The sequence below is a fragment of the Rossellomorea oryzaecorticis genome (assembly GCF_045897515.1).
GTDB classification, from domain to species: Bacteria; Bacillota; Bacilli; order Bacillales; family Bacillaceae_B; genus Rossellomorea; species Rossellomorea enclensis.
Map to the genome: position 1 here is coordinate 56,120 of NZ_JBJOSA010000013.1, position 57,671 is coordinate 113,790.

The 57,671-nt window shown below is 43.7% G+C and carries 62 protein-coding genes and 1 other RNA gene (2 of these 63 running past the window's edge); 55 read left to right on the top strand and 8 right to left on the bottom strand.

The window, feature by feature from the left end; translation table 11 throughout:
* From ACKA06_RS14920 to ACKA06_RS15000, 17 genes are all read left to right on the top strand, one after another.
* Positions 1 to 164 carry the 3' portion of a hypothetical protein gene (locus ACKA06_RS14920; protein ID WP_032088293.1) on the top strand. The gene continues 64 nt to the left of window position 1, outside the view, so only the last 164 of its 228 coding nucleotides appear in the window; its start codon lies beyond the left edge, outside the window; its stop codon occupies positions 162 to 164.
* Between the two features lie 353 nt (positions 165 to 517).
* Positions 518 to 673 carry a hypothetical protein gene (locus ACKA06_RS14925; RefSeq protein ID WP_411160020.1) on the top strand — a complete coding sequence of 52 codons (156 nt, stop codon included), beginning with the start codon at positions 518 to 520 and terminating at the stop codon, positions 671 to 673.
* A gap of 339 nt (positions 674 to 1,012) precedes the next feature.
* Complete coding sequence (locus tag ACKA06_RS14930) at positions 1,013 to 1,774, top strand: YdcF family protein (protein ID WP_411160021.1); 762 nt, start codon at positions 1,013 to 1,015, stop codon at positions 1,772 to 1,774.
* A 53-nt stretch (positions 1,775 to 1,827) separates the two neighbouring features.
* Positions 1,828 to 2,235 (top strand): hypothetical protein, encoded by a 408-nt coding sequence (locus tag ACKA06_RS14935; RefSeq protein ID WP_411160022.1) that lies wholly within the window; start codon positions 1,828 to 1,830, stop codon positions 2,233 to 2,235.
* Between the two features lie 15 nt (positions 2,236 to 2,250).
* Complete coding sequence (locus ACKA06_RS14940) at positions 2,251 to 2,835, top strand: AAA family ATPase (RefSeq protein ID WP_411160023.1); 585 nt, start codon at positions 2,251 to 2,253, stop codon at positions 2,833 to 2,835.
* A gap of 112 nt (positions 2,836 to 2,947) precedes the next feature.
* Complete coding sequence (locus tag ACKA06_RS14945) at positions 2,948 to 3,487, top strand: RNA polymerase sigma factor (RefSeq protein ID WP_411160024.1); 540 nt, start codon at positions 2,948 to 2,950, stop codon at positions 3,485 to 3,487.
* Complete coding sequence (spoIIP, locus tag ACKA06_RS14950) at positions 3,477 to 4,385, top strand: stage II sporulation protein P (protein WP_411160025.1); 909 nt, start codon at positions 3,477 to 3,479, stop codon at positions 4,383 to 4,385. The genes ACKA06_RS14945 and spoIIP overlap by 11 nt, the downstream gene beginning before the upstream one ends.
* Positions 4,386 to 4,554: 169 nt before the next feature.
* Positions 4,555 to 5,532, top strand: coding sequence for a LacI family DNA-binding transcriptional regulator (locus ACKA06_RS14955; protein ID WP_197671024.1), 978 nt, complete (start codon positions 4,555 to 4,557; stop codon positions 5,530 to 5,532).
* A gap of 5 nt (positions 5,533 to 5,537) precedes the next feature.
* Positions 5,538 to 6,428, top strand: coding sequence for a ribokinase (rbsK, locus tag ACKA06_RS14960; RefSeq protein WP_411160026.1), 891 nt, complete (start codon positions 5,538 to 5,540; stop codon positions 6,426 to 6,428).
* On the top strand, positions 6,425 to 6,811 hold the full coding sequence (rbsD, locus tag ACKA06_RS14965) for a D-ribose pyranase (protein ID WP_058299952.1): 387 nt from the start codon (positions 6,425 to 6,427) through the stop codon (positions 6,809 to 6,811). The genes rbsK and rbsD overlap by 4 nt, the downstream gene beginning before the upstream one ends.
* Before the next feature lie 19 nt (positions 6,812 to 6,830).
* Complete coding sequence (locus ACKA06_RS14970; RefSeq protein ID WP_411160027.1) at positions 6,831 to 8,321, top strand: sugar ABC transporter ATP-binding protein; 1,491 nt, start codon at positions 6,831 to 6,833, stop codon at positions 8,319 to 8,321.
* Positions 8,314 to 9,270, top strand: a complete 957-nt coding sequence (gene rbsC, locus ACKA06_RS14975) for a ribose ABC transporter permease RbsC (protein ID WP_411160028.1) — start codon at positions 8,314 to 8,316, stop codon at positions 9,268 to 9,270. The genes ACKA06_RS14970 and rbsC overlap by 8 nt, the downstream gene beginning before the upstream one ends.
* Before the next feature lie 10 nt (positions 9,271 to 9,280).
* A complete protein-coding gene (gene rbsB, locus ACKA06_RS14980; RefSeq protein WP_411160029.1) occupies positions 9,281 to 10,210 on the top strand; it encodes a ribose ABC transporter substrate-binding protein RbsB in 930 nt (309 codons plus the stop codon).
* Between the two features lie 730 nt (positions 10,211 to 10,940).
* Entirely contained in the window at positions 10,941 to 12,434 is a 1,494-nt protein-coding gene (locus tag ACKA06_RS14985; RefSeq protein WP_411160030.1) for a spore germination protein, read from the top strand.
* Positions 12,435 to 12,461: 27 nt separating this feature from the next.
* On the top strand, positions 12,462 to 13,562 hold the full coding sequence (locus ACKA06_RS14990; protein ID WP_411160031.1) for a GerAB/ArcD/ProY family transporter: 1,101 nt from the start codon (positions 12,462 to 12,464) through the stop codon (positions 13,560 to 13,562).
* Positions 13,563 to 13,567: 5 nt separating this feature from the next.
* The gene (locus ACKA06_RS14995) at positions 13,568 to 14,692 is read left to right on the top strand and encodes a Ger(x)C family spore germination protein (RefSeq protein WP_411160032.1); all 1,125 of its coding nucleotides are present in this window, start codon (positions 13,568 to 13,570) and stop codon (positions 14,690 to 14,692) included.
* A 595-nt stretch (positions 14,693 to 15,287) separates the two neighbouring features.
* Entirely contained in the window at positions 15,288 to 15,680 is a 393-nt protein-coding gene (locus ACKA06_RS15000) for a YbaN family protein (protein ID WP_411160033.1), read from the top strand.
* Positions 15,681 to 15,807: 127 nt separating this feature from the next.
* On the opposite strand, the gene ACKA06_RS15005 is transcribed toward ACKA06_RS15000, so the two are convergent.
* On the bottom strand, positions 15,808 to 16,002 hold the full coding sequence (locus ACKA06_RS15005) for an IDEAL domain-containing protein (protein WP_058298706.1): 195 nt from the start codon (positions 16,000 to 16,002) through the stop codon (positions 15,808 to 15,810).
* Between the two features lie 247 nt (positions 16,003 to 16,249).
* The gene (locus ACKA06_RS15010) at positions 16,250 to 16,516 is read right to left on the bottom strand and encodes a hypothetical protein (protein ID WP_032088310.1); all 267 of its coding nucleotides are present in this window, start codon (positions 16,514 to 16,516) and stop codon (positions 16,250 to 16,252) included.
* A gap of 211 nt (positions 16,517 to 16,727) precedes the next feature.
* On the opposite strand from ACKA06_RS15010, the gene ACKA06_RS15015 reads away from it, so the two are divergent.
* Positions 16,728 to 16,868 carry a hypothetical protein gene (locus tag ACKA06_RS15015; RefSeq protein WP_156416143.1) on the top strand — a complete coding sequence of 47 codons (141 nt, stop codon included), beginning with the start codon at positions 16,728 to 16,730 and terminating at the stop codon, positions 16,866 to 16,868.
* A gap of 62 nt (positions 16,869 to 16,930) precedes the next feature.
* Complete coding sequence (locus ACKA06_RS15020) at positions 16,931 to 17,452, top strand: type 1 glutamine amidotransferase domain-containing protein (RefSeq protein ID WP_032088311.1); 522 nt, start codon at positions 16,931 to 16,933, stop codon at positions 17,450 to 17,452.
* Positions 17,453 to 17,500: 48 nt separating this feature from the next.
* Here the strand turns inward: ACKA06_RS15020 and ACKA06_RS15025 are convergent, their stop codons facing one another.
* Positions 17,501 to 17,797 carry a phage holin family protein gene (locus ACKA06_RS15025; protein ID WP_244888148.1) on the bottom strand — a complete coding sequence of 99 codons (297 nt, stop codon included), beginning with the start codon at positions 17,795 to 17,797 and terminating at the stop codon, positions 17,501 to 17,503.
* A 176-nt stretch (positions 17,798 to 17,973) separates the two neighbouring features.
* Here ACKA06_RS15025 and ACKA06_RS15030 point away from each other — a divergent pair, with 176 nt between their 5' ends.
* From ACKA06_RS15030 to ACKA06_RS15075, 10 genes are all read left to right on the top strand, one after another.
* The gene (locus tag ACKA06_RS15030) at positions 17,974 to 18,411 is read left to right on the top strand and encodes a peptidylprolyl isomerase (protein WP_064565344.1); all 438 of its coding nucleotides are present in this window, start codon (positions 17,974 to 17,976) and stop codon (positions 18,409 to 18,411) included.
* 56 nt (positions 18,412 to 18,467) lie between these two features.
* Positions 18,468 to 18,655, top strand: a non-coding RNA gene (gene ssrS / locus ACKA06_RS15035) — 6S RNA.
* A 105-nt stretch (positions 18,656 to 18,760) separates the two neighbouring features.
* Positions 18,761 to 19,195 (top strand): hypothetical protein, encoded by a 435-nt coding sequence (locus ACKA06_RS15040; protein ID WP_058298705.1) that lies wholly within the window; start codon positions 18,761 to 18,763, stop codon positions 19,193 to 19,195.
* On the top strand, positions 19,192 to 19,569 hold the full coding sequence (locus ACKA06_RS15045) for a nuclear transport factor 2 family protein (protein WP_064565347.1): 378 nt from the start codon (positions 19,192 to 19,194) through the stop codon (positions 19,567 to 19,569). The genes ACKA06_RS15040 and ACKA06_RS15045 overlap by 4 nt, the downstream gene beginning before the upstream one ends.
* A gap of 34 nt (positions 19,570 to 19,603) precedes the next feature.
* The gene (locus ACKA06_RS15050; RefSeq protein ID WP_231938041.1) at positions 19,604 to 20,008 is read left to right on the top strand and encodes a GNAT family N-acetyltransferase; all 405 of its coding nucleotides are present in this window, start codon (positions 19,604 to 19,606) and stop codon (positions 20,006 to 20,008) included.
* Between the two features lie 25 nt (positions 20,009 to 20,033).
* On the top strand, positions 20,034 to 20,936 hold the full coding sequence (locus ACKA06_RS15055) for a hypothetical protein (RefSeq protein ID WP_064565350.1): 903 nt from the start codon (positions 20,034 to 20,036) through the stop codon (positions 20,934 to 20,936).
* An 862-nt stretch (positions 20,937 to 21,798) separates the two neighbouring features.
* Positions 21,799 to 22,833, top strand: a complete 1,035-nt coding sequence (locus ACKA06_RS15060; RefSeq protein WP_214871551.1) for a sensor histidine kinase — start codon at positions 21,799 to 21,801, stop codon at positions 22,831 to 22,833.
* 122 nt (positions 22,834 to 22,955) lie between these two features.
* The gene (locus tag ACKA06_RS15065) at positions 22,956 to 23,852 is read left to right on the top strand and encodes a cupin domain-containing protein (RefSeq protein ID WP_411160034.1); all 897 of its coding nucleotides are present in this window, start codon (positions 22,956 to 22,958) and stop codon (positions 23,850 to 23,852) included.
* A gap of 508 nt (positions 23,853 to 24,360) precedes the next feature.
* Positions 24,361 to 26,037, top strand: a complete 1,677-nt coding sequence (abc-f, locus tag ACKA06_RS15070; RefSeq protein WP_082641682.1) for a ribosomal protection-like ABC-F family protein — start codon at positions 24,361 to 24,363, stop codon at positions 26,035 to 26,037.
* A gap of 66 nt (positions 26,038 to 26,103) precedes the next feature.
* Positions 26,104 to 26,892 (top strand): nucleotidyltransferase domain-containing protein, encoded by a 789-nt coding sequence (locus ACKA06_RS15075; protein ID WP_411160035.1) that lies wholly within the window; start codon positions 26,104 to 26,106, stop codon positions 26,890 to 26,892.
* 92 nt (positions 26,893 to 26,984) lie between these two features.
* Here ACKA06_RS15075 and ACKA06_RS15080 read toward each other — a convergent pair whose 3' ends face one another.
* On the bottom strand, positions 26,985 to 27,404 hold the full coding sequence (locus ACKA06_RS15080; protein ID WP_197671009.1) for a VOC family protein: 420 nt from the start codon (positions 27,402 to 27,404) through the stop codon (positions 26,985 to 26,987).
* Positions 27,405 to 27,597: 193 nt separating this feature from the next.
* Between ACKA06_RS15080 and ACKA06_RS15085 the strand changes: the two genes are divergently transcribed.
* From ACKA06_RS15085 to ACKA06_RS15160, 16 genes are all read left to right on the top strand, one after another.
* Positions 27,598 to 28,509, top strand: coding sequence for an ABC transporter ATP-binding protein (locus ACKA06_RS15085; protein ID WP_214871547.1), 912 nt, complete (start codon positions 27,598 to 27,600; stop codon positions 28,507 to 28,509).
* A 17-nt stretch (positions 28,510 to 28,526) separates the two neighbouring features.
* Entirely contained in the window at positions 28,527 to 29,270 is a 744-nt protein-coding gene (locus ACKA06_RS15090) for an ABC transporter permease (protein WP_411160036.1), read from the top strand.
* Positions 29,271 to 29,333: 63 nt separating this feature from the next.
* Positions 29,334 to 30,314, top strand: coding sequence for a DUF2268 domain-containing protein (locus ACKA06_RS15095; RefSeq protein ID WP_411160037.1), 981 nt, complete (start codon positions 29,334 to 29,336; stop codon positions 30,312 to 30,314).
* Between the two features lie 32 nt (positions 30,315 to 30,346).
* Entirely contained in the window at positions 30,347 to 31,069 is a 723-nt protein-coding gene (locus ACKA06_RS15100; RefSeq protein WP_214871544.1) for a hypothetical protein, read from the top strand.
* Between the two features lie 157 nt (positions 31,070 to 31,226).
* A complete protein-coding gene (locus ACKA06_RS15105; protein ID WP_032088321.1) occupies positions 31,227 to 31,598 on the top strand; it encodes a VOC family protein in 372 nt (123 codons plus the stop codon).
* A 190-nt stretch (positions 31,599 to 31,788) separates the two neighbouring features.
* Entirely contained in the window at positions 31,789 to 32,703 is a 915-nt protein-coding gene (locus tag ACKA06_RS15110) for a helix-turn-helix domain-containing protein (RefSeq protein WP_411160038.1), read from the top strand.
* A 121-nt stretch (positions 32,704 to 32,824) separates the two neighbouring features.
* Positions 32,825 to 33,676 carry a DUF2785 domain-containing protein gene (locus ACKA06_RS15115; protein ID WP_411160039.1) on the top strand — a complete coding sequence of 284 codons (852 nt, stop codon included), beginning with the start codon at positions 32,825 to 32,827 and terminating at the stop codon, positions 33,674 to 33,676.
* Between the two features lie 47 nt (positions 33,677 to 33,723).
* Positions 33,724 to 34,191: a GNAT family N-acetyltransferase gene (locus ACKA06_RS15120; protein WP_411160040.1), complete on the top strand. Its 468-nt coding sequence runs from the start codon at positions 33,724 to 33,726 to the stop codon at positions 34,189 to 34,191.
* Positions 34,192 to 34,216: 25 nt separating this feature from the next.
* Complete coding sequence (locus tag ACKA06_RS15125) at positions 34,217 to 34,522, top strand: ribosome small subunit-dependent GTPase A (protein WP_058298693.1); 306 nt, start codon at positions 34,217 to 34,219, stop codon at positions 34,520 to 34,522.
* 5 nt (positions 34,523 to 34,527) lie between these two features.
* Entirely contained in the window at positions 34,528 to 35,277 is a 750-nt protein-coding gene (locus tag ACKA06_RS15130) for a phosphotransferase family protein (protein WP_411160041.1), read from the top strand.
* Positions 35,278 to 35,422: 145 nt separating this feature from the next.
* Positions 35,423 to 36,043 (top strand): TetR/AcrR family transcriptional regulator, encoded by a 621-nt coding sequence (locus tag ACKA06_RS15135; RefSeq protein ID WP_411160042.1) that lies wholly within the window; start codon positions 35,423 to 35,425, stop codon positions 36,041 to 36,043.
* Positions 36,044 to 36,071: 28 nt separating this feature from the next.
* Positions 36,072 to 36,956 (top strand): ABC transporter ATP-binding protein, encoded by an 885-nt coding sequence (locus tag ACKA06_RS15140; protein ID WP_032088325.1) that lies wholly within the window; start codon positions 36,072 to 36,074, stop codon positions 36,954 to 36,956.
* Between the two features lie 6 nt (positions 36,957 to 36,962).
* On the top strand, positions 36,963 to 37,754 hold the full coding sequence (locus ACKA06_RS15145) for an ABC transporter permease subunit (RefSeq protein WP_411160043.1): 792 nt from the start codon (positions 36,963 to 36,965) through the stop codon (positions 37,752 to 37,754).
* 21 nt (positions 37,755 to 37,775) lie between these two features.
* Complete coding sequence (locus ACKA06_RS15150; RefSeq protein ID WP_244888154.1) at positions 37,776 to 38,564, top strand: ABC transporter permease subunit; 789 nt, start codon at positions 37,776 to 37,778, stop codon at positions 38,562 to 38,564.
* A gap of 253 nt (positions 38,565 to 38,817) precedes the next feature.
* On the top strand, positions 38,818 to 41,151 hold the full coding sequence (helD, locus tag ACKA06_RS15155) for an RNA polymerase recycling motor HelD (RefSeq protein WP_058298688.1): 2,334 nt from the start codon (positions 38,818 to 38,820) through the stop codon (positions 41,149 to 41,151).
* A 143-nt stretch (positions 41,152 to 41,294) separates the two neighbouring features.
* Entirely contained in the window at positions 41,295 to 42,527 is a 1,233-nt protein-coding gene (locus tag ACKA06_RS15160) for a Bcr/CflA family efflux MFS transporter (protein WP_411160044.1), read from the top strand.
* A gap of 399 nt (positions 42,528 to 42,926) precedes the next feature.
* On the opposite strand, the gene ACKA06_RS15165 is transcribed toward ACKA06_RS15160, so the two are convergent.
* Both ACKA06_RS15165 and ACKA06_RS15170 read right to left on the bottom strand, forming a co-directional pair.
* A complete protein-coding gene (locus tag ACKA06_RS15165; RefSeq protein WP_411160045.1) occupies positions 42,927 to 44,009 on the bottom strand; it encodes an MBL fold metallo-hydrolase in 1,083 nt (360 codons plus the stop codon).
* A 91-nt stretch (positions 44,010 to 44,100) separates the two neighbouring features.
* Positions 44,101 to 44,811 carry a DUF3784 domain-containing protein gene (locus ACKA06_RS15170; RefSeq protein WP_411160046.1) on the bottom strand — a complete coding sequence of 237 codons (711 nt, stop codon included), beginning with the start codon at positions 44,809 to 44,811 and terminating at the stop codon, positions 44,101 to 44,103.
* Between the two features lie 164 nt (positions 44,812 to 44,975).
* On the opposite strand from ACKA06_RS15170, the gene ACKA06_RS15175 reads away from it, so the two are divergent.
* Both ACKA06_RS15175 and ACKA06_RS15180 read left to right on the top strand, forming a co-directional pair.
* The gene (locus ACKA06_RS15175) at positions 44,976 to 46,280 is read left to right on the top strand and encodes a D-serine ammonia-lyase (RefSeq protein WP_198257537.1); all 1,305 of its coding nucleotides are present in this window, start codon (positions 44,976 to 44,978) and stop codon (positions 46,278 to 46,280) included.
* Between the two features lie 454 nt (positions 46,281 to 46,734).
* A complete protein-coding gene (locus ACKA06_RS15180; RefSeq protein WP_198257538.1) occupies positions 46,735 to 48,663 on the top strand; it encodes an endonuclease MutS2 in 1,929 nt (642 codons plus the stop codon).
* A gap of 45 nt (positions 48,664 to 48,708) precedes the next feature.
* On the opposite strand, the gene ACKA06_RS15185 is transcribed toward ACKA06_RS15180, so the two are convergent.
* The gene (locus ACKA06_RS15185; RefSeq protein WP_198257539.1) at positions 48,709 to 49,047 is read right to left on the bottom strand and encodes a hypothetical protein; all 339 of its coding nucleotides are present in this window, start codon (positions 49,045 to 49,047) and stop codon (positions 48,709 to 48,711) included.
* 165 nt (positions 49,048 to 49,212) lie between these two features.
* On the opposite strand from ACKA06_RS15185, the gene ACKA06_RS15190 reads away from it, so the two are divergent.
* On the top strand, positions 49,213 to 49,980 hold the full coding sequence (locus ACKA06_RS15190) for an aminoglycoside 6-adenylyltransferase (RefSeq protein WP_198257540.1): 768 nt from the start codon (positions 49,213 to 49,215) through the stop codon (positions 49,978 to 49,980).
* Between the two features lie 48 nt (positions 49,981 to 50,028).
* On the opposite strand, the gene ACKA06_RS15195 is transcribed toward ACKA06_RS15190, so the two are convergent.
* A complete protein-coding gene (locus ACKA06_RS15195) occupies positions 50,029 to 50,751 on the bottom strand; it encodes a 3-ketoacyl-ACP reductase (protein ID WP_032088336.1) in 723 nt (240 codons plus the stop codon).
* A gap of 519 nt (positions 50,752 to 51,270) precedes the next feature.
* On the opposite strand from ACKA06_RS15195, the gene ACKA06_RS15200 reads away from it, so the two are divergent.
* The 7 genes from ACKA06_RS15200 to ACKA06_RS15230 form a co-directional block, all read left to right on the top strand.
* The gene (locus ACKA06_RS15200; protein WP_198257541.1) at positions 51,271 to 52,506 is read left to right on the top strand and encodes a M20 family metallo-hydrolase; all 1,236 of its coding nucleotides are present in this window, start codon (positions 51,271 to 51,273) and stop codon (positions 52,504 to 52,506) included.
* 165 nt (positions 52,507 to 52,671) lie between these two features.
* Positions 52,672 to 54,282: an amidohydrolase family protein gene (locus ACKA06_RS15205; protein WP_198257542.1), complete on the top strand. Its 1,611-nt coding sequence runs from the start codon at positions 52,672 to 52,674 to the stop codon at positions 54,280 to 54,282.
* Positions 54,279 to 54,500, top strand: coding sequence for a DUF3311 domain-containing protein (locus ACKA06_RS15210; protein ID WP_032088339.1), 222 nt, complete (start codon positions 54,279 to 54,281; stop codon positions 54,498 to 54,500). The genes ACKA06_RS15205 and ACKA06_RS15210 overlap by 4 nt, the downstream gene beginning before the upstream one ends.
* Entirely contained in the window at positions 54,500 to 55,966 is a 1,467-nt protein-coding gene (locus ACKA06_RS15215; protein ID WP_411160047.1) for a sodium:solute symporter family protein, read from the top strand. Before ACKA06_RS15210 ends, ACKA06_RS15215 begins: the two co-directional genes overlap by 1 nt.
* 150 nt (positions 55,967 to 56,116) lie before the next feature.
* The gene (locus ACKA06_RS15220; protein WP_198257543.1) at positions 56,117 to 57,031 is read left to right on the top strand and encodes a DoxX-like family protein; all 915 of its coding nucleotides are present in this window, start codon (positions 56,117 to 56,119) and stop codon (positions 57,029 to 57,031) included.
* Positions 57,028 to 57,639 carry a DUF4166 domain-containing protein gene (locus tag ACKA06_RS15225; RefSeq protein WP_198257544.1) on the top strand — a complete coding sequence of 204 codons (612 nt, stop codon included), beginning with the start codon at positions 57,028 to 57,030 and terminating at the stop codon, positions 57,637 to 57,639. Before ACKA06_RS15220 ends, ACKA06_RS15225 begins: the two co-directional genes overlap by 4 nt.
* Positions 57,608 to 57,671, top strand: partial view of a YndJ family protein gene (locus ACKA06_RS15230; RefSeq protein WP_198257545.1) — the 5' end (the start) only. The gene runs 1,496 nt beyond the window's last position; only the first 64 of its 1,560 coding nucleotides appear in the window; it begins with the start codon at positions 57,608 to 57,610; its stop codon lies beyond the right edge, outside the window. Before ACKA06_RS15225 ends, ACKA06_RS15230 begins: the two co-directional genes overlap by 32 nt.

Here is a 57,671-nt window from a genome sequence, read left to right on the forward strand (position 1 = left end):
CAGCGTTTAGTGCCTTTGCCGGAGGAGCACTGGGTTGGACGGCAAACACATCACTAAGTATGCTCACTGATGCAGATATGACACCTTTTTATGTGGTCTCGATTTCACTTGGGGTGATGATCGGGCTGCTTTGGGATATCTCCAATAAGATGAACAGAGATTAGCATAATAATTCATTCACTAGGAGATGGCTGAATGTATTCGTTAAAAATAGTAAAACGCGTGGAAGGATCAAGCCGCTAGACATTTTGGGAAATTTCACGCTCATCTGCGCGGGAATTCTTTTCATCATAGGTTTTCTCAATGGCTTCCCTAGGGTTTATTTAAAGTGGATCCTGAAGACTTTGGGTGTGAATCTTATTTCTTCCGGCTGGGAATCTCACTTGTTAAAAGATGATAGAGAAGGCGTCTATGCCTCATTTGGAATGGGAATCATTTCGTTTTTTTATTCTTTAATTTTATAGAGGGAGATGAACTCGCGGAAGCTAGTTTTCCTTAACAGAAAGGATGAATCTGAATGGCGTCTGTTTCAATCATACTTGCAATCTTCCTATTCCTTCTGGGTTACCTCACCCCGGTAAGTACCTTATACACACTTCCGATTTCGCTGCTATTACTCATATTTGGCATCACACGGTTACTAAAAAAAGAAAATGGCCAGGTCCGCCGCTGATAATAGCACTGGAACCTGACCATTTTTATATGTATGTTAGATTGATACCAGGGAAACCCCGACTAGCAGGATGACCAGAAGCACGCCCAAGACGATCACTCTTCTATTGACCATGTTGAAACCTCCCAAGTTGTATGAAATCATCCTCATCTTATCATAGATTCACCGCATTCTGGCTGATGACACACTTTTGAAAACTAGTAATTTCTTACACAGTGAAGTGGTTCATCCGCAGTGGTCAGTCCGATAAATTATACATAATCAACATCCATATTTGTGGTAAAATAAGGATATTACAAAGAATCCTTAACCATACATTCAAAAGGAAGGATCCCTTACATGAAAAAGCCAAAGTCCGTATATTTTATACCTATCATGATTTTATTAATTCTGCTGATTTTGTTCGGCCGTACATTCGGTGTCCTCTTCATCGCAGCAAACATTGTATTCACCTTCCTTATTACTTTCCTATTAAAAAGCTACAAAAAAACAATGAAAAGACCCCGTCTGTATATTGGGCGATCATTAATAGTTGTGTATGGCCTGTTTCTGCTCTCGTTCATCGCGGTCGAGAGCTATCTCATAGTTGAATCTGAGAAATCAAAAGTGATCGATGCATCTGAAGTGGATGTGATGATCATCCTTGGTGCGGGCCTGAAAGGTGAAACTCCATCGAAGACACTGGTTTCAAGGCTCGAAGCGGGAAAGGCGGTCCTCGATGGCAATAAGGAACTCCCTGTGGTCGTTTCAGGCGGCCAGGGCGAGGGAGAGGCGATACCGGAAGCAGAAGCAATGGGACGTTATTTGATGGAAAACGGTATCTCAGGGGACCGTATTATTTATGAAAAAACATCCACCACTACATACGAAAATCTCCGAAACTCTATGGAAGTCCTAAGGCAGCAGGAAATGGAGAATCCAAAAGTCCTCATTGTGACGAGCGATTATCACCTGGTGAGGGCGGAGATGATTGCTGCAGAACTCGGCATTGACACCGTTGGGCATTCTGGTATTTCACCTTTCGTTGTGAGGGTGAATTATTTCATAAGGGAGTATTTTGCCATAGGGAAAATGATGCTGGATAAGGTTCTGACAACCTAAACCGGCGGCTGAATAAGTTGGCTCCTGAGCTGATTTTAAAGAGGGGTATTTTATTGGAAGAGTATATTCGGAATAACCAGGAAATGCTGATCATCATCTATTGCTTCATAATTCTTTGGCTGAACATCGGTTACTTAAGAGAATACAGAAAGATTAAAAGAAGACTAGATGAAATCGCCTCTGCCGATGAACTTGAAATCAATCCTTATTCCATGTCCCTCGATATCATGGTACTGATCTTCAATTTTTTCAGGAGATGGCTGATTTATATCCTGGCAGTGATGATATCCGGAAATCCAGTCGTTCTTATCATTTCGGTTATTCTTTTCATTTTTAGTTTGTATGATTGCTTGTTTAATTACACCATTGAGAAATTGAGGAGATCGAATCTGTTAATGTATCTGGCTGTTGCGGATACGATTTATATAGCCGGGTTTGTTGTATATTTAATCATGAATTAACTGGGAGGAACAAAAATGAAATTGGTATTATTATTCGGTCCACAGGCCGTAGGGAAAATGACGGTTGGACAGGAACTGGAGAAGGCAACGGGATTGAAGCTGTTCCACAATCATATGACCATCGAGTTACTGCAGCCCTTCTTCGGCTTTACCGATGAAATGTGGAGGCTGTCTACATTGATGCGTGAAGAAATCTTTGAGGCTTTTGCAAAAAGTGACCAGGAAGGCATGATCTTCACCTTTATGTGGGCGTTCAATGAGCAGGAGGATTGGGACTGGGTTGAAAAAGTGGAAGCAATCTTCGAATCGAAGGGTGCGGAAGTGTATTTTGTTGAACTTGAATCCGATCTCGAAGTAAGGTTGGAACGAAACAAAACAGAGAACCGCCTACAGCATAAGCCGTCCAAGCGGAATGTAGAAGATTCCGAGAAGCGGCTGCTGGCTTCTTTGGACAGGCTTAGGTTGAATTCGCGTGAAGGGGAAATACATAAAGAGCATTATCTAAAGATTAACAATACCTCGCTGACTCCGGGAGAAACTGCGAAAAAAATTATTGAAGTTTTTAAAGTTTTTAAGTTAACGAAAGCATTTGAGAACTGATGCATAGAAAATAGGGAACTTCTAATCAAAGGAAGTTCCCTGTTTTTATAAAAAACTGTAACCTTTTCTGACGCTCATTCGATTAATACATGAAGACAAAGGGGGGAGAAGCTTGATCGATTTAGATGATCTTGAAGGCAGTATCAGTGAACTTTATAAGGTATATCATTTAGAGGTTTACAAGTTCCTTATTTGTTTTTGTGCAAATCAAATTGATGCCGAGGATTTGACCCAGGAAGTATTCATCCGTGTCCTGAACAACCTATCTTCTTATAACCAGCAATCCTCTATTAAGACCTGGATATTTTCCATCGCAAAACATGCTGCCATAGATCATCATAGGAAGAAAAAGTTTGTCACTTTCTTTAAAGACGGCTTCTTTAAAAATATCGAATCTGAGGCAAAACAACCTGATGAATGGCTGGAAGAGCAGGATATAAAAAGAGTGGTTCATGACGCCATTTCCCGACTGAAACCCCATTTCCGAGCGGTTGTCATACTCAGGGGGATCAATGAATGTTCAATTAAAGAAACATCAGAAATTTTACAGTGCAGCGAATCGAAAGTGAAGGTCAGTTATCACCGGGCTTTAAAAGAGCTGAGGAGGAAATTGAATGTAGAAGGAGAGGAGGCATTACGAAATGCAAAATGATAAAGAAATAGTAGAAGTGATTAAAGAAGCATATCCACTTGAACCGCGGAAATCTTTTGTAACTGAGACACAGCAGACATTGATGAAGTCAGCGAGGAGAATGAACAGGAGAAAGCGTATAAAACACTTATCGCTTGCTGCTTTAGGATTCGCACTTTGTGTCACTGCTTCTTCTTGGTTTTTGTTTTTTGATGGAGGTGCCGAGCTTAATCGTTCATTTTCAACATTTTTTGATAATGAGCCTTCTGCAGGAATAAGTGCCGGGGAACCATATGTTTATATTTATCATACGCATAATCAGGAATCCTTTACTCCAGAAGGATCTTCAGGAGAAGTTATTGAAGAAAAACGTGAGGCAAAGAATATTTCAGTTGTAGGAAACAGGCTCAGTAACCTACTCAATGAAAAAGGAATCAATACGATCCATGAGCAAAAGAATGTCAGTCAAACTCTGGAAGAGCGAGGGTGGACATTCGCTGATTCTTATAAAGTTTCACGGGAATATTTCACTGAGACCCTGGAAGATCATAACAATATTGAACTTGCATTGGATATCCACAGGGATTCCAGAAAGAAAGACGAAACGACGCTTAAATCAGGAAATAAACAATATGCAAGGATTGTCTTTATCGTTTCCAGCTCTAGCAGTCGTTTAGAAGAGAATCTTGAGCTGGCCAAACTCTTTAATGAAAAACTTGAACGGAAAGTTCCGGGTATTTCAAGAGGGGTTTTTGTAAAGTCAAAAGAAAATCTTCAAGAACAAAATACCTATAACCAGGACCTTATTGATCAAGTGTTGTTGGTGAATGTTGGGGGGGTAGAGAATACCCTGGAGGAAGAATACCGGACTGCCAAAGTGCTGGCTGAAGTCATTAAGGAGTATATTGAGAAAAAGTAAGAAGCTTAGACAACGGACCCCGGCAGCAATCCTGGTCCGTTTTTTCTGTTTATTGGTTATGATGAATCCTCTCGTTGTCCTTAAGGGAAGAAAAAAAATAAACTTGCAAGCGATTTCTATTCTATGCTATTTTATATGTAACCGGTTACATGAACCAGGAGTGAAAATGATGCCAACGATAAAAGATGTTGCACGCGAAGCGGGTGTTTCTGTTGCTACGGTTTCACGTGTATTGAATGACACCGGCTATGTCGGTACCGATACGAGGAAGAAAGTGATGAAGGCGATTGCCCAATTGAATTATAGCCCGAATGAAGTGGCACGCTCTCTTTATAAACGGGAATCGAGGCTGATCGGGCTGCTTCTGCCTGACATTACAAACCCATTTTTTCCACAGCTTGCAAGGGGTGTGGAGGACGAACTGAGCCGGTCGGGCTTCCGGCTGCTGCTCGGGAACAGCGATGAGAATACAGAGAAGGAACTTGATTATATCCAGACATTTGTGCAGAACAATGTAGTGGGAATCATTTCAGCTACCAATCACGTTGACTATCAGATTTACAACGAATTGAAGCTGCCGCTTGTCCTCCTTGACCGAACGTCTAAAGAATTCCCTGCCGTATATGCGGATGGAAGGGAAGGCGGGCGTTTGGCCGCGCGAACCCTTATTGATAAGGGGGCAGAGCGGATCACACTTGTAAAAGGGCCGGCTCACGTCAAACCTGCTCAGGACCGATACATAGGTGCGCTTGAGGAATTAAGTCGCACAGACGTCGATTTTTCGGTCTTGTCCACGACCTCCTATTCTTTTGAAGAAGCAAAAGGATGGGCAGAGGAACTATTTGAAAAGTTCCCGAATACGGATGGCGTGATTGCGAGTAATGACATAGTTGGAATTGCGATCCTCCATGAAGCGCTGAAGCTTGGAAAAAGGATCCCTGAAGAGCTGCAGATCATAGGATATGATGATATCCCGCAAAGCAGCTTGTCGTATCCTACGCTGTCTACGATCAGACAGCCGGCATACGAAATGGGGAGGGAGGCTGCTCAGCTTCTTATCAATATCATCAGAAAAGAGAAAGGCATAGAACAGACGGTTCAGATGCCTGTCGAACTTATCGAACGAAATACTACCCGAAAGGATTGAAAAGCATGAAGAAACCAAAGCTTGCGGTCATTGGCAGCTCATCAATGGATCTTGTCGTGACTTCAAAAAAGCGCCCGCTTGCAGGAGAGACTGTACTCGGGGAGACGTTTGAAACAGTACCCGGTGGAAAAGGAGCGAACCAGGCAGTGGCTGCTGCGAGGCTCGGAGCCGACGTCCATATGATCGGATGTGTCGGGGATGACGCCTACGGAAAGGAAATCCTGGATAACCTGAAATCGAATGGTGTAAAAACTGGTTATGTGAAACCGGTTACACACCAAAAAAGCGGAACGGCTCACATCATATTAGCGGAAGAGGATAACAGTATCGTCGTAGTAAAAGGTGCGAACGATTTCGTGACACCCGACTATGTGAAGGAAGCGCTGCCTCTTTTGAAACAGTGCGATCTGATCATGATTCAGCAGGAAGTACCCGAGGAAACGGTACTGAAAACAGCCAGGCTTTGCGGTGAAATAGGAGTCCCGCTTCTCTTGAACCCCGCTCCTGCCAGGGAAATCCCGGATGAGGTGATTGAAAAAGCGGCCTATCTGACACCGAACGAACACGAGGCAGGAATCTTATTTAAAGGGCAGGAATTATCAAAATCACTTTCTAATTATCCGAACAAGCTTCTCATTACTGAAGGAGCGGCAGGCGTCCGATATCATGACGGCAGCAGGGAACAGCTCATCCCGTCATTTCCGGTGAAAGTGGTCGATACGACAGGAGCGGGTGACACATTCAATGCCGCATTCGGCACGGCAATCGCTGAAGGTCAAAACATGAAGGAAAGCCTTCGATTTGCAAACCGTGCAGCTTCGCTTTCTGTAACCGGCTTCGGGGCTCAGGGCGGAATGCCGACAAGGGACGAAGTGGAAAGGGGACTTGCAGAATGAAACGCAACGGAATGCTGAACAGTCATATCACGAAAGTACTCGCCGATCTTGGCCACACCGATACGATTGTGGTGGCTGATGCCGGACTTCCGGTTCCGGCAGGAGTCATGAAGATTGACCTTTCCTTGAAAGAAGGGGTCCCGTCTTTTCTCGATGTCGTAAAGATCTTGAGAGAAGAGATGGTAGTAGAACAAGTGACGGTTGCTGGAGAAATCGAACAGAACACGCGAGTTCATGAGGGAATTAAGAACGCTTTTCCCGAAATGGATTATATTTCTCATGAATCGTTGAAAGCTCAGTTGAAAGATGCCAAGGCTGTCATTCGCACGGGAGAAATCACACCATATGCGAACTGCATCCTTCATGCAGGCGTTACTTTTTAACCAAAAGGGGTGACAAGTTATGCAAATCAAAATGGAAAATATCCATAAAGCCTTTGGAAAGAACAAGGTGCTCGAAGGTGTGGATATCCACATCGAAGACGGGGAAGTCCATGCTCTTATGGGGGAAAATGGAGCCGGAAAGTCGACGCTCATGAATATCCTGACTGGCCTTCATAAGAAAGATCAGGGGATTGTGCAGATAGACGGCACGGAAAAGACATTCGCAAGCCCAAAAGAGGCGGAAGAGTACGGCATCGCATTCATCCACCAGGAACTGAATATCTGGCCGGAACTGACGGTGCTCGAGAACTTATTCATCAATAAGGAACCGGTTACACATTTCGGTCTTATCCAGACGAAAAAAATGAAAGCGATTGCTAGTAATCAGTTCGAAAAGCTGTCCATCTCAATTCCCCTTCACAAGGAAGCGGGACAGTGTTCAGTCGGTGAACAGCAGATGATTGAAATCGCAAAAGCATTGATGACCGATGCCAAAGTCATCATCATGGATGAGCCGACGGCGGCGCTCACGGACAGGGAAATCGGGAAGCTATTCGAAGTGATCCGATCGTTGAAGAAATCGGGCGTCTCCATCGTCTATATTTCTCACCGGATGGAGGAAATCTTCACGATATGCGACACGATCACCGTCATGAGGGACGGCAGGACGGTCGATACCACACCGATCCCTGAGACAAGTTTTGACGAGGTCGTCCGCAAGATGGTCGGGCGCGAACTGACCGACCGTTTCCCGAAGCGTGAAGCGAAGCCGGGTGAACCGATGCTCGAAGTGAAGAAACTTACGAGAAAAGGAGTCTTCGAGAATGTGAGTTTCCGTGTCAGGGCAGGCGAAATCGTCGGCGTGGCGGGTCTGATGGGGGCCGGCCGGACAGAAATCATGCGTACTATATTCGGACTTGACGGTAAATATGACGGTGACATTTTTGTAAACGGAAAAAATGTAAAGATCAAGAACCCGAACCAGGCGGTAGGAATGGGCCTCGGATTCATCACTGAAGACCGGAAAGAGGATGGACTGGTACTCGACTTTCCGATCAAGGACAATATCGTCATGCCGAGTCTGTTCAGTTTTACAAAAAAAGGTTTGATCCAATCGAAGCAGGAACAGGAATTTGTGGACATGCTCATCAAACGACTGACGATCAAGACGGAATCTTCCCAGACGGCAGCAAAGAATCTTTCAGGGGGGAATCAGCAGAAAGTCGTCATCGCGAAGTGGATCGGGATCGGCCCGAAAGTGCTCATCCTTGACGAGCCGACGCGCGGCGTGGATGTAGGGGCGAAGCGTGAGATCTATCAATTGATGAATGAGTTGACGGACCGAGGGGTGGCGATCATCATGGTATCTTCTGAACTGCCGGAAGTGCTCGGGATGAGTGACCGGATCCTTGTCGTCCACGAAGGAAGCATTGCAGGCGAACTATCGAAAGAAGAAGCCGATCAGGAAAAAATTATGACACTGGCAACTGGAGGTCGAATTCATGAATAATGCTCTGAAAACTACAAATCATGCAGGAAGTATAATGCAGAAGCTTGGGCCGTTCATGGGGCTGCTCGTATTGTTTGTGGCCGTTTCCGTTATGAACCCAAGTTTTCTAGAACCATTGAACTTATTGAACTTATTAAGACAGGTAGCCATTAACGCATTGATTGCGTACGGCATGACCTTTGTTATTTTGACAGGCGGAATCGACTTGTCGGTCGGATCCATCCTCGCCTTATCGAGCGCTTTGATGGCAGGCATGATGGTTTCCGGCATCGATCCGATCCTTGCGATCCTGATTGGGTGTCTTCTGGGGGCGGTTATGGGTGCGATCAACGGACTTCTCATCACAAAAGGTAAAATGGCACCGTTCATTGCCACTTTGGCCACGATGACGATGTTCCGCGGGCTGACCCTTGTATACACCGATGGAAATCCGATCACCGGGCTCGGGGACAGCTACGCGTTCCAACTTTTCGGAAGAGGATATTTCCTTGGGATCCCCGTTCCGGCGGTCACGATGTTCCTTACATTTGCCGTCCTTTGGGTGATACTTCGTAAGACTCCGTTCGGTCGCAAAACATACGCAATTGGCGGTAATGAAAAAGCAGCACTGATTTCAGGTATCAAAGTGTCCCGCGTGAAAGTGATGGTGTATTCACTTGCCGGGCTGCTCTCAGCGCTTGCGGGTGCTATTTTAACTTCCCGATTGAATTCGGCGCAGCCGACAGCCGGTACATCGTACGAGCTGGATGCAATCGCAGCCGTCGTCCTTGGCGGGACAAGCCTGTCAGGCGGACGCGGACTGATTGTCGGTACGCTGATCGGAGCACTCATTATCGGGACATTGAATAACGGTTTGAACTTGCTCGGTGTTTCATCCTTCTTCCAGATGGTTGTCAAGGGTGTCGTCATCATCATCGCCGTTCTGATCGATAGAAAGAAAGCAGCATAGGAGGATGATCATGAGAAAATTACTTGTACTCATATTGAGCCTGTCTCTTGTATTCCTTGGCGCCTGCTCGCTGCAGCCGCCGGAATGGGCAAAACCTGACACGAAAAACAAAGATCCGGAAGACATCAAGATCGGCCTTTCCGTTTCCACGTTGAATAATCCTTTCTTCGTCTCAATCCGAAATGGTGTCGAAGAAGAAGCGAAATCACAAGGCATGGACGTCGTGGTTGTCGATGCTCAGAATGATGCAGCCAAACAAATCAATGACGTCGAAGACTTGATCCAGCAGGGCGTCGATGTTCTGCTCATCAACCCGACCGATTCTTCCGCCATCTCAACGGCGGTACAGTCGGCGAACAGCATCGGCATCCCGGTCATCACACTCGATCGTTCCGCTGATAAAGGCGAAGTGGAGACGCTGGTCACATCCGATAATGAAAAAGGCGGAGAAATGGCAGGCGAATATATCGTGGAACAGCTTGGTGAAGGAACGAAAGTCGCAGAGCTTGAAGGGGTACCGGGAGCATCCGCTACGCGCGAGCGCGGAAAGGGCTTCCACAACATAGCAGATGAAAATCTGGATGTTGCCGCAAAACAGACAGCCAACTTCGACCGTACCGAAGGCCTCAACACGATGGAAAACATCCTTCAGGGTAATCCTGATATCAAAGCGGTGTTTGCCCATAATGACGAAATGGCACTTGGTGCGTACCAGGCAATTCAAAGCTCCGGCCGGGATGTTCTGGTTGTCGGGTTCGACGGGAACGATGATGCATTGAACAGCATCAAACAAGGCAATCTATCCGCAACCGTCGCACAGCAGCCGGTTGAAATTGGGAAGCTTGCCGTGAAGGCAGGATCCGATGTGCTGCAGGGGAAGAAGGTTGAAGAGTTGATTCCGGTTCCGTTGAAGCTGGTGACGGAGGAGAATGTAGAGTAGAGAAGTAGAGAATGATGATTGGATGGTTTTATTGCATTGGATTGAATTCATTGCGTTTTAGAGACTCACTGGGGTGGGTCTCTTTTTTTGATTGGCTGCCATTTATTCGTGTAGGTGGACGAGGGATGAATTGATTTAATAGATTGGATTATGAACCGGGTCGGGCAGGCTGATGTGTGGATAGAAAGACCTTTTTGGTTAATTTTGGTAAGCGACGGAATAAATCGTAAAATTCGAAGATTATTGATGGGAATTCGAAGATTCCGGTACGAAATCGAAAGAATAAGTCCGTTTTTCGAAAGATTCCTCCTCAAATTTAAAAGATTAATTCCCAAGACAAATGTAACCAGCCCCGTACCAGCCTAAATCACCACTTAGAAACCCCAATACACCCTCAAATCGCCTCCAATCCTCACTGAAATAATAAAACTTCCATTAAATACACCTTTTAAATACACCTTTTTAAAACCAAAACTTCATTTCATGTCTTCAATCCCCAATCCCGCAACATACTTTTTTAAACGCTCCATTCCCCAAATATCGTTATGCCTTTTCAGTCCACAAATCACCGTTTACATCCTATCGAAGCCTCCAAGCCAATTCACAACTACCTCCAATCCTAAATCAAAAAAATAAACCCACTCACGATCCAATCTCACCGTATATTTTCACCCGCTCTCGACGAAGCTGATAACATTGTCCAAAAATGATAAGACAGAAGGGGGCCATTATGATTTTCAAGAAAAATAAGAAGAGTCCCGATAAGAAGAAAACAAAGACCGATGTGCACGAAGTCAAATTGGCTGAGTCCTCATCGGAGTTTATAGAATCGGTCAAAACAAGTTTGCATAACAGCTCTGATGTGGTGGTCATCAATGTGCAGCCTAATCTCACTGCCATTTATATAGAAGGCTTGATAGATGGAAACAAGTTCAATCGTGATGTACTCGGTCAACTTGATGAGACGTCGGTGGAGCCCACAATCGTGGAAAGCCAAATGAATTCTGGGGATGTCCAACAAACTCCCGAATTGAAAAAAGCAGTGATCGCTTTGCTCGGCGGGGCTGTCCTGATTCATGTTGAAGGATTCGCAAATGTCGTCTCTGTCATGATCCCAACAACTGACAGGCGCGCTTTATCAAAACCTGAAAATGAATCGATCGTGATCGGCCCGCAGCTTGGATTCAATGAGAGCCTTACTACCAATGTTTCACTGATCCGTCGTTATTTAGTGAATTCCGACCTAACCAATGTATCGATGATTCTCGGTGAACAGACCCGGACTTCGATCTCAGTTATGTACATAGACGGTATCGCATCCAAAGAGATGGTGGAGACGGTCAAACAGCGTATCAACAATATTTCTGTAGACGGAGTTATGGACAGTTCGGTCCTCATGCAGCTGATTGAAGATAACTCGATGAGCATCTTCCCGCTGATGGTGCTGACGGAGCGTCCGGACCGGGCGTGCTCGTGGCTCCTCAACGGAAAAATCATCATTCTTGTAGACGGAAGTTCGCTCGTGATCGGGTGTCCTCAAAGTTTTATCGAATATTTTCAAAGCATGGAAGATCAGAACGTCAAATGGCAGGTAGCTTCCTTTTTTAGGATGCTGCGCATGATCGCGATGCTGCTTTCCGTGTTTTTTACCGCGGTTTATGTTGCTTCCCTGACCTTTCATTATGAAATCATACCCCAGCCCCTCCTCATCCCGTTGAGTGAGTCGAGATCGAGGGTCCCGTTCCCGCCGATCATTGAAGCGCTGCTGCTGGAATTCATCATTGAACTGTTGAGGGAGGCAGGAGCGAGGCTTCCGACCAAAGTGGGCCAGACGATGGGTATCGTCGGAGGTATCGTTATAGGGACTGCTGCCGTGGACGCGGGGTTCACCAGTAATATCCTCATCATCATTGTGGCACTTGGAGCACTGGCTTCATTTACAACGCCAAATTTCATGATGGGTAATGTGATCAGGATTTTGAGATTTCCAATCATTATTCTGGCAGGGTTTTGGGGATTTTACGGAACAATGTTTGCCTTTTGCTTCCTGCTCATTCATCTCTTGAGGCAATCAAGCCTGGGAAGTCCTTTCCTGGCCCCATTTTATCCAGTCAGGTTAAGGGATTGGACGAATAGCATCATACGACTTCCGCTCTCGATGACGTCGAAACGCCCTTTCCAGACAAGACCATTGGATTCCCAGAAGTATGATGAGGAGAAATAAAATAAGTCAATTGAAAGGAGACGACTCATGAAAATATCCATCAATCCTCCTCAGCAGTCCCTAATCAACGCCTTCCTTGTCATGTTCATTGTTCATACTGCTCAATTGGGTGTAGGTGTTCAGGGGTTTCAGAGAATCATTTATGCTGAAGCAAAGCACGGAGCATGGATGTCCGTCCTCCTTTCGGGAGTCGTCACGAGCATCATCGGTTTTGTTATCGTTAAAACCTTAAGTCATTATGAGAGTTCAGATATTTACGGTATTCAGCGCGATGTGTATGGAAAGTGGATTGGTACTTTTATCAATCTCGTTTACGTATCCTACTGTCTGGGTGCATTTCTTGTGGTGATCCGGAATTATATTGAAGTGGTCCAGGCCTGGGTATTTCCTGAGGTGCCCACCTGGTTTATTGCCATAACCCTGTTGCTCTTAGTGTTATACGGGGCACTTGGAGGTTTCCGGACCATTGTTGGAATGAGTTTTTTCAGCGTGTTTTTCGGGATATGGCTAATTGCACTGATTGCTTATCCGCTTAAATTCGCCAACTGGCAAAATGTATTTCCTCTGTTTGATTCACATGCCCTGGAAATTGCAAAAGGGGCATATGCAATGACCTTCACCGTCATCGGATTTGAACTCATTTATTCCTATTACCCTTTTGTGAAAGAAAAAAAGAAAACCAATCTGTATGTACAGATCGGATTGGCGTTTACGACTCTCATCTATTTGATCATCATGCTCGTATCGCTGACTTATTTCAGCGGAGGACAGCTTGGACGGACGGTATGGGGCACTCTTTCTTTATTTAAAATTGTCCGTCTTCCATTTATCGAGCGCTTTGAATATGTGGCCATTACATTTTGGATGCTCATCATCCTGCCGAATCTCATGCTGTATGTGTGGTCTGCTGCAAGGGGGATGGGAAGAATCTTTCAAAAAAGTGAAAAGTGGTTTCTTTGGATATTTGCAGGTGTTATGTTTATCGTCATCCAATTTTTTGTAACTAGAGAACAGATCAACACCTTAAGTAATAATTTTGCGAAAATATCGTTTTACGTCGTCTACTGCTATCCCGTTATTTTGTACATTCTTGTCATTATCAAGAAGAAAGTAACGAAGAAAGGGTGAGAAGTATGAAATTGATATGCATATCCATTATTGCTGTCCTGATGGTCCTGCAGCTAACTTCCTGTGCGGATCCAAAGACGCTGGAGAAAATCGGGATGATCACAACAGTAGGGTATGACAAACTTGATGAAGGCATACACACGACGATGCTCATCCTGGAAACAGATCCTAAATCAATGGAGAGCACAAATGTCATCTCAACTGATGGATTAACGAGCAAAGGGGCAAGAATCAAGGCAAATCAGAAATCACCGAAAAAGTTGATGTCGGGTCAGCTGCGCGTGGCACTTTACAGTAAGGACGTGGCGGAAGACGGACTCATCAACCTGGCGGATACCTTAAGCAGGGACCATTCTATCAGTGATCTGACGTATCTCGCTGTGGTGGACGGGAAAGCGAGTGACGTACTCGGGCGAAAATATGAGCAATTCTCCGATCCGGGGCAATATGTATTTAAAGAAATCGAACAGAACATCAAGGGAGAAACGATTCCTTCTCCAACACTCCATGAAATGCTTCATGATTATTATTCGGTCGGCGTCGACCCGATCCTGCCGCTCATAAAAATGGAAAACGACATCATCAGCATTGCCGGAATGGCCCTTTTGAAAAACGACAAAATGGTGGGGACGATCACACCGACGCAGGCATTCTACGTCAAATTGGTAAATGACCATTACGAGGCAGGCAATTTTGAAATGATTCTCAGAAATGGGGAAAATGCAAGCTTGATGAAAGGTCAAGACTCTTCGTCGCAAGTTGCCATCGCGCTCGATACAATCAAAAGCAAAAGTAAAATCCAACTTGCAGACCAAGAGGAGAATGAGTTCGATTTAAAAATTTCCATGAATGCCCGGCTGCAGGAAATCAATCGAACAATCGATTTGACGAACCCCAAAAACCTGAAGTTGCTGGACGAAAAAATCAGTGAATCCATGAAGAAGGAAATTGAAGAGTTGATCAAGAGTTGTCAATCGGTTGGTTCAGATGTTTTCGGATTTGGGGAAGTGTATCGCAGCTCCGTCCCTCATTCTGATTTAACAAGGAAAAAATGGCATTCCATGTATAAAAATATGAAAGTAAATGTTGGGGTCGACTTTACGATTGTCAGGACGGGTGTGGTGGAATAAGTTTTCTGTTGAACGAGAAGATGTTGATTGAAGAGACTCATGGGGGTGGGTCTCTTTTGGGGTAAGGAATCAGGGGGAGGGGGCAGGCTTTTTTGTGAATAGAAGGCGCTTTGTGTTTGGGTATTTTTGGTAAGTGACGAAATTAATCGTATAATTCAAAGATTATCGATGTGAATTCGAAGATTCCGGCCCAAAATCGAAAGAAAAAATCCATTTTTCGAAAGATTACCTGCCAATTTCAAAAGAATATCCAAAATATGTAATATTTGCGCCCCAAAAAACTCAAAAAATCACCTAAAAACCCCCTTAAGCCCCGCCTTAAAATTCAAACAGTACCTACAATCTCCTCAAGCATCGCCAAAGACTCAAATAGTACTCAAAAACAGATCCAATCACCGCTTCAAGATTCAAAAGTACCCAAATACAGCCCCATTCTCATCCCAAGCCGACCAAAAACCCGCCCCAAGGATTCCGCACCCCAAACCTCACAAATAGAACCCCCTTTAACAGAAATCTCCTTAACAAATAACAACAAATCCCTGTTATAGTTAAAATAGAATAAATGGATTGATGACAATTGTAGGGGAAATGATCTATGAAAAAGATAAAAAGTATTCTGTTTATGCTGCTTGGGATCGTATCGCTTGGAATTGGGCTTGCCGGCACGGTGCTGCCTGTCCTTCCTGGCGGTCCGTTCTATTTATTTGCCGCTTTTTGTTTTGCCAAAAGTTCGAAGCGGATTGATGCATGGTTTAAAGGAACCAAAATATACAATAAATATGTCCTCGCCTTTCTTCAAAAGAAGGGATTGACTCTTAAAGAAAAAGTCCGGATCAATCTGACGGCCGATTTCTTCATTTTGCTGTCTGTTCTGTACGTGGACATCCTGCTTGTCAGGATCATAATGATTGTACTGGCGTTGTACAAACATTATTATTTTGTGAGAAAAATAAAGACCCTTCCTGCCGATCGCAAGGTGATGAGGTGAATGAAGCGAACTGACGCGGGAGCGGCCACTTTTACCGGCTGTTTTCAACCATATAAAAAGGGACGGTGCCCGGCTCTGCAGCCTGGGCTCGTCCCTTTTAAATAGCCTTCAAGTAACGGCCTATAATTTAGTTCATAGCTTTTAACTCCCCGGTCAGCCTCAGGAATTCATTCTTGTCTCCGTCTCGCAATGCCCGGTCGATGTTCTGCTCAATCTGCTCTTTTCGGAATAAAAGCAGAGCTTTATCCAAAATCATTTCTGCCATTAAAGAGTCCAGTGTGATTAAATCAGGCTTTGGTGCGTTTAGCAAGTATTTCTTCATAAGAATCAACTCCTTGACCTTTTTTCTATTATACTAACTATTTTCTTAATTTTCAAACTTTTTCTAAAAAAATTACTTTCGATTGCCGGTTTGCTAATCCGCCTTAGAAGAAGGAGCACTGGGCACATACTATTCGATCTAAGAAAAAAGGGTCCTCTGTGGATTTTGAATGTTTACGGTTCGTAATCGGGACTGAAACTGATAAAGTCAAAAATAAAACAAGCAGGGATCCTAACCCCTGCTTGTTTTATTCGTTATCTTGCTTTTTTTCGTTATAATATTGAACTGAGGTCATAGCACCTTCACTGACCATCGAATTGTCCTCAATATTCTGGGGATCTGGATTACCGCCTTTATCTACCGGCAGGTCTTCGGATTTGCGTTTTTTAATTTTAGTCATCAAACCCTCTTTCATATTGTGCAGATGGTTTCTGTTTTCTTTGGAAGAAAGCAGCCAGCCTAATGAACCTGCTGTTACAGTAGCTCCGACTAATAATGTTTTATTAACTTTCATGTATTTTCTCCTCCTAAAACCTTTTGTCTTGTGTTTGGTTTTGTTATTCCCCTCATCGTTCCTTTTAAACATATTTGAGCATCCAATAACTAGCAATGGTTCTAGAAGGATCTTTCGAAAGAGCGTACTTATAATAAAAAAACATGAGTTATAATATTTCTAATTAATGGAATAATATCACCATGACATTCAGTCGGGAAAGGTGATATTCATGAGAAAAGTGACAGGTAAACAATTGTCAGCCATCATTTACATTAGCGGAGGCATGATGACAGTGATTGCGGTTGTCGTCTCCATTATCCAAACCAATACGATCATCAAAGCGATAAAAAAATACAGTCCGTATAATTAAAGTGCTTTTGGTTGCAAAGATCAGGATTTGTAAGCACAATGAAAGCATAGGAGGGATGAAGGATGAAACTGAAAGGGAAGAAGATCATTCAGCTTGTAAGCGCGGATTTTGAAGACCTGGAATTATGGTATCCCGTTCTCCGTTTAAGGGAGGAAGGTGCCGAAGTACATATTGCAGGGGAAAAGGCAAATGAGGAATACATAGGAAAGTACGGTGTTCCAATCGTCAGCGACCTGACATTTGGAGACGTGAACCCTGAAGAGTATGATGCGGTACTTGTCCCGGGCGGATGGTCTCCTGATAAACTGAGGAGATTCCCGGAGGTCATTGAAATGGTTAAAGCCATGGATTCAAAGAAAAAGCCTATCGGACAGATTTGTCATGCCGGCTGGGTATTGATATCTGCCAAGATACTGAACGGTGTAAAAGTCACAAGTACCCCGGGGATCAAAGATGACATGGTAAATGCCGGTGCCACATGGGTGAATGAACCGGTTGTAGTTGACGGTCACATCATTTCGAGCCGCCGGCCGCCTGATCTGCCGGATTATATGAGGGAATTTATAAACGTAATGGCTGAATGAAAAAATGCAGAAGTCATCCGGGTAAGGACGGCTTCTGCACTTTTTAAGCTATTTTTTATTCCGCTGTCTTTTATCCTCGTCTTTCACTCTTGCTACAAACGTCTGTTTGAACGATTGATGAGTCGTAATGGCCGCTCCCGTGCAGATGAACCCATTGGCGATTCCGTTGAAATCCAATCCGAGTGTTGAAGTGCTGGCTGCCACACCAGCGGCCAGCAGGATCCAGATGATGAGCCAGTCAGGAATATGCGGTGTTTTCTTCAGTGCAAAACCTAATACCCATAAAGCCGGGACAAGAATCGTCAATTGAGGATGAATGGTGATGCCGCTCAGTAAATCAGTCAAGTGCAGCCCTCCTTTTGAATAAGCCTGCTACTAGTCTATTCAGTCCACTTGGAGGTTCATGACTGATTGGACAACATTTTTCAGGAGGATGGGACAGACAGTTTAATGTTAAAAGTGACAATGGAAACCTTCAATGATAAAATATGAATGACTTTATAGAGTAGGAGTTGTTTTAAATGGCGAAAAAAGGATACATACAATTTCAAACAGGTGAAAAGGTGGAATTCGATCTTTTCCCGAGTGAAGCACCAGGCACTGTTGAAAACTTTGAAAAACTTGCTAAAGAAGGATTCTATGACGGTTTGACTTTTCACCGTGTCATCCCAGGTTTCGTGAGTCAAGGCGGATGCCCGAATGGGAATGGAATGGGTGGTCCAGGCTACACAATCAAATGTGAAACAGAAGGAAACCCGCATAAGCACGAGGAAGGTTCCCTTTCCATGGCACATGCCGGCAAAGATACAGGCGGAAGCCAATTCTTCATCGTTCATGAACCTCAGCCGCACCTGAACGGCGTTCATACTGTTTTTGGAAAAGTAACATCCGGCATGGATATCGTGAAGTCCATGAGAAATGGCGATGTAATGGAAAAAGTCGAGGTATTCGACGCATAATCATTTCCTGAGATTTAACGGTTGAAATTAACCGGTAAATGATATACTATATAGTATACAAGCTGCGTTGTACGTAATCATAATGAAGTTTTAACCTTTAAACTGTAACAGGGAGTTTTATATCGAAGCCGGAATGTCAAGCCTCCGCGATAGAGGACGACAGGAAATCTTCTGCAAACACCCACTTTGAGGAGTGGTGGTTTAAAACTTTCTTATCTAAAATTACGGCAAATGTGGCTCTAACTTTTTTAACATCAGGCCAGTTCTTTTAAAGAGCTGGCCTTTTATCTTGTATATTTTAAAAGTGTGAATTTTTTGAAAGGTATATTATTGAAGGTGGGGACTTATCATGAAAGAAACGTTTGAAGGGTTTCTTGAAGAATTTCTGGCTGCGTGGAAGAAGTCATCGATTATTGAGATGGAAAGGTACATATCCCGTGATTACCAAGCCAGGGAAATATCTAATGGGGAAATATTCGATTTCGGCTATGAAGAATCGATAAACGGGTGGAAGCAGGGGTTTCAATTTGTTAATGAGAACGAAGCTAAGTGGGATATCAACCAACTATACACCCTCCCTCTAAGGGAAGATGAAGTAATGGCCGTTTTATCAGCAACGATCATCATAAAAGGAAATTCGATGGCAACTGCTAATGTGTTCTTTAACACATTCAAAAAAGTAAAAGGTTCTGGTTGGAAGCTGGTAAGAAGCTACATAGAAGCAGGTGTTCCTGTTGAGAATGTTCACGAAATTACTCTAAAAAAGAAAGGGTTGTCGTTATGAATATGAGTTCACGAAAAGAGAAGGCAGTGTCATTTCTGCAGATGGTGGCTGCGGGGGATGTACGGGAAGCGTTCGTACAATTTACAAGCGGTGAATTCCTTCATCATAATCCTTATTTCCGCGGAGATGCAGAATCCATCATCCTGGGGATGGAGGAAAATGCCCATAAGAACCCTGAAAAGATGTTCGAGGTCAAACATGCGTTGGAGGAAGGAGAAAGAATTGCGGTTCATTCTCATGTAAGGCAGCATCCTGGGGATATTGGTGCGGCTGTTGTTCATTTGTTCCGTTTTGAAGGTGAGAGGATTGTGGAGATGTGGGATGTCGGGCAGCCGATCCCGAGTGAATCACCGAATGAGAATGGGGTCTTTTAAGATTGATTATCCATGCAAAAATTGGGGGGGACAAGTGTTGCCTGTACAGTATTTGAGCTTCAAGGAGAGGCAGATTGAGCCTGCTGATTTGATGAGGTTATATAGACAAGCAGATTGGTGGGAAGAAAGAGAAGAGACTCAGATCAAGAAAGTCCTAAATGGTGGTATTGCGGTCGGTGCCTGGAATGACAATGAACTCATCGGATTCGCAAGGGCAGTGAGTGACGGGGAATTCAGGGCATATATTGAAGATGTGGTGATGAATGAGGAATATCGGAAGACAGGGATTGGCACTATGATGGTCTCCAGATTGCTGGATGAGCTTACTCACATCGATATCATCAGTTTATTTTGTGAAAAAGACTTGATTCCCTTTTACGAAAAAAACAACTTTAAAATGAGCAGTTGTCAATATATTATGCACCGTAAGAAAAGGTAATGGACGGAGTAAGAGGTGAAGGGAATTGAAAATACATATGAAGCCTGAATCTGAGACGATCAAGCGTTGGAGCGAAGCATTTATCCCTGAAAAAGATTTGTTCTTTCTGACTGAAAATGAACTCGTGAATCTTGAAGAGTACCTAGATCACGTTTTAGTCATTCCGAAAGAAGAATTTTCAGCCAACTCTACTTATAATCAGATTCAATGGCAAAACAGCTATACATATTGGAACTTATCTAAAAATGTTGAATTTGTCATTGTTGCAGAGTCAAGTTGGGTGGGCAGGCTTCCTAGAGCAAGAAGAAAACAGTTATTTCACAGTCAAAAAGAAGCTGGTAGTGGACTGATTTATGAGGTCTCACAGGACAGGATTGATGACTCGATACCACATGAGCATCTACTGAAGTCAGGTGGAGAACAGTTCATCGTTCTGCAGAAAGCCATGTGGGAAGAGCTCAGATATGAGGTTAAGAGAGACCTTATCAGTGAGATTGCACAGCAGTGGGAAGAATGGGTTTGTTACGGGCATTCACTGGAATCTCACCCGCACTTGCAGAAATATGCAAATGTCTTTCCTTCTTCCGGGGGAGGCAATTGTTTGGCGGCAACATTATTTGCGATTATCCGGCATGAGTGGATCATCAATGAGTGGGTCCATCCAAAAACGTTCAGTCTGGGGTTGAAGAGAGCGAATTACCATCAGATCGCGCACGGAGAATTAAGGGATGGTGACGTTGTGACATGGGAAAATGAGAATGGCATCATTCAGCATGCATCTTTTTGTGTAGGTGATGATAAATTCTTTAATAAAAGTGGGCAAACATTTTTTAATGCGTGGAAGATTGTTGATTCAGCAGATCTGGAAGATATGTGGAGTTCATATACGATGAAGATATTCCGAAAAACTGGTGGTATCATAAAGTAACTTTTTTGGCAGAGTCAATACCGCTAAGGAGTACACACTTCGCTTACAGTGGGAGTCTTGCACTCCAATCAACCGTTGGATGAGCTAACCCTATATGTACAATGAACAAATTAAAAACCCGAACTAATTTGCCTCACCTCATGCAAATTAGTTCGGGTTTTTTTAGACTAAATCATTTTTTCCCAGCACCATGTTTAAAACTCTCTTTTCCAAATCTTTTATATTCTTTAAAAGTTCCTGTCCCTTTTTGATTTCCTTTTAAAAAACCAGATGGTCACGCCAATCAGAATCAGAATGATGGCCAATGGGATTATAAGGAATATTGAAAATCCTGCTGTTTCAAGCATTGAAGTTCCTCCCCCAGTATATAAATAAATATTTGTGATAACAACTCTATTCCCGGGATCCCTTCCATTAAAACCTTTCAATTTGTTCAGATAGCCCCATCTTGGACCCAGGAAAATGAGTAAAGAGCGGGCTTATACAGTTTTTTAGGAGTATAAGTTTCTCTATCAATCTGTCAAAACTCAGGTATAATAGTAATTGATTTTTATTTATTCTTATTATTCATCCTATTTCGAAACTATATTTAACGGAGGCATTGCCGATGGACCATTCTGGTTTATTCAACGGTTTACTCATAAATCTCCTTGTCATTCTGATAATGATTTTATTGGCAAGCTTTTACCATCTTTCGCGACAACGAGTATATAAGGTTCAAATAAATTTTTTTCCTATCTATTTAATCAGTACATTTTTGATCTTTCTCAGCCTGCTCCTGTCTGTCAAGCTTAAAGACGGATTCTTTTATGATTTACGATTCATCCCTTTTCTCCTCGGCGGCATATATGGGGGGAGAAAGATGCTTCCATTACTGGCTATTACGATGATAGCTGTCCGACTTCCTTTTATGGGACCCGGCTTTTTCATTACGGTCGCCATCACCATTATTTCAACAGTTGCCATATACTATTTGACACCTAATCTATCAGGTAAGGCCTGGGTAAAGCGGGTTTATTGGTTTACGTTCTTTTCATTCGGATATTCCGTTCTTGGTCTTTTGCTCCCTTCAATATTTTTCGGCTTTAATGATTACTCGGCATTCTTGATTTATTCTGCGACATTGACGGGTTCGACCTTTTTTGTCTTTTATTTAAGTGAAATGATCCGTACAACCTATATTCTTCAGCTTGAAGCAATTAAATACGAGAAAATGCAGGTGGTCAGCCAACTTGCTGCGAGTATGAGTCATGAAGTGAGGAATCCCCTTACTACGGTTAAAGGCTTCCTGCAATTGATCAATGAAAACCCCGCGGATGCACCAACGAATACAGAACTATCAAAGATAGCGGTCAGTGAAATAGACAGGGCAACGGAAGTTATCAATCAATACTTGAATTTTGCAAAACCACATCCTGACAGGGAAGTTGACGTGGATGTGACCAGGGAAATCAGTCATACACAGGAAATTATCATGCCCCTAGCGGTTAATAAAGGAATAACTGTTGAAGCTGAACTCTTGCATCAGCATTCCATTAAAGGTGACCCCAATAAGCTGCAGCAGGTTCTCATCAATGTGATGAAAAACGGGATCGAAGCAATGGAGTCAGGAGGGGCACTGGAAATTTGCAGTTATGAAGAAGACGGCATGCTATGCATCATCATCAAAGACAATGGAATCGGAATGACGAAAGAACAAATAACACGACTTGGCGAACCTTATTATTCATTGAAAGGTAAGAACGGAACGGGTCTTGGAATGATGACCGTCTTTCAATTGGTAGATGGCATGAACGGTACAGTAAGAGTAGTGAGTAAGAAGAATAGGGGTACATCCATCATCCTGTCCTTTCCGATTTCCTGCAGAGTTTATGAAAAAGAGACAAAGGTTATGTAAGAAAAGGCCAGTCCTTCTTTGCGATCAAGGCACAGAGGAACTGGCCTTCTGTGGGCAAACACACATTTACTGTCTTCCTTGCATATCATATCGTGGTAAAAAACAGAAGGGAATGAGTGTAAATGTATTATCCTTATCATACTTATGCCGATCACTTGTCGAGGGGTGAACAAGATCAACAACAAGTACTGAAGCTTCTTTTTTTAGGTATACAAAGTAAAGCAGCTGCGGTCGATTTTTACAGCCGGATGGCAGGTTTGGCGCCAGATGAAGAACATAGAAGCAACCTCGTCAGAATAGCTGAAGACGAAAGGGAGCAGTGGCAGCAGTTGACAGGTCTTTATACTTCGATGACTGGTGCAGAGCCGATGTACAACGTACAGCAGGTTCCCTTTTACAGTTACCTTGAGGGTCTTCAAAGAGGTTATGAGTCGGAACTTGAAAGCTATGAACACTACAGATTGGGTACCTTGCTTACTAGTAATCCCGCGATATATGAAACATTATTGAATGCATGCATGGGCGATTGGGAGCATGCAGATCGTTTGAACCATTTGAAATCCTCCCTTGAAAGCAGGATGGATTTCGGACCTGAACCGTTCGCTGTTAATATTGATGATGCAACACTCCAGAATAATAATTTCAGGACAGCATTATGGACCGGGCAACATCTTCAGGTAACATTGATGAGTATTGGTGTAGGGGAGGATATAGGACTTGAAAACCACTCAAATCTCGATCAGTTCCTCCGAATCGAACAGGGGCGGGGAGTAGTCCAGATGGGGGATGATCCGAATAACCTGAATTTCCAGCGGAATGTGGAAGAAGACTTTGCGATTGTGATTCCAGCAGGGAAATGGCATAACCTTACCAATACGGGAAATGAGCCTCTAAAGCTTTATTCCATCTATGCACCTCCTCAACACCCTAAAGGCACTGTCCACAAGACTAAGGCAGATGCAATGGCGGCCGAGGAAGCTGAACATGGCAGGAAGTACTTTGGATCTTTTTGGGGTTAGTTGCGGGGATGAAGTTGAGAAGAGATTATGCCTATCCGAAATAATTAATTTACAAATAAAAGAAAAAATGAGATAATAATGAAAAAATGTAAGGGGGAAAGTAAGTTTATGGAACCAACAAATTGCTAAACATTAATTTTATTTAAAATTAATAGGGATTTTATTCAGAACGGCAATACCTACTCAAGATAGGTTTATTTGTTATGTTCTTAAATGGAATCAGGCAATTTGGAAGGTACTTGCTTACTTTTGCTCGGGATGATCATCAATAGGATGTGAGGGACCGGTTTAATATCGGGACCCTGCAGAAAGGCGGACTCTTTGTTTTCATTAACAGTTTGCGTTTAAATAACTATTCTATGGTCGCAAAATCGAGTATAAAAGACTGTAAGAAGTGCAATCTTCTTACGGTCTTTTTTAGTTTTAGTTAATTAAATAAGTATGAAAGTACTTCTTGATGCTGTCCATAAGAGCGTGACGCACACTATGGATGAAAGAAGGAAAAAGCATGCTGGAATTATCATTGAATGGCGTGAAAAAATATAAGGAAGCCACCCTGGTTCTGATGAATATCACGTTTGAGATTTTCACCGGCGAGAAGGTCGGCATTGTCGGTATCAATGGAAGCGGAAAAAGTACCATCCTGAAATTGATTGCGGGGATTGAGCCGATGCATTACTATCCAGGCTACCCGCAAACCTCCAGTTACGGCTATGATGAAGGATTTGTGAGCGTGCCGAAAACTGCAGAGGTTGCTTATCTTGAACAGATGCCGGAGCTGCCGAAAGGACTGAAGGTCATCGATGTTCTGAATTTGGCATTCGAAGAAACTCAGCTCATAGAGAAAAAAATGCGTGACATAGAGGAAGCGATGAAGACGCTCGAAGGTGATGTTCTTGAAAAAGCACTGAAAAAATACAGCGATCTCATTCAGTTATATGAAGTTAAGGGTGGATATGAGAAAGAAGAGAAATTAGGCAGGATTTGTACCGGGCTGAAGTTTGAGGAAGAATTTTTAAACAGGGACTTTGATTACTTAAGCGGCGGTGAAAAAACGACGGTCATGCTCGGGAAGCTCCTCATCAATGCTCCTGATATACTGCTGTTGGATGAGCCGACCAACCATCTCGATATGGATTCGATCGAATGGCTCGAAAGCTACCTGAAGAGCTATAAGGGAATCGTCCTCATCGTTTCCCATGACCGCTATTTTCTCGATCATGTAGTCTCGAAAATCGTGGAAATCGAGGACATGGAATCCAAGACCTACAAAGGGAACTATTCTTCCTTTGTCAGGCAGAAAGAAGAAAATATACGTATTCAATACGAGCATTTCCGGGAGCAGCAAAAAAAGATAGGCAGTATGGAAAATCAGGTAAAAAGCCTCAGGGATTGGGCATTAAGGGCAGATAACAATAAATTCTTCAGGAGGGCTGCGAGTATCCAGAAGAAACTCGATAAGCTGGATCTGATCGATAAGCCTGTTTTTGAAAAAAGAAATATGAGACTCAACTTCAAAGATGCCGTGCGTTCCGGAGAGGTTGCAATCAAGTCTGAGGGTCTGACAAAACGATACCATGATAGAATACTTTTCAACGAGGCTGACTTGGTGATCCAATACGGTGAAAGAGTGTCTCTGATTGGATCGAATGGAAGCGGTAAAACGACGTTACTGAAAATGCTTCTTGGTGAAGAACAATGGGATCAGGGTGATATCAGACTGGGTGCCAATGTAAAACCTGCATATCTGCCTCAGAAAATTCATTTTAAGGATGAACATATGACGGTCCTTGAAACGTTCAGGGAAGATATCTCGATTTTGGAAGGGAAAGCACGCGAATACCTTGCTAAGTTTATGTTTTATAAAGGCAGCGTTTTTAAAAGAGTAAAGCATTTATCGGGTGGAGAAAGGATCAGGTTAAGACTTGCGATGCTTATGTTTCAAGATATTAATTTATTGATTCTTGATGAACCAACGAACCATCTTGATATAGATTCAATTGAAACGCTCGAGGAAGCTCTTGAGGAATTTAAAGGGACAATTTTCTTCATCTCACATGATCGCTATTTTATCAACAAGATGAGTGAAAGAGTGATTTCTATCGAAAATTATGGATTTAAAAGTTACTTTGGAAACTATGATGAATATAAAAGAGAGTTGGACACAAAGAAGAGCTTGCTCTAATAATAACTCGGAGAAGGGGAAAACGATTTCTCTTTCTCTGATTTAATCAATAAGGGGGAAAACAGCATGCGGCAGGAAATTGCAGTAGAAAAAGTGACTGCTAGTTTAAAAAAAGATCGGAGTGTTAGGAGTATTTTCTTAAAGGGGTCTATGGGCAGGAATGAACATGATGAGTATTCTGATATCGATTTATATTGTCTTGTTGAAGAAGGGGAAGAGAAGGAGTTTCTGGGTAGGCGGCTCGATCACCTCAAAGCTTATAAGGAGATGATCTTCTACGATGATATATTCATCATTGCACCGCAGATCATTGCGATTTACGAAGACTGGCTTCACATTGACCTGTTTACAGTGACGGAAAAGACCATTCAAGAGAAAGATTTCTTTACGGTCCTTTATGATCCGGAAAATCTTATGAAAAAGTATGAAGCTGCCCAACACCTGACGATTACCAAAGATGGTTTCAAAGACAGCGTGCTGGATGCCGCTTGGTTTCTATTTCAATATAAGAAAGCAGCAGAAAGAGGCAACCATACCTGGGCTCCTGAGATGCTGCGGCATTCAATGAGGAATGTAACGACCATCCTGTTGTCGAGATACGCAAAAAATCGGGCGCTTCTGGGATTAAAAACCATTCATAGGGACTTGTCACAGGGAAAGCAAGATAAAATTGTTGAGATCTATGAAATGATGACCCCGACTCATCACAAGAAGGCTGCCTGTTACATCGCTAATCTCTTAAAAAATGAGCTTCAATGGATCGAGGAAGAGCTTGATGATGAAGATGTGCAGACGGGTTCATTCATGAAAATGATGGTGGAAACAATTTTGAAAAGGGAAGATGGGAGTTATTGAAAGGCGAGATGACATTTTTAAAGAAGGATTCTGGCTGTTAAGAAAAGGGATGGTATTCAAACAAGAGAACCATCCCTTTTCCTCGTTTTACATCATTTCAAATCAGGATAATCACAATACTCAATAATCGTCCCTTCTGTATCAGCAGGATTTAAATAAATCAATCTTCTTCCATGCTTGTTTACACGTAGACTATCCTCTAATATGCGTATACCCTGTTGCTCCAGTTCCTCTAAAGCAGCATCAAGGTCATCCACTCGATACGCGATATGATGGACACCTTTCCCTTTTTGCTTGATGAACCGCGCAATAGGAGAGGTCTCATTATTCGTCGGTGCAAGCAGTTCCGTCCTGTCACCGTTCACGTCCATGATTGCGATTTCGCTCTCGACGCCCTTTGCATCACTTCTGTACCGGTCGATCAGGGTGGCACTGAGCACATTTTCGTAGAAGTGAATGGTGTCTTCAATGTTCCTGACGGCTACGCCTATGTGGTCTAACGTCTTTTCCATTTCCATTCTCCTAATCTGATTAGTGTGTTCTTTATCTTAACATATTCTAAATGGTACATATAAAGAAAAGAATGGGGACATGAAAAGGGATCTAAGGCCAATCATCTTTTTGAAACTTTCAAAAAAGTTAATCGTATATCAATTAATATCAAATATATTAGTAGAAGACCATCTTAGAAAAGGGGTGTGTACTGTGATTGAGGTTGTAAATGTCAGTAAGCAATATAGTTCGCTTAAGGCACTGGACGGAGTTGATTTTACAATTGAAGAAGGAAGTTGTTTTGGGCTTGTAGGGCCTAACGGGGCAGGGAAGTCGACATTGATGAAGATTCTGTCTGGTGTGTTACAAAGCTTTGAAGGGGATATCAGGGTTCAGGATGATTCAGTTGTGAAGGACAGGATGAAAGTCAAACAGAGGATTGGCTACATACCTCAGGATATTTGTTTGGAAGAGACACTTACAGCTCAAGAGAACCTCATTTATTTCGGCAGTCTTTATGGCTTGAAAGGCAAGGCTCTTAGACAGAGATCAGCAGAAGTGCTGGAACAGATCGGATTAAAGGAAAGAGGGAAGGATAAGGTGTTGACATTTTCGGGCGGGATGAAACGGAGATTGAACATTGGCTGCTCCCTGCTGCATAAACCAGCGATCATCATCATGGATGAACCCACGGTTGGCATCGATCCCCAATCGCGCAACTCGATTTTTTCGATTATCAATCAACTGAAGGCAGAAGGAAGCACAATCATCTATTCGAGTCATTATATGGAAGAAGTCGAACAGCTTTGTGACAGCATCGGTCTGATCGATAAAGGGAAGTTGATGGAATTTGGAACGATGGAGGATTTGCTTGATAAATACAATAAACAGTCCTTGTTCATTGCAGGTGATCAAGTGAAGATGGAGCTGCTGGCCGGGCATGGTCATGTTGAACCTAAAGGAAATGGGTTCCTGTTAGTGAGTCAAAGGCCATTGAATTCTCTCCACGATCTGATTGGAGAGTTTCGCGAAAAGGGGATCGAACCGAGCAGGCTCGAGCTGTATCAGCCGAAACTTGAAGATATCTTTTTTAAATTGACCGGGACTCAGCTCAGGGATTCATAGAAAAGGAGGATGTAACCATGTGGGCAATCGCACGGACTGAATTAAAAAAGAATATTCAGGATAAAGGTTTATGGTTTTGGACGTTTATCTTACCTATCGTATTTATGATTGCGTTTGTGGCCATTTTTTCGGGGGATGAGAATACGAGCTACAAGGAAGTCGTCACTCAGATCATTCCCGGTTATACAATCATGTTCGCATTCTACATCATGATCTCCATGGTCATCGTTTTTATAAAGGATCGGGATAAAGGGATGGTCGCGAGGATTGCCAGTACCCCGCTGCCAGTCAGAGACTATTTCATAGGGAAATGGATACCATTCATGCTCATCGTCTTGATTCAGATTGCCGTCCTGTTCACCTTTGGAGTAGTGGTTTATGACCTGCCATTGGGAGATCCGGCTGCATTGATCCTCTTATCCATCATGCTTGCTTTTATTGTTTCAGGCTGGGGGATGGCTCTTTCTGTGCTGGTGAAAACCGAAAATATGGGAATCGCCTTTACACAGGTGATCGCGCTTGGAGGAGCTATGCTCGGGGGTTTATGGCTTCCTGTTGAATTCATGCCGGGCTTCATGCAGACCATCAGCAAGGCGATGCCCCAATACTGGGCAATCGAAGGATATAAGGAAATCATTCTTCAAAACGGATCTGCAGGAGACATTCTCTTCAACGCATTCATCCTGTTTGGGGCAGGACTTGCCGGCTGTGTCATTGCATTTATGGCATATCCGCGGTTTCTGCGGTCAGCAAGAAGCTAATGTTGAATAGGGATATTCCTGTGACTGGCGGTTGATACTCAATTTTACGAGAGGGGGCCGATGATGAAAAACTGCGTATTCAAACTATTGATTTTGTTAGTGGTAATCCTCCAAACTGCCTGCTCCCAAGAAGAAGAGAACATCACAGTCCATAATGGAGATCTGCCCCCGCAGAAGACAGAAACGTTTTCTGCGGGGGGACAGAACTTCACCATCATTCCATTTTACGAAGAGACACTTGAATATATTGAAGTAGTGGAGGAAAACAGTCTTCTGAATACACTTGGCACGTATCGATACACCGTGAAGTATCCGCTGCTCGAAAGAATATCAGAACAGAAAATGATCCTTAAAATGGACATCCCTCCCAATGTGACCATAACTCATCGAATTGACGAGTTGAAAGAGCAGACAGCTCAGTTGATCCGCGATCAGGATAAGACCAATGCAACAATCCAAAACGCATTGCATGCATCAACCGGTGTTTTGTCAGGCGGGGATAAAACCATCTATATCCTGCCGGTTAATCCGGATTTCCCGATGGAAGGCATGGGAGGCGTGGCTGCCTGGACGCTCGATGAAGATGTCATTTTATTGCTTATTGATCCATCGTATAAAGAAAAAAGGCTTTCCTATACGATTGCTCATGAATATCATCACGCTGTTTCGATGGAAAACAATTCAATCTATGATTCATTATTGGACTTTGTCATCTTCGAAGGAAAAGGTGATGCATTTGCACAAAACGTATATCCGGATGTGGAGATCCCATGGACCAAGGAAGTGAATAAAGAGGAGCTTGAAGTGGCATTTGCACAGCTTCAGGAAAGCGGCATGGCAGAAGAGATGGAGCTTTATCAATCCTGGTTCTTCGGAGATCCCTCCATGAACATTCCCAAATGGGCAAATTATATGATGGGCAATCTGATTGTGCAGAGCTATTTAGCGGATCATCCCGATGTGCCTGTAGAGGAATGGACAAATCTTGAAGCGGAAGAAATTGTCAGGGAAAGTGAATACGAAACGTTATTGGCAGGTTCATAGGGAAGCTGCCGCTTGATGAGGAGAGTAATAGAATGATAGCTGATATGTATAAACGTAGAGAGAAGCTTGCTTATATAGCATTTATTACCTTGGTTGCGATCGGTGCGGGGTTCCTGTTTTACACGGGCGCAGACTCTGTGGAACAGTGGATGGAGGCAGTGGCGTTTTTAATGCCGGCACTCATGATGCTGGGGGTTGGAATTGGCAGCCGGAGCAAGTACAAGAAAGTGAAGGGCATCTCAATACCCCGTTCGAGCCAAAATATTTTGGAGATAGATCACATCATCATTAAAAAAGACGCCAGTTGGATGCCTAAAATGCTTGTTTTCGAAAAAAACGGCAGCTTCTTGGGTTCCTTTCATTTGACTAATGTTCCTTGGTGGGCCAGACTGTTTATTCTTTTAAGATCTTCATCATTCACATTTTTACCGGTAGAAATCGTATTCACCTCGAATAAAGGCGATGTCGTGTTTACTTGCCGACGCAGGGGGTTTAAACAAAGTATTGTGGAAATCTATAATACTCATGGGGATTTTACAGGTGCATACATACAAGAAGAAATAAAGAGTGTTTTTACGATCAAGGGAGAGCTTAAAGATCGAGAAGGGAAGTGTCTTCTGCAGGTGAAAAGTTCAGGCTTCACCGGCGACTTCACTCTTTATGACAGAGGGACGGACTTCTTTGGGCGCGTTTCTATAATGGAAGGTTCCCTCATGAGCATACAGAGATTTTCAGGGATGTTTATAATGACATGATGGAGATGACAAATCGGATGCCTGAAAATCACAAGATATTATTGTTGGGAATGGTCGGGTACCTGTTTATGAATCGCAATAATAGGGATTGAGGAAAAACATAAAGCATATCTATACTTTCGATATGGTAATCATTCGAATTTTAGGAGGAATACCAATGAACCTGGGTGCATTTTCAGTAAGTCTTAATGTGAAGGATATAAACAAATCAAAAGAATTCTATGAGAAGCTGGGCTTTGAAATATTAGGTGGAGACATCTCACAGAACTGGCTGATCTTAAAAAACGGAAATCACATCATCGGCCTGTTTCAGGGAATGTTTGAAAAAAATATACTAACCTTCAACCCAGGTTGGAATCAGAATGCAGAGAACCTTGACAGCTTTACCGATGTCCGTGACCTTCAGAAAGAACTAAAGTCTCAAGGGCTCACCCTTCTGACAGAGACAGTTGAATCTGGTGAAGGGCCTGCTCATATTACACTCGAAGATCCTGATGGAAATCCGATACTTATTGATCAACATAGATAGGAAATCAAATTCAGACAAAATCGGCCAGTTCCCAGGGTAATAAGACTGGGAGACTGGCTTTTTGCATGGTAGAAGGGTATTGCTCAACTCTTAATTGAAGAGTATTTGTTCAATATTCAACTATCAGTTGATACCCTTATATATATCTGTGAGATACACTTGAAGTATTCCATGAAATGAGGTGAGTGCAATGTTCGATATGAACAAAGTCGGAAAACAAATCGCGCAATTGCGGAAAGAGAAGAAGATTACTCAGATGAATCTTGCAGACCAGGTTGGAGTCAGCTTTCAGGCAATCAGTAATTGGGAGCGCGGACAGACGATGCCTGACATTTCAAAGCTTCCGGAGCTCGCGGAGATATTTGGAGTCAGCATTGACGAAATACTTGCGAATGGCAAAGGGATCAGGCTCGTCAAGGAACTAGTGAAAAATGATGATTTGAGTGAAACAGAACCAATCGGAAAAGAAGAATTTATTGAAGCAGCACCGATTTTGACCCAAGATCAGGCAGATCATTTAGTCAATAGTATCAAGGGAGACGTTACTTCGGAAGATCTATTATCGGTTGCTCCCTTCATCAATCAAGGACTGATAGATGAACTGGCAATGAGAGAACTTGAAGCAGATGGTATTGAAGGCCTTTCAGACATTGCCCCTTATATCAGCCAGGATATTATGGATCAATGTGCTCTCAAGTCCTTTGAAAAAGGAGGCTTATCTTCGCTTACCGTCGTTGCCCCATTCATTAGTCAGAAAGTGATTGACGAATGTACAAAAAAGGAAGTTTCATACAACGGACTGGAGAGCATTGCCTCTATGGCCCCATTCATAAGCCAGCAAGTCATTGATGAGTGTGCCAAAAAAGATTATGAACGCCGTGGCTTGGAAGGGTTCGCAGCCATTGCCCCTTTCATTAGCAAAGAAGTAATAAGGGAATGTGCAGAACATTGTTACCATACAAAAGGAATAGGGTCCCTTGCAGCCATTGCTCCATTTATTGAAAAGGAGTTTTTGAATGAACTTGCCTGTGATTCAATCTCAAAAAAGAGAAACAGTGAAATGGCCGGGATTGCCCCATTTATTGATCGAGGAGAAAATAATTGAACGTACTTGAAGCTTATCTGGAAATCAGATAGGCTTTTTTTCTGTGAAAGCATTGTATAAATTTGTAATATTTGAAATAATTGAATATATGAACAACAATGTTCAAAAAAGGAGATAATCCATGAATTTACAATCAGATAAAACTGTTTTATGTGAAAACGATTTAAAGGTATTACTGTCAGAAATTAAGTCAGGCCAAAAAGCGTGGGAGGATATAGATCTTGTAATGGCAGTGAGGTCTATGTGCACTCATATTGGATCAAAGGATTCAGTACTCAGGGATAAATTGATCTACACTTTATTCTTTCAACTGATCATTGAAGATAATCTCCTGGAGTCGGACCTCTTAAAGGAGATGCTTCAAAATTGCCTGAATCATCTATTGTTTTATGGAATAGGAGATAAGGAAACGGATACCGTGTTCACCAGGGCGTTTACCACTCTGCTCATCGCCCTCATCTTATTCAGGGATAATGAAGAAGATTTCCTGTCTCAAATGGAGGTTGATCAGGTGAGAGATCATTTGATCAGGTATATCAACGAAGAAAAGGATGTAAGAGGGTATGTTCCCGAAAAAGGGTGGGCGCACAGCATTGCACATGTGGCAGACGCCTTTGACGAGCTTATAAAAAATCCAAAAATCAACCGTGATCTTTATCCTGAGATCCTCCATCCGATATGGAATAAGATGTTTGTAACAGACAGCGTCTATCTGCACGATGAAGATGAAAGGGTGCTCACACCGATTATTGAAATGCTGAACAGAGGTCTTGAGTCAAGCAAAATAGAGAGTTTAGTAGATGGAATAAAGCTTAAATTGGAGAGAAAAAAGCCAGAGCTTGATGAAGAAAAATACTGGCTCCTGGTTTCCAATACGAAAACATTCTTAAAGAGTTTCTATATAAAGATCAATCACTCATCAAAGTACGATTCCATCCGGGTAAGCATTGAAAAGTGTCTGGGTGCACTTTAGTACCGATGAAGTGGAATAATGAATTTGGCAGGAACAGAGGGATTAACATGTCATATAAATTTGAAAAGATGACTCAAAAAGAAGCGGAAGAGATTGCTTACGGCTGGCATTATGATGGTGAGTATGCCTTTTATAATATGGAAGCGGATAAAGAGGACTTGGCTGAATTCCTAGATCCGCAATTCCGGGGAGAAACAGTGTTCACCGCTCTAAAAGAAGAAGCGGTTGCCGGCTTTCTCAGCATATCCAGGTCTGATGACGGGGTATGTGAGATCGGCCTCGGTATGCGGCCGGACTTGACCGGGAACGGGAAGGGAACGGACTTTTTGAAAGATGGGCTGTCCTTTGTCATCAATCAATTTAAACCGAATAAAATCACCTTATCGGTTGCGGCATTTAATCAAAGGGCTATAAAGGTATACATGAAGAATGGTTTCACAGCCATTGATAAGTTCATGCAGGATACGAACGGCGGTACATATGAATTTCTGCGTATGGAATCTAATGTTAAATGAAGGTATTTTTTTATAGGGGGATAACATGAATTTCAAAAAAGAAGAGTATGATCTTGCCTGCTCAGAGGAATTTGACTTAGAGGGATTCGAAGATATAGAGGAATTGGCTGCCCGGTGCAAGTTTTCGAACTGTAGCCACACCGCAGAACCGCAATGTGCTGTTCAAAAATCCATTATTGACGGATTACTCTCGAAAGATCGATTCATTGCCTATTACCGCGAAAAAAATGAAGCCCTGCATGTGGCTAAAGAGAAGAACAAAACAAAAGCAGTCGATTATATGAAACAGAGAAAACTTTTTCAGGAACCTATCATAAAATCAAAGGAGTAAATGGGATGAATCTGGGAAATCCAATTGCTTCCGGCAATACTGCGAGCATCTATCTGGAAGAGGGCAATGTAATCAAGATCTTTAATGAACTGCTGCCTTGCGGAGAGGCTGGGTATGAAGCGGATAAACAGAAGCTGGCCTATTCGGCCGGCCTTCCGGTACCCAAAATCCTTGAGGTAAAAAAGATAGAGGGAAAGCAAGCGATCATAATGGAGTATGTGCAGGGAAAAACATTGGGAGAACTTATATCAGACTCTCCTGGGGATACCGGGCATTACATGGATCTCTCTGTTGACATACAGCTAAAAATTCATTCAATGAAAATTGATGGGCTTGAACCCATGAAAAGGAAATTAGCGAATCAAATCAAAGGTGCGGGGGAATTATCACAAAGGCTTAAAGATGTCTTAATAAATAAATTAGAGAAGATCACATTCGAGGGAAGACTTTGCCACGGTGATTTTCACCTGAATAATTTAATCATGTCCGAAGGTGGATCCGTAACCATCATCGACTGGATCGACTCGAGCAGCGGGGATATACGAGCAGATGCATACCGTACCTATCTGCTTTATTCACAGATATCATTGGAACTGGCCGAATTATATTTAAGGTCCTATTGTCAGAAAAGCGGTTTATCAAAAGAAGAAATCTTCATTTGGGCCCCAATCGTAGCCGGGGCAAGACTATCCGAAAGCGTCTCGAATGAAAATAGCCAACGGCTTCTTGCCATTGTAAATAAATACTGCCCTTAAAGAAGAAGGCCGTCCCGGAGTGGTTACCGAAAACCACTCCGGGATGTTTTTTTATTTATCATTGACCAGTGTGGTCAAAAGGAGTAATATAGAATTGACCACACTGGTCAATGACTTGTCCATCAGAAGGAGGGCTTGTTTTATATTGTTTAAGACATTGAATATCGATACTGAAAAAGAAGACAGGATTATCAACGCAGCGACAAAAGTTTTTGCCGAGAACGGATATAAGCGTGCTTCCACGAATGCGATTGTGAAGGAAGCCGGTATTTCGAAAGGAATTTTATTTCATTATTTTAAAAGTAAAAAAGAATTGTATTTATCCCTTTATGAGCACCTATCGGATATGTTTGCAGAAAAGATTTATGACCGGATTGACATGGAAGAACGGGATATTTTTGAAATCATCCGTCAAGTGTCGGTCATTAAGTTCGAGCTGTTTTCTACTTACCCTGATTTAATCAATTTCCTGAACAGTGTTTTTCATGAAATTGATCCTGAAGTCAAAAATGAAGTCGATAAGATAAGGGAAAACTTGACCGGGAGCAGTTTTTCTAAATTGTTCAGCAATATTGATGCAGGGAAATTCCGTAAAGGCATCGACGTCGGCAAGGCCATTCAGGTGATTTATTGGACATTCGAAGGTTTTGCAAATCAGCAGCAGGCAAAGGCAAGTTCGATGTCGGTTGCAGACATTTACAAAGAAGATATCCTCGCAGAGCTCGATTCATATACCGAGCTATTGAAAAAATCATTTTATAAATAATCTTTTAAGGAACAGGGAGGCGGCAGGCATGAATGTAATTGAAATCAATGGGCTGACAAAAACATATGGCTCATCGAGGGGGATAAACAATATCAGCTTCAATGTGGAGGAAGGTGAAATCTTTGGATTCATCGGTCCGAATGGGGCGGGCAAGTCCACTACCATCAGAACCCTTCTTTCCTTGATCAAGCCGACAGGCGGGAGGGCTGCCATATTTGGGAAGGACTGTGTTGAGCATGCACCGGAAATTGCAAAAGATGTTGGTTATCTGCCTTCAGAAGTTTTCTACTATGACAATATGAAGGTGATGGACCTGCTGAAATATTCCGCGAGTTTTTACAAGAAAGATTGCAGCGCCCGAATCAATGAGCTGGCATCCAAACTTGATCTTGATCTCACAAAAAAAATCGATGACCTTTCACTGGGTAATAAAAAGAAGGTCGGCATCATCCAGGGACTGCTTCATGAACCTAAGCTGATCATCCTTGACGAACCCACATCAGGACTCGACCCGCTCATGCAGCAGACTTTCTTTGATCTATTGAAAGAAGAAAACCGAAAAGGAGCGACTATTCTTTTTTCCTCACACATCCTCAGTGAAGTGCAGCGCATGTGCGACAGGGTGGCAATCATTAAAGAAGGTGAAATTGTCCAGGTTGAAAAAATCAGCACACTCAAGGAAAACAATCATAAGAAGTTTAAAATCGAAGTGAAAAACGAAGTGGAGTCATCCTATTTTGACATGCCGGGTGTGAATAATCTTGAGACAAACGGTCATCATATCAGCTTCTTGTTCAGGGGCGACATTAATGAAGTGATGAAGAAAATCGCTGAAATCGACATTGACAATCTGTGGATTGAAGAGCCTGATCTGGAAGAAATCTTCATGCATTATTATGAGAAGGAGGCGTGATCCTCCATGAATATATATCTGTATGAACTGAAGGCGTACCGTAAGAATACGATTATGTGGATACTTGCGCTTGTGGGGCTAGCACTTTTGTTCATGTCGATGTTCCCGCCGATCGCAAAGGAAATCGACGAATTCAAGAAGGCGCTGGAAGGTTTTCCGGAAGGTGTACGGAAAGCTTTGGGGCTCCAGGTTGAGACCATCGGGTCCGTCAATGGGTACTATTCATATACATTCCTTTATATAGCGCTTTGCGGGGCCATTCAGGCAATGACCCTAGGAATATCGATTGCTTCTAAAGAAATACGAGAAAAAACCGCGGATTTTCTGTTAACTAAGCCAGTGACACGTTCAAAGGTGTTGGTTTCGAAATTACTCGCGGCGTTAACCAGTCTTGCAATTACGAACATCGTGTATGTTGCAGCAGCAGTGGCGATTGCCAATCTGGTAGCGAATGAAGAGTTTAGTTTGACTGCTTTTCTATTAATCTCTCTGAGCCTCTTCGTCATCAGTATGATCATGTTTGCATTAGGTACGGTGCTGGCAGTTCTTTTTCCAAAAATAAAATCCGTTGTCAGCGTTTCACTTGGTGTAGTGTTTGGGTTCTTCGTATTGGGCATGGTTGCCGGCTTGGAGGAAACAGGCCGTTATCTGTCTCCATTCAAGTATATTGATTATGCGTATGTGATGAGAGAAGAGACCTATGAGTGGGAGTTCATGATCGTAGGCGGGGCTATCATCCTGCTTTGTTTTATTATCAGCTTCATCGTGTATAAGAAAAAGGATATTCATACGGTATAGAAGGAGGTGTTGTTCGTGAATATGTATTGGAGAGAAATGAAAGCGCACCGTAAATCGTTGATCATCTGGTGCATCGGTATGTCGGCGCTTATTGCCGCAGGGATGAGTGAATTTGGTGCTTTCACTTCTTCAGGCCAGTCGATGAATGACTTGATGGAAAGCATGCCGAAAGCCATGCAATCCTTTATGGGCGGAGGCGGTTTGGATCTATCAACGGCAATCGGATACTATGGTTTGCTGTTCCTTTACATCATCCTCATGGCAACGATTCATGCAGCGATGCTTGGCGCAACGATCCTTTCTAAAGAAGAAAGGGATAAGACAGTGGAATTTTTATTTGTGAAGCCGGTGACCCGGAGGAAGGTAGTAGCAGTGAAGATGCTGGCGGCAGCGACAAATGTGCTGATCCTGACACTTGTAACATGGGGAGTTTCCATCTTGATCGCAGGACATTACAGCGAAGGAGAAAACGTAACAGGCAGCATCGGAAGGCTGATGCTGGGGATGCTGATTCTTCAACTGCTGTTCATAGTTACAGGAACTGTTGTAGCTGCCGTGAGTAAACGGCCCGGTAAAGCTTCAGTCATTGCAACCGGTATTCTGCTTGCCGCTTTTTTCTTGTCATTTGCGATTGATTTAAGTGAAAAGCTGGAGGCGTTGAAATTCCTAACTCCGTTTAAATATTTTGAAGCCAGAAACATTTTAGACGGCGGTCTGGAACCTGCTTATGTCATTCTGTCTGCCCTGTTGACCATACTATTCGGCACTGCGACATTCTGGTTCTATAAGAAGCGTGATTTAAAGGTTTAGAGGTAGGTGAATGGACGTCAAAACAGGCAAACTCGGGTTTGCCTGTTTTTTTACTATAAAAAACTGCCAGGCGATGGAATAACCCACACGAAAGGCAGTTGAAAATTAACTATTGATAATCCATTGTAAGTGTAATAGAATAAAACAGAAACGCTTTTATAAAAGGGGTGATTAGCACACTTCCTCAATAATAATTATATAACATACGAGCTTGTTGTGTCAACCTTATAGTTTTAAAAAAAGGAGTGCTTAAATGAATCCTCAAATGCGCCAGGAACAAGACCGCGTCAAACGTGTAATTGAAATCATTGATGAACAGATAAAAATCCTCGAAAATGATACCGGCCGGCGTCAGGATGAAGTCGTAGAAATCCGCAGGAACTTCTGGGATGAAGTGAAGATCAATACGGATACATTCGATGATTTTCTTGAGACAGTGTTAAGTTTGAGGCAGCAGGCACAAGTCCTGACTGTTAGTCAAAGTACGCACAGGCAGGCGGTGAAAAAACTGTCATCCCTCCGTCGAATGAAGGAAAAACCATATTTCGGCCGCATTGATTTTCATGAAGAAGGGGAAACGTCCAATGAGGATATATATATTGGAATAGGGTCGCTGACTGACAAAACAGGAGAGGATTTTCTTGTTTATGATTGGCGTGCCCCTATTTCGAGTGTGTACTACGATTATCCCCCAGGACCTGCAGAATTCGAAACACCTGGCGGCACGATAGAAGGGGAATTGATGAAAAAGTGGCAATATATCATAAAAGACGGGACATTGGAATCCATGTTCGATACGAGCCTCACAATCGGGGATGAAGTCCTGCAGCAGGTGCTCGGGAAGAGGACCGACAACTATATGCATAACATCGTCGCCACCATCCAGCAAAAACAAAACCAGATCATCAGGCATGACAGCGGGAGGCTGCTCATTGTCCACGGAGCAGCAGGCAGCGGCAAAACTTCTGCAGCCCTTCAAAGAATAGCCTATTTGCTCTATAAATACCGGAATAACCTGCATGCAGATCAAATTATCCTGTTCTCCCCGAATGCCATGTTCAGCAGCTATGTGTCCAATGTACTGCCGGAACTAGGTGAGGAAAATATGGAACAGGTGACGTTCCAGGATTATCTGAACCACCGTCTCAGTGATGAATTTGATGTGGAAGATCCATATCAACAGCTTGAATATGTACTGCTTCATAAAGAAGACGACAAATACAATGTCCGGACAAATGCTATTATGTTCAAAGCATCAAACCAATTCTTCGAATTGATTAAATCCTACAGGCACTCCCTCGAAAAGGCCGGTATGATATTCAAGGGAATCAGGTTCAGAGGTGAATCAATCGTCACTAGTGAACAGATCTCGGAACGCTTTTATTCTTATGAACCAACCATTAAATTCCACAATCGGATCGAGTTGCTGACCGATTGGCTGAAAGACCAGCTGAAAGCAGCAGAGAAGCGGGAACGGACGAAGCCGTGGGTGGAAGAAAAAATCGAACTGCTGAGTAAAGAGGAATATCAAAAAGCGTTCAAATATCTAAACAGAAAAAACGATCCGAAAGAAGGGTCATTCAGAAACTATGACGAGGAGAAAGAAGCACTGACCCGGATGATCGTCAGAAAGAGATTCAGGGGACTGCGAAGAAAGATAGAAAATCTCCAATTTATTGATACAAAAGCAATATACAAACAACTATTCACAAATCCATCAATCATAGAACCCTTGACGGAGGATGCCCTTCCGGAAGATTGGGATGACATGAGCCGCTTCACAGCGGAGATGCTTTCACAAGGGAAATTGAACTACGAAGATGCAACCCCCTATCTCCTGTTAAAGGAATTGATCCTTGGCTTTCAAATGAATACTTCGATCAAGCATGTAATCATTGACGAAGCCCAGGACTACTCTCCATTTCAATTTGAGTTCCTTAAAAGGCTTTTTCCTGCGGCGAAAATGACCGTACTCGGGGATTTTAACCAGGCGATCTTTGCCCACGCAAGGGAACATGTAAATTTCGAAACCTTGCTGAGCCTTTACGGGGAAGGGGAAACAGACACGATTTTATTGACGCAAAGCTATAGATCCACTAAGCCCATAATTGAATTCACCCGCGGACTGGTACCGCCTGATCGTGAAATCGAGGCTTTTGAACGGGAGGGTGAAACTCCTTCTTTGACCAAAGTGGAGAATCGGAGCGTGCTTCATCAACATATTGAACGGACGATCGAGGAGCTTAAAAAAAGTGGGTACCATTCTATTGCGGTCATATGTAAATCAGCTGCTGAAAGCGAAAATGCGTATTCCGGCCTTACTGGTGTAAAAGATTTAAAAATCATGAAGGCCGGTGCACTCCAATACGAACAGGGGGTGGTTGTGATCCCGACCTACTTAGCCAAAGGAATCGAATTTGATGCCGTGATCATTTACGATGCCTCATCCCGTCAGTACGGAGACGAGAGCCTGCGCCGCTTATTTTATACCGCTTGTACCAGGGCGATGCATGAACTTCATATGTTTAGCGTTGGTGAACCGACTCCTTTTATTGAAAATAATACCGATTACAAGCTCATAGAATAGAGTGAACAAATCGAAGGCACGTCCCGGTCTGACTGCGAGCGTGCCTTCTCCTATTTTTATGAGTAAAATTCATTGTAAACCCATCGTTCCTCTGCTAGAATCAACAAAGATTTAGTTACAAGCAGACGGAAAGGTGTTTAATCATGAATCCACAACCAACAGGAAAAGAACGGATCGGGCTCGCATTCCTTCTGGGTATGCTCGGCATCCTTGGTCCTTTGAATATTGATATGTATCTGCCGAGCTTTCCGGGAATAGCGGCTGACTTGCATGCCAGTGCCTCCATGGTGCAGCTCAGCCTGACTGCATGCCTGATCGGGCTGGCTGCAGGGCAGATTGTCATCGGGCCTGTCAGTGATGCCCAGGGTAGAAGAAAGCCTCTATTAATCTCTATTTTTTTATTCGCATTATCGTCCATTCTGTGTGCACTTTCACCGAATATTGTCGTTCTTATTGCCGCACGTTTCATCCAGGGCTTCACTGCTTCAGCGGGGATCGTCCTTTCACGTGCGGTGGTACGGGATGTGTTCAGCGGGAGGGAATTGACTAAATTCTTCGCGTTGTTAATGGTGATTAATGCAACAGCACCAATGATCGCTCCGATTACAGGAGGAGCGATCCTGTTGCTGCCGTTTGCTTCGTGGCACACGATCTTCTATTTTCTTGGACTAGTAGGATTTGTGATCGTCGCAACGATTGCATTGAAGCTGAAGGAGACCCTGCCGGCTGGAAAAAGGATTCCGAGCTCTATCGGCGCTTCGCTTAAAACGATGGGGAGCTTGTTGACGGATAGGTCCTTTATCGGTTACGTGCTCACGATCGGACTCATTCACGGCGGAAGCTTTGCCTATGTTGCCGGCACACCGTTTGTGTATCAGGGGATTTATGAAGTATCTCCTCAAGCCTTCAGCATTCTATTTGGCATCAATGGTCTTGCCATCATTTCGGGCAGTTTCATGATCGGGAAATTCAGCGATTTCGTGCCCGAGAGAAACCTGCTCCGGATCGCCGTGATTACAGCAGTAAGCGCGACAACCATCATACTGATCGCCACGATCATCCAGGGGCCGCTGGCTACACTGGTCATTCCGATCTTTATTTATATGACTTCAATGGGCATGATTTTGACAAGTACTTTCACTCTCGCCGTGGAAAAACAGGGACATCGTGCCGGAAGCGCAAGCGCCATGCTTGGCATGCTCCCGCTTGTCATCGGATCCCTCGTAGCACCACTTGTCGGCATTGATGAAACTACCGCTGTACCGATGGGGGCAGTACTTTTTTCGACATCTCTCCTTGGTTCAATCGCGTTCTTTACACTCACCGGGAAACGTGAAGCGAAGCGGGACGGGGGGACAGGAACCGCGTCCCGGTAACTTTTGGTCTAAAGCTGCCGATTGGGTGTGTTTGTCGGTGGAATATTAAATGATTTGTGGTAAAAAGATCAAATGTGAATCTCATTTAAGATTATTTTAGAGGAAAGTCTGGATTTAAGAGGGCCATTGAAACGTATTTTTATGAAGTGTGCGAGAGTTACGTTCCATTTTCCAGATTTATGATCCATTTTACGAAAATACGTTCCATTTGCAGGATTTATGATCCAATTTCCAAAAATACGTTCCATTTTTCGATTTTATGATCCTTTAATAATAATTCTAATGTAGGGCAGATGCTCAGGTCCGCCCGCCGATCAGCACAGAAGAGACTAACAGCTTAGACAGTAGAAAAACCCAGAACCAAACGGATCTGGGGTTTTTTACCTATCAACCTGACGCCTATTCCTCCCACCATTTCTCTTCGGGGTAAGGCCCTCCATTCAAAACGACCGTTTCACCGATCATCGGAGTAAGAATTTGCACTCCTTCTTTCTGACCGGCTTTTGTCACACGCTCAATCGGGTCTGTCCAGTCATGGAATGATAGAGTGAAGGCCCCCCAGTGGATTGGGAGAAGCAGCTTGCCTTTTACATCTTTATGGGCCTGGATGGTTTCTTCAGGAACCATGTGAATGCCAGCCCATCTGTGATCGTATTGACCGCATTCCATCAAGGTCAGATCAAATGGCCCAAACCGCTCGCCTATCTCCCTGAAATGGGGACCGTATCCGCTGTCTCCGCTGAAAAAGATGGTTGATTCACTTCCTTTAATGATCCAGGAACTCCATAATGTGCTGTTCCTGTCATGCAGACTCCTTCCGGAAAAATGCCTTGCAGGCGCAGCAGCCAATGTGAGCTCCTGAAATTCCACTTCACTCCACCAGTCAAGTTCGGTGATGCTGTCCGGGTCGATGCCCCACCGTTCAAGGTGACTTCCCACCCCGATCGGAACGAAATAATGCCGGACTTTAGCCCGCAGCTTTTGAATGGTCCCGTAATCCAGATGATCATAATGATCGTGTGAGAATAGAACAGCGTCGATTACCGGTAGATCTTTTATTGAAAAAGGTAATCCCCGGCTGAATCTTTTACCTCCTAATCCGAGGAAAGGGGAAGGGCTGTCACCGAACATCGGATCAAGTAGGATCAGCTTTCCATCAATGTCGATCATACATGCAGAATGCCCGAACCATGTCACATTCGTTTTATTGGAAGGGTGGTCCAACATAGGGAAATTTATGTTTGGAAGGCTGTCCCCGGGCTTCAAGTCCCCATTTTTCCTCACCACATCCCGGATCATGGTCAATGAAGATTTCAAGTCCGTATTCATTGAAGTTGGGATTGTATTTTTAAATGAGCCATTAGAAAATTGCGGTGAAAATTCCACCCTGTTTTTAGCGGGTTTCCTGCCGAAAGCGGGGTGCAGTTTGAACAGTAGATAAATGAACAGTACCAGCACGCATATGAAAAAAAGAGTGATCATTCAGGTATCCCCTTTTGATTTAGTAACTTTACTATCTCAAATTATCATTACCGTGTCCAAAATGGGAATGCATCAATATGAATTAATATGATTAATCCGTAAGTTCTTCATACCACAACCTTGTTTCCTCGGGCGATCCGCCATTAATGAATAGATGTTGACCTTCCACTTTCACATATATATAAGGAGATTCTTTTTTGATGAATAACAGGCTTCTTCCGTAATCTTTGACCTTGAATACGCCCTTAGCCTTCGTTGAAAGCCCAAATCCGTTAATTTTCCATGTGACATCCGGCATCTCATCGAGCAGTTCGACCGTTTCGATTTTGTCCTTATCCCACGTATCACCATACATGCCCGTAATCTTGAAAGAATCATTGGATACAATCAATTCATTTTTTTGGTAACCGATGAAAGTGAGACCGCCGATAAACGCAAACACAGCGATCATTAGGATGGAACTGATCCAGTAGCTTCGCTTTCGTTTGCGTGGTACCTCATATCTTGAAAGATAGATCATCCCGCCCATCAGGAATATCAGCATGAAGCCGAATTGAACCTCCATTGTAAAAGTGAAGGAAGTGAAAGACAATGGAAGAAGTAAGAGCATTCCCGTGGCAGTTAAAAGCAGCAGCGTGCCGTTCTTCTGGGGGTACCCATTCCTGATCAGTTCTGCTTTTTCTTCCTCGGACCTGCCGGCAAATCCTGAAATCAATTCATATACCTTTTTAAATCGTATTGCCCATCCAAGTACCGAAAATAGGGCAATGATAAACAATTGAATGCCAATAAGGAGCATCATGTCCATTCCTCCAATGTGAATGATATCTTTATTAATTAATACGAAGATGTAATATAAATGGTTTCAAGTTATGTAATTTTATACTGAAGTATGTTTGAGCGGATAAGAATGAAATATGGTACGTTATAGATACTGAGTCATATTTAAAAAGGGGGAGATCACAAGTGAACAACCGAATTACCATTGATCAGGAACTGCTATCAGAATTACAGCAGCAGACTGAAGTGTTTTGGCCAAATCCAAAGCTCTCATCATTCAAGCGATCAGAGTCAGAGGACATAGTAGAAGCAGAACAAAGGCTTGCAAGATTTGCCCCGTACATAAAAGAAGTATTTCCGGAAACCAGAAACACTGATGGCATTATCGAGTCACCCATTATTAATCTTTCTGAAATGCAGCAGAGGCTGCAAACACATTTTCACACAAATATTCCAGGGAAACTGATGTTAAAGTGCGACAACGAGCTGCCGATAGCGGGATCGATCAAGGCACGCGGCGGCATTTATGAAGTATTGAAGCTTGCTGAAACACTGGCATTGGAACACGGACTGATTCACGAGACGGAAGATTACTCAAAAATGACAGGGGAATCCTTCAGAGAATTTTTTTCTCAATACTCGATAGCAGTAGGCTCGACAGGGAATCTTGCCCTCAGTATCGGTATGATGGGTGCAGCTCTTGGTTTCAAAGTCACCGTCCATATGTCGCAGGATGCAAAGCAATGGAAAAAAGACCTTCTAAGAGAAAAAGGTGTCAACGTCGTAGAACACGAAAACGATTTTTCTCATGCTGTCGAACAGGGCAGGAATCAGTGTTCGAAAGATCCATCATGTTATTTTATAGATGATGAAAATTCGCGGGATTTGTTCATGGGATATGCGGTGGCAGCATTGAGACTGCAAAAGCAATTCAAACAAGAGGGTATTGAAATAGATAAAGACCATCCTCTGATTGTCTACCTGCCATGCGGAGTCGGCGGGGGGCCAGGGGGAGTAACGTACGGTTTGAAACATGTATTCGGGGACGATGTTCACTGCTATTTTGCTGAGCCGGTGAATTCACCATGCATGCTCCTTGGTCTCTCGACCGGTAAACATGAAGAGATCGCTGTACAGGACATTGGTCTTAGCAATATGACAGAAGCTGACGGACTTGCAGTCGGCCGCCCGTCTGCACTCGCCGGCAGAATGGTGGAAAAGATCCTGAACGGTGTTTACACCGTAAGCGATGAGAACCTTTATAAAATGCTGGCTCTATTATATGGCTCAGAGTCCATTTCCCTTGAACCATCCGCCCTGGCAGGCATGCTCGGTCCGGTGCAGTCCCGGCTCAGATCGCACCTTGAGTCGCTCTCACTTACGCAAAAACAGTTATCCCGGGCTACACATCTTGTATGGGCAACAGGAGGGAACCTGGTCCCGCACTCCATCATGAATGGTTATATCGCTAAAGGCAGGGGACTGCTCTAACCGGGACATAACTATCCCGGCCGTGAAAGTTTAATGAAACTTGATGCTGGGAGAACGATTATTGACAATAAATGGACTCCGGCATATAATGATGATGTGAATTTAATCTTTGTATAGCAAAGGGAGTATGTAATATGTTAGGTGTCGTTCTTAACTAACCGTGAAATGAATACGGACATTTTGCCGGCTTCCACTCTTTCATAAAAAAGGGCGGAATGTACGCTTATTTAACTGTGCCTGCAAAATGTAGTTAAGAACAATGGTCATAGCCTGTACATCCCTTATTTTAGGAGAGCTGTGTCTTTTGTGCACAGCTCTTTTTGTGTGCAGAAGTACGTGGGGCGCTTTTTTTAGCGCTCTCCAAAATAGGCCCTTTGTATACAAGTCGTGAAGACCACAATGGACATTGTTCTGTCTGTTGTGGTCTATTTTTTATTTATTGGAGGAGAAAACATTGAACGAACGAACATTTCAAACATTGGAATTTCACAAGGTGAAACAGGAGCTGTCGAACTTCGCCCTGACAGAAGAAGGAAAAGCAGTATTGTTGAATATGATGCCGTCTGTCAATAAACGACAGATCGAAATGCGGCTGGAGGAGGTGACCGAAGCGGTAAGGATACTTGAAAAAAGTGCTAGTGTACCGATCCATGGCATGGATGGAGTGGAGAAAATCATGGCCAGCCTGAATAAAGGTGTTCCTTTAAGACCTGATGGATTAACAAAACTGTATATCTTCCTTGATACAAGCAAAAAGTTAAAGAAATATATGGCCGATAAGCAATTCCTTGCTCCCAGGGTGTCTGCATATGTTTACTCCATTGAAGACATACCGGAAGTCGCAGATGAAATCAATCGCTGCATCCGAAACGGCAGGGTGGATGATTATGCGAGCAGGGAGCTGCTGCGGTTACGGAAACAGCTCGCCATTCAAGAGGAAAGGCTGAAGGACAAAGTCCAATCAATCGTTAAGTCGGCCAAATACAGATCACTGCTGCAGGAAGCTATCGTGAGCCAGCGGAATGGCAGGTATGTGATTCCCGTAAAGAAGGAATACAGAGGAAAGGTGAAAGGGTCGGTGCTGGATTCATCTGCATCAGGCTCGACGCTCTATATCGAACCAGAGGAATTGAGCGTGCAGCAGGATCAGCTTCTTCTGTATAAACTTCAGGAAGAACAGGAAATCGAGAACATCCTTTGGGCACTGACTGGGCTGATTCAGACATATGAACAGCAGCTCAAGCTGGCCATCGAAACGATGGTTCATTATGATGTCCTTTTTGCCAAGGCTAAATACAGCCGCGCAATTGACGGAGTGAGTGCGGCTGTCAACGAGCATCATTACATTGGCTTGAAGAATGCAGTCCATCCTCTGCTTGGTAAAGGGGCGGTGCCACTGACCATAGAGATGGGGGACTCGTATCATGCTTTGGTGATCACAGGACCGAATACGGGAGGGAAGACCGTCGCCATTAAGACCGTTGGACTGCTCACCCTTATGACTCAGTGCGGTCTTCAAATCCCTGCCGATAAGGGCAGTGAAATCAGTATTTTTGATAAAATCTTGCTTGATATCGGCGACGGGCAAAGTCTTGAGCAGAACTTGAGTACTTTCAGCTCCCACTTAAAAAACATCATCGAAATTCTAAAGGAAACGAATGACCGTACCCTTGTGCTGCTTGATGAACTCGGTTCAGGTACGGATCCGCAGGAAGGTATGGGGCTGGCGACTGCGATCCTCGATCAATTATATGAAAAGGGAGCGACCCTGCTCGCGACCACTCATTACAGTGAAATCAAGCATTTCGCTGAAGAACACGAGGGTTTCATAAACGGGAGCATGGAATTCAACATTGAAACACTTAGACCGACTTACAGGCTCATCGTTGGAAAAGGAGGGGAGAGCCAGGCGTTCTCCATTGCCCTGAAGCTCGGCATGCATCCTTCCATCATTGAAAAAGCGCATAATATTACCTACCGGGAAACCAAAGTGTACAGCAATGATGAACAGGATATTCATGTAAAGAAAGAAATGGAAAAACAAATCATCGTGAACAAGCATAAAAGAAGAGATCGCAGGAATAAGGCACAAGTCAAGCCGTCGGTACAGCAGTTTTCAAAAGGGGATAATGTAAAAGTATCACCAGGCGGAGATTTCGGCATCATTTACAAAGGACCGGACGACAAGGGACGCTGCATTGTACAAATCAAGGATGAAAAACATGAAATTCCGCATAAACGGTTATCCCTTTATATTTCAGCTGCAGAACTGTACCCGGAAGACTATGATTTTGACATCATTTTCGAAAGTAAAGACAATCGGAAGAAAGATAAACTGATGGGAAAAAAGTTTGTGGAAGGATTGACGATAGATAGGGAATAAGAATAAGAAGTACCGGGCAGGGATGAACCCCTGACCCGGTACTTCTTATTCCTTATCCAACAATTGAAATAATATATATTTCTCATCCTTTGTTTTCGCAACGAGATATTGATCTTGACCCTTTACCCTGAAAATACTGGATCCTTTTGCTAGTGTGTTTGATGAAAAGTTGTCTACCGGATGATATTCCTCATTTATCTGTTTCTTGATCTTTCCAAGTTCATCCCCAAGGATCACCCTTTTTTTCGTATCAATTCTTAAGTATTCTTTTCCTTCAACCACCATCATTGGTCCATATCCGCATAACTCGTATTTTTCCTCTTTACCGATACTGCAGGCACTCATTATCAACATCGTAAGAATACATAATGCCAGTTTCTTCATCCTTATCCCCTTCCATTAACGGTATAGTCATAAATATTCCTACTTGTCTTCATACATGCTGATTTCTTCAGCCGTTCAAAAATGTAAGTAAAAGAATCTATGAATAAAGAAATATTTGGTATAATCACTTTATAATACATCCAATGAAAAAGAAGGCAGGGAAGTTTGATGTATACGCCAAAAGAAAGAGAACAGTATTTTACAAGGACCATCCGCACTCTGGAACTATCTGAAAATATCGAAGGAGTCGTCCAGCTTGGATCAGGGGTGGCAGGGTATAAGGATGAACTGTCGGATATTGATTTGATGGTGGCGGCTCCGTCAATTGCCGATCTGGGGGAAGCAATGTCTTTCTTGCAAAAGCATTTTATGACTATCGATTCTGTTTACATAAAAATATTACAGTTAAGAAAGAATATTTACCTGATTATCGCTTTTTTGAAGAATGGACTGGAATTTAATGTTTCCGTCCTTCCCAGGGAGTTATTGAGTGTTAAATCACCACTATGGAAGGTAGTAGTAGATAAAACTGGTAATATATCTGCAAGAATGAAAGATGCCCAGAAACAATTTGAACAATCTGACTATGCGTTCAGTGATGATATCGCATTTGATTTTATGTACAGTATGAGGAAATTCCAGACAGAACTGAAGCGCAGCAATATGATTTATGCCTTGAAAATGCTCGAAACAATGAGGGAACATACCCTGCAGCTCCAAACTTTGATCGAAGGCAAGAAGCTCCATCAGTTCAAGGCGTTCGAGACACTCCAGACGGAATTTATAAGTGAATATCTCAGTACTTACCCCGGGCAGGTCACAGAGGAGCAATTACAAAAAGCAGCTCAAAGATTACAAGATTTATTTATGGACACGATATGCCGAAGCAAGAAACATAGATTGGACGAAAGACTCAACAGTATCCTCCTATAAGAAAACACACCGCCAAAAATCGGCGGTGTGTTTTTGCGAAAAATTTCATTAAAATGGATTCGTTGCCCATTGCAGTGACTGCTTGATAAAAATACGCGGATGCAGTTTCAGCTGCGCTACCATATGTTCAGCCAGATCTTCCGGCTGCATATACTTTTCCGTGTCCGCTTCATCCAGTTCATCCCCGAACGTAAGGTCTGTGGCGACAAGACTTGGGTTCAATGTCATCACACGTATGTTATGCTTCCGTACTTCCTGCATCAGGGCCTCGGTCATTCCCTGGACAGCAAATTTCGATCCGCTGTAGGCGGTACTGCCGGCAGTGCCTTTTAAACCGCTGCTTGACGATATATTGATGATATCCCCCCGGTTCTTTTCTATCAGTTGTGGCAGGACGGCGCGCGTGACATAATAAGTCCCAAATACATTCACTTCAAACGTCCTTTTCCAATCTTCCGGATCGATTTCTAAAAAATCCCCGTACGTGCCGATACCGGCGTTGTTGATGAGGATATCCGCGGAACCCAATTCATCCTGGAGCGACGCAACTGCCTTTTCCACCTGATCCATTTCAGATATATCCGCCGCAGCCACACTGGCCTTTACACCCAGTGCTCTCGCTTCTTCCGCGACTTGTTTCAAAGCGCTTTCGGTTCGGGCAATCAATCCTACATGGACTCCCTCTCTTGCAAGTTCCAATGCCGTCGCTTTCCCGATGCCTCGTCCGGCTCCTGTAATATACGCAATCTTGCCTTGAATCATTTGTGCCATCCTGGTTACCCCTTTCAGCTTAAGTATCAGGTATAAGTCTACGGGGCAGATAGTGGAGAAGCAAATAATCCAACTTAATAACACGATGCTTTCTTGAAGTTCTGTCTTACAAAAAAATTTTGACATTTGAAATCTTTGCTAAACCGCGATAATAATCCTTCAACAATCCGTAATATGTAAAAGGGTCCATTTTCGTCAATTTAGCAGGACTATTTCCGCCGCTTCACGAACCTAAAGATTCAAAGGATCATTCTATTCTAAGGGGAAGGGGGCTAAAAGCCAGAATTTGTCTTTTATTTTCTGAATGTTCCATCTATTTTACGTATTGTAAGTCTATTTCATCACATCATGGACAGAGTGTCTAATGAATCATATGATTTTTCAAACTACAATGATGGTAACCACTCGTCAGTAGTTGAGTTGGGGTTAGGCAGAATCAAGCACTAATAATGGCAGCAAAAGGCATTGAAGTAATTAGTTTATTAACCATCAAATTATAATTTTAGGGGTGTTAACACTATGTCCATCAATAGGGAAAGATTAAAGCAGCACCTGGAGGAACTCGCCGAAATTGGAAAGATCGGAGAAACCGGTGTCTGCCGTCTGGCTCATTCAAAAGAAGACCGCCAGGCAGTGGAGATAGTAAAGGGCTGGATGGAAGATGCGGGATTGACTGCAAGAATCGATGGCTTTGGAAACTTGATAGGCCGGCTGGAGGGATCTGAACCCGAACTCCCGATTCTCATTCTCGGTTCTCATATAGATTCCCAGCCATACGGGGGAAGATTTGACGGGACAGCAGGTGCACTCGGGGCGATTGAAGTCGTACATAGCTTGAAGGAGAACGGAATAACACCGGCACGCACAATAGAAGTGATCTGTTTCTCGGATGAGGAAGGGAGTCGTTTTAACAAGGGGATCTTTGGAGTCCGGGGATTGGCAGGAATGATTGAAGAAGGTGAATTGGAACGAAAGGATAAGCAGGGGATGACAAGAAGGGAAGCTCTGAAGGAGTTTGGTGTCGAGCCGGATCTTAGCAAGAGTCCGGTCTACCAAAAAGGGGATATTGCCGCTTTCCTGGAGCTGCATATCGAACAAGGCCCTGTCCTTGAGAATGTAAATAAACCAGTCGGAATCGTTTCCGGGATCTCCGGTCCTATCTGGCTGACGGTCACCCTCGAAGGGTTCGCCGGCCACGCAGGTTCGGTTCCGATGAAAATGAGGCAGGATGCGCTTCTCGGAGCATCCGATATCATTACAAAGTTTGACAGGCTTGTAAAAACAGAAGGCACTGATACAACAGTCGGGACAGTGGGCAGTATGCAAGTTTTCCCGAATTCAAGAAACATTATTGCTGAAAAGGTTGAGTTCACAGTCGACTTAAGGGATATCGATCTCGAAGCCCGGACAAGGCTGGAAGAAAAACTATATAAAATTATTGAAAAATCTGCAGCTGAATACAAGCTGAAAGTTGACATTAAAGAAGATACCCGCAGTGAGCCTAGATATTGTGCCGACTGGATCAAAGCCATCATGAAAGAAGAAGACGGAAAGCTAGGGCTGGATTCACCAACTTTGATGAGCGGGCCTTTCCATGATGCATTGATTATGTCCTATATCTCTGACTACGGGATGATCTTCGTCCGCTGCGAAAAAGGGATCAGCCATAATCCGCTTGAATTCGCAGAAATGGATGACATAGAAAAAGGGGTTCAACTGTTATATAAAACCGCATTGCGAATCGCTCAAGGGTGAGCCTGGGGGGACTGGTACCTTGACCCGCTTCTACTGAGCAAGGAAGTCCTGGTCAAAGGACTTGTGAGGAAAGACTGTTGGTTATTGATGGAGTAACATCTCTCAGATATGAGTCAGTGTACCTGTCCCCATGACCCGGATGCGAATATATCAGGAGGTGTTGATGTGAGCGCGACGATGCTTTTTATTAATGGGGAAGTGGTTACGGTAGATTCGGTGTTTTCTGTAATGGAAGCCGTGGCCGTAAAGGATAACAAGATTATCGCGGTGGGAACGAATGAAGAAATCCTTGCCCTTAAGGGTGAAGATACTGACATCATAGATTTAGCGGGCAGAAGTGTTCTACCGGGATTTATAGATGCCCATGCCCACCTCGAGCTTTATGGGACAAACAGGCTGGGAGTGAATGGAAAGACAGCTGACAGCATTAGCGAATTAATTGAAAGGTTGAAGGAAAAAGCGAAAACCACCCCGGAAGGAGAATGGATCCGTGGATGGGGCTATAATCAGAATCATTATGCTGAAGGACGGCATCCCACCCGCTGGGATCTCGATGAGGTATCAACGGAGCATCCAATCATCGTTGTCCGGACGTGCGGGCATATTTCCTGTGTAAATAGTAAAGCACTCGAACTGGCAGGGATACATTCTCGGACGGAAGATCCTCCAGGCGGGAAATACGAACGCAAGGCTGGAGAATTGACGGGACTGCTTCTGGAATCTGCTCACATGAATATGTTCCTGTTTGCAAATTATTCCGAGGAAGAGGTTATGCATGGACTGGAACTCGCTTCAAAAGATTTTTTAGTGAAAGGCATCACCAGTGTTCATGATGCCGGAGGCTACGGGCCGGACCACATCCGCTCCCTTTTGAACGCCGTCTCCTCAAAACGGATCAAACAAAGAGTTTATGCCCTGTATGGCTCCCTGCATGACTCCCCTGGAATGGTTGAGATGGGTCTTCAGAGCGGAATAAGGACAGGCCTCGGGGATGAATGGATGAAAATCGGTCCTGCCAAGGTCTTTATTGATGGCAGCAGCAGCGGTCCCACTGCTAAAACAAGGGATCCTTACACAAGTGATCCCAAAGACTCGGGAATCCTATATTTGACACAGGAAGAGTTGAATATGTCTCTTGGAAAAGCCCATCAGGCAGGCTGGCAGATCACAGCGCATGCCATCGGTGACGAAGCCGTCCACATGATGATCGAGGCAGTCAGGTCCGCACTCGAGCACGAACCGAGACAAGACCACCGTCACCGTATCGAACATTCCGGGATGACGCCGCCTGATCTGCTTGTGAAAATGAAAGACCTGAATATCATTCCGATTCCCAACCCTGCATTTATTTATGAGTTTGGGGAGGGATATGTCAGAGATTATGGCGAGCGTGTCAACCACACGTTCCCCTTATGGAGTTTTTCAGAATACGGGATTCCTTTTGCCATTGGTTCCGACAGTCCGATCACAACGGCAGATCCTATTCACGGCATAGTGTCAGCGGTCACAAGAATGTCCAATTCGGGTAAGGAAATCGGCATAGGACAGCGCATCACCGTCCAGGAAGCAATCAAGGCCTATACATGGAACGGTGCATATGCGAGTTTCGAAGAAAACCTGAAAGGCAGCATAGAGCCTGGAAAGCTTGCCGACCTTGTCGTATTGAATGATTCGATTCTGACGTGCGATCATTCGAAACTGCGCGATATAAATGTAGAGCTCACAATTTTAGATGGAAAGATCGAATATGCAGCGAAAAAGGAGGGCGTCATTTGAGTAAAAGTAAATTTACGACTTTATACTGCATTTCCCTGGGAATTCCGTTTTTGCTATTAATCTTCCCGTTTTTTTCACTTGGGAACAGGGCGACACCTGTGGTGATGGGCTTGCCCTTCTCGGTGTTCTGGGTGATTCTGTGGATCATCATTACGTTTTTGATCGTTCTGGCACTCTATCGGATCGATCCCGACAAAGATGAAGAGGAGGCGAACTGATGGCAGATTGGCAGATTGCAATGATCATGATGATAGGCTACCTTGTGGTTGCACTTATCGTTGGAGTGATGGCCGGAAGAGGACATGATAAGACCTCTCTGGATGAATTTACAGTTGCAGGCGGAGGTCTCGGACTGGTTGTCATGTGGTTCTTGATGGGAGGGGCCGTTTTCAGCGCATTTTCTTTCCTCGGCGCCCCGGGCTGGGCTTATTCAAAAGGAGCTCCTGCCCTTTACATTTTGACTTATACCGCGTTTGCTATTCTTCCGTGGTACATCATCGGTCCAAAGATCGGAAAAATCGGCCGGAAGTTCAATATTTACACCGTGGCAGGCTTCATGAAAAGAAGATATGGAGGGAAAACGCTGCCGATTTTGATTGGGATCATCGCACTGCTTGCTTCGATCCAATATCTTGCCACTCAAATGAAGGGAATGGCGTACATCTTCAATATCATGACGGAGGGCCGGATTCCACTCTGGCTGGGTGCCCTGCTAGCATATGGCATCGTGGTCGTTTATGTCGCTACGGGAGGCCTCCGTGCAGCAGCATGGTCTGATGTTTTCCAGGGAATGCTTATGATCATCATTTCCTGGGTCGTCGGTCTTGCCATCGTCAATCAGATGCACGGAAGTATCGGGGACATGTTTTCAAACCTCGTCCGGGATAATCCTCAATTCCTGGAAATCGGCAAAGAAGGTTCGACGATGTCAGGTACGGCCTATACAACAACGATCCTGGTTTCCCTAATCGGATTCTTGATGTGGCCGCATCTTTTTTCTAAATCTTATGCGTCAAATGCACGTACAATCAAGAAAACGGTTCTTGTCTATCCGATCTTTGCCCTTTTCCTGATCCCTTTGTTATTCGTCGGCTTTTCTGCAGTCAACGTTGTGAATTCCGCAGATGTAGGGGCACCTGATGAAATTCTCCCATATTTAATTACCGCTGTACTCAGTCTGCCAGGCTGGGTGTACGGCCTTGTCGGTGCCGGGGCGCTGGCTGCAGCAATGTCGACTGCCGATGCAATCACTCACAGCGCATCACTGGAATTTACGGATGGAGTCATCAAAAACATGAAGCCTGACCTTCCGGATAAAACGACACTATTCCTGATGAGAGCAGGGGTATTCGTAGTGGGTGGACTGGCATACGTCATCACTGTGTTCGGCGGACAGGGGCTCATCGCCCTCCTGCTTGGTGCGTACGGTTCAATCGTTCAATTTGCACCCGGAGTATACGGAGCCCTTTATTCGAAGAAAATAACAGGACCTGCCGTTATCACCGGACTTATCGTCGGTACATTTGTCAATTACTATTATCAGCTCATCGCTGAAACGACTCCATTTGATATCCATGCCGGCATCCTGGGCTTGATTTGCAATATCGTCATTGTTGTTGTGATAAGCGCCCTCACCCGGCAAACGAGCGGGGAGATGGCAGAGGAGTATCGGAATATTGGATAAATAGGATATGGATGATCCGCACAAAGATAGCAAGCCCAAACCGTAATGGGGGATGGCTTGCTATTTTTTGTTAGACGTACATGATTTAATCTGGTAGGTTTATAGATTTTCATCAAATGTAATGGTATTTTAATAGCAGAGGTGACGCCAATGAAAAACAAACCAATCTATGTAGAAATCCCCATCAATGCCCCTGTCGAAAAGGTGTGGGAAATGTCCCAGGACCCTCATCTCCATGAGCAGTGGGATCTTCGATTTACATCTATCACCTATCTGCCAAAAACATCAGATGATGATCCGCAATCATTTCGATATGAAACAAAATACGGCTTTATAAAGGTTGCTGGATGGGGTGAAAGTGTCGGCACACATCATAAAAAAGATGGTTCAAAGACCTCTTCTCTGCATTTCGGGACAGACCAGAAGATTTCCCCGATCAGTGAAGGAAGAGGATACTGGCGATATATCCCTACGGAAAAAGGAACAACCTTCCTGACCCAATATGGCTATGATGTCCGATACGGTGGATTTGGAAGACTGATAGACTCCGTATTCCGCCCGCTGATGGGATGGGCGACGGCTCTAAGCTTTGACGTGCTCAAGCAATGGATAGAAAAAGGAGAGCAGCCGCGCTCACAGTATATGCGCCTTTTTACCAGTACAATGCTGGCCATACTCTTTTTCTTCGTATGGGTTTATCAGGGGCTGGTACCGAAGATCATAGCGGGACATCCCGAAGAAGTTTCGATGCTTTCAGCCTTGTCTTCTCTGGATGGAATGGCTGCTGTAAAAGGGGTTCAAATCATAGGGGTCTTTGAAATCCTGTTCGGTGCCGTCTGGCTTTTATATCGTAAAAAAAGGCATCTGCATGCACTTCAAATGTTCGTGTTTCCTATATTGACGATCCTGGCTGTAAAGTCGGATCCCTCCATTTCCATTCATCCATTCAATCCGGTTACGTTCAATGCAAGTCTGTGGGTTCTTTCCATTATAGGGTTCTTACTTTCCAAAGACCTGCCCACTGCATCCAGATGCAAACGTAAGAGAAAGGATGTTGCAGCGTGACGATTTACAAAGAACTTTTAGGGGCAGAATTCAAAAAGCTTCATCCAAAACTTCAGGAGAGGTATACGCTGTCTGTCGGACAACCCTTCCAAGGGACAGGGACAATGTCAAAAATAGAAACCGGGCCGGCTTGGCTCAAGCCCTTTTTAACTTATGCTGTCCGCAGAAAGTTTCTTTTTCCTGAAAGTGATAAGGATGTACCGTTCACAATTAAAAATAGCTGCAGGCTCATGGAAAGCGGAGAGACAGAGGTTTATTGGGAGCGGTCCTTCTTTTTTGAAGAAGTGACACGCCATTTTAATGCCTTCATGACGATTGATGCCGAGCGCGGGGTAGTAAAGGATTATCTGGGTGAACCAAGCCTGTTTTATTCAGATTTAAATCTTAGTGTAAGTCATGACGGAGGATTGCGCATCCGATCCGGTTCTCAACGCTTCATTGCCGGTAAATTTGAAATCAAGCTCCCTTCCTTATTCAAAGGCGAGGTCGCCGTGGAGGAAGGATATGATGAGGTCTCTCGATGCTATACGATAAAAGTTGATATACATAATAAATTTATAGGCAGGATGATGACTTATGAAGGTACATTTACTGCGCAGTCTGGTTAATCCCATCACCCTTGCAGGGGTGGTTTTGTTTA

Excerpts from the sequence above, each read along its gene's own strand:
- rbsB (WP_411160029.1), top strand. The coding sequence starts at position 9,281 with ATGAGAAAATTACTTGTACTCATATTGAGCCTGTCTCTTGTATTCCTT.
- ACKA06_RS14955 (WP_197671024.1), top strand. The coding sequence starts at position 4,555 with ATGCCAACGATAAAAGATGTTGCACGCGAAGCGGGTGTTTCTGTTGCT.
- ACKA06_RS15220 (WP_198257543.1), top strand. The coding sequence starts at position 56,117 with ATGAAAAACAAACCAATCTATGTAGAAATCCCCATCAATGCCCCTGTC.
- ACKA06_RS15060 (WP_214871551.1), top strand. The coding sequence starts at position 21,799 with ATGCTTCCATTACTGGCTATTACGATGATAGCTGTCCGACTTCCTTTT.
- ACKA06_RS15045 (WP_064565347.1), top strand. The coding sequence starts at position 19,192 with ATGAATATGAGTTCACGAAAAGAGAAGGCAGTGTCATTTCTGCAGATG.
- ACKA06_RS15040 (WP_058298705.1), top strand. The coding sequence starts at position 18,761 with ATGAAAGAAACGTTTGAAGGGTTTCTTGAAGAATTTCTGGCTGCGTGG.
- ACKA06_RS15200 (WP_198257541.1), top strand. The coding sequence starts at position 51,271 with ATGTCCATCAATAGGGAAAGATTAAAGCAGCACCTGGAGGAACTCGCC.
- ACKA06_RS15215 (WP_411160047.1), top strand. The coding sequence starts at position 54,500 with ATGGCAGATTGGCAGATTGCAATGATCATGATGATAGGCTACCTTGTG.
- ACKA06_RS15140 (WP_032088325.1), top strand. The coding sequence starts at position 36,072 with ATGAATGTAATTGAAATCAATGGGCTGACAAAAACATATGGCTCATCG.
- ACKA06_RS15015 (WP_156416143.1), top strand. The coding sequence starts at position 16,728 with ATGAGAAAAGTGACAGGTAAACAATTGTCAGCCATCATTTACATTAGC.
- ACKA06_RS15120 (WP_411160040.1), top strand. The coding sequence starts at position 33,724 with ATGTCATATAAATTTGAAAAGATGACTCAAAAAGAAGCGGAAGAGATT.
- ACKA06_RS15115 (WP_411160039.1), top strand. The coding sequence starts at position 32,825 with ATGAATTTACAATCAGATAAAACTGTTTTATGTGAAAACGATTTAAAG.
- ACKA06_RS15075 (WP_411160035.1), top strand. The coding sequence starts at position 26,104 with ATGCGGCAGGAAATTGCAGTAGAAAAAGTGACTGCTAGTTTAAAAAAA.
- rbsC (WP_411160028.1), top strand. The coding sequence starts at position 8,314 with ATGAATAATGCTCTGAAAACTACAAATCATGCAGGAAGTATAATGCAG.
- ACKA06_RS15185 (WP_198257539.1), bottom strand. The coding sequence starts at position 49,047 with ATGAAGAAACTGGCATTATGTATTCTTACGATGTTGATAATGAGTGCC.
- ACKA06_RS15165 (WP_411160045.1), bottom strand. The coding sequence starts at position 44,009 with ATGATCACTCTTTTTTTCATATGCGTGCTGGTACTGTTCATTTATCTA.
- ACKA06_RS15065 (WP_411160034.1), top strand. The coding sequence starts at position 22,956 with ATGTATTATCCTTATCATACTTATGCCGATCACTTGTCGAGGGGTGAA.
- ACKA06_RS15105 (WP_032088321.1), top strand. The coding sequence starts at position 31,227 with ATGAACCTGGGTGCATTTTCAGTAAGTCTTAATGTGAAGGATATAAAC.
- ACKA06_RS14990 (WP_411160031.1), top strand. The coding sequence starts at position 12,462 with ATGAAAATATCCATCAATCCTCCTCAGCAGTCCCTAATCAACGCCTTC.
- ACKA06_RS14925 (WP_411160020.1), top strand. The coding sequence starts at position 518 with ATGGCGTCTGTTTCAATCATACTTGCAATCTTCCTATTCCTTCTGGGT.
- ACKA06_RS14995 (WP_411160032.1), top strand. The coding sequence starts at position 13,568 with ATGAAATTGATATGCATATCCATTATTGCTGTCCTGATGGTCCTGCAG.
- spoIIP (WP_411160025.1), top strand. The coding sequence starts at position 3,477 with ATGCAAAATGATAAAGAAATAGTAGAAGTGATTAAAGAAGCATATCCA.
- ACKA06_RS15125 (WP_058298693.1), top strand. The coding sequence starts at position 34,217 with ATGAATTTCAAAAAAGAAGAGTATGATCTTGCCTGCTCAGAGGAATTT.
- rbsK (WP_411160026.1), top strand. The coding sequence starts at position 5,538 with ATGAAGAAACCAAAGCTTGCGGTCATTGGCAGCTCATCAATGGATCTT.
- ACKA06_RS15090 (WP_411160036.1), top strand. The coding sequence starts at position 28,527 with ATGTGGGCAATCGCACGGACTGAATTAAAAAAGAATATTCAGGATAAA.
- ACKA06_RS15170 (WP_411160046.1), bottom strand. The coding sequence starts at position 44,811 with ATGATGCTCCTTATTGGCATTCAATTGTTTATCATTGCCCTATTTTCG.
- rbsD (WP_058299952.1), top strand. The coding sequence starts at position 6,425 with ATGAAACGCAACGGAATGCTGAACAGTCATATCACGAAAGTACTCGCC.
- ACKA06_RS14940 (WP_411160023.1), top strand. The coding sequence starts at position 2,251 with ATGAAATTGGTATTATTATTCGGTCCACAGGCCGTAGGGAAAATGACG.
- ACKA06_RS15110 (WP_411160038.1), top strand. The coding sequence starts at position 31,789 with ATGTTCGATATGAACAAAGTCGGAAAACAAATCGCGCAATTGCGGAAA.
- helD (WP_058298688.1), top strand. The coding sequence starts at position 38,818 with ATGAATCCTCAAATGCGCCAGGAACAAGACCGCGTCAAACGTGTAATT.
- ACKA06_RS15195 (WP_032088336.1), bottom strand. The coding sequence starts at position 50,751 with ATGGCACAAATGATTCAAGGCAAGATTGCGTATATTACAGGAGCCGGA.
- ACKA06_RS15080 (WP_197671009.1), bottom strand. The coding sequence starts at position 27,404 with ATGGAAAAGACGTTAGACCACATAGGCGTAGCCGTCAGGAACATTGAA.
- ACKA06_RS15000 (WP_411160033.1), top strand. The coding sequence starts at position 15,288 with ATGAAAAAGATAAAAAGTATTCTGTTTATGCTGCTTGGGATCGTATCG.
- ACKA06_RS15145 (WP_411160043.1), top strand. The coding sequence starts at position 36,963 with ATGAATATATATCTGTATGAACTGAAGGCGTACCGTAAGAATACGATT.
- ACKA06_RS15160 (WP_411160044.1), top strand. The coding sequence starts at position 41,295 with ATGAATCCACAACCAACAGGAAAAGAACGGATCGGGCTCGCATTCCTT.
- ACKA06_RS14985 (WP_411160030.1), top strand. The coding sequence starts at position 10,941 with ATGATTTTCAAGAAAAATAAGAAGAGTCCCGATAAGAAGAAAACAAAG.
- ACKA06_RS14970 (WP_411160027.1), top strand. The coding sequence starts at position 6,831 with ATGCAAATCAAAATGGAAAATATCCATAAAGCCTTTGGAAAGAACAAG.
- ACKA06_RS15130 (WP_411160041.1), top strand. The coding sequence starts at position 34,528 with ATGAATCTGGGAAATCCAATTGCTTCCGGCAATACTGCGAGCATCTAT.
- abc-f (WP_082641682.1), top strand. The coding sequence starts at position 24,361 with ATGCTGGAATTATCATTGAATGGCGTGAAAAAATATAAGGAAGCCACC.
- ACKA06_RS14930 (WP_411160021.1), top strand. The coding sequence starts at position 1,013 with ATGAAAAAGCCAAAGTCCGTATATTTTATACCTATCATGATTTTATTA.
- ACKA06_RS15095 (WP_411160037.1), top strand. The coding sequence starts at position 29,334 with ATGAAAAACTGCGTATTCAAACTATTGATTTTGTTAGTGGTAATCCTC.
- ACKA06_RS15030 (WP_064565344.1), top strand. The coding sequence starts at position 17,974 with ATGGCGAAAAAAGGATACATACAATTTCAAACAGGTGAAAAGGTGGAA.
- ACKA06_RS15005 (WP_058298706.1), bottom strand. The coding sequence starts at position 16,002 with ATGAAGAAATACTTGCTAAACGCACCAAAGCCTGATTTAATCACACTG.
- ACKA06_RS15020 (WP_032088311.1), top strand. The coding sequence starts at position 16,931 with ATGAAACTGAAAGGGAAGAAGATCATTCAGCTTGTAAGCGCGGATTTT.
- ACKA06_RS15010 (WP_032088310.1), bottom strand. The coding sequence starts at position 16,516 with ATGAAAGTTAATAAAACATTATTAGTCGGAGCTACTGTAACAGCAGGT.
- ACKA06_RS15100 (WP_214871544.1), top strand. The coding sequence starts at position 30,347 with ATGATAGCTGATATGTATAAACGTAGAGAGAAGCTTGCTTATATAGCA.
- ACKA06_RS15150 (WP_244888154.1), top strand. The coding sequence starts at position 37,776 with ATGTATTGGAGAGAAATGAAAGCGCACCGTAAATCGTTGATCATCTGG.